Here is a 57,671-nt window from a genome sequence, read left to right on the forward strand (position 1 = left end):
ATAATCCTGCATCCACAGCCGTATCGTTTCCTCTGACAACACACCGTCCAATATAGCCTGACGGATTTCTTTGTAGGTAAAAGCATCCTCCTGGTCTTTCCAGAATCCAACAAGGAACTCAACCGGTTCAGCCGTGTTTTCATCCAGATATCCATTAAGCCGGTCCAGGATTTCTATGCTGGCCTGCGTCCTGAGTTTCTTCTTACCCTTCTTTTGCTTGAAAAGGAACATCTTAACCGCTCCTTCCCAGCCGTTTCTTTGCGGCCTGGACTTTTTCATCCGGTATCTCTTTCGGCTCACTTTCATCCGGATTTCCAGGCGTTACCTCCGGCTCCGGCGGCTCACTCTGATTCTGCTGCGCCTGTCTCTCGTTGGAAATAACTCTCGTATCTCCCGACCGTTCCGGAAGGTCTGCCACTTCTCTCACGTAATCTTCCAGCCCATCATCAGGAACCAGTACGCCAACTCCCGTCATATCCTTGATGTAGGTTGCTATTTTAACAATATCGGCGTTTTCGATATCACCATGTTCCAGCGTTGGGTAATCGGTAATTCCATCAAAGTGACTGCCGTTAATATCAATCAACTGAGGGATTCCTTGACTGTTGAACGTTTCGCATATGATGTCCAGATAAGCCCCTATCGCCATGGCAAATAATTCCGTCTTATCAGAACTGAGAGCGAAGCTGCCTACCTGCTGGTGTCCAAGGAAAATAAAATCAGCCAGGACCGTCATTGCCATCCCGGTATCGTACCTCTGGATAATTGCATTGGTATCAAACTGCTTCGTTCCGCCGGAACTGAGTAATTCAAATTCGTACCCGGCTGGTTTTACGATTCCGGCAAGTTCATCTACCCGGACGCTTTTCACCATGGCTTCCATCCCACTTCTGAGTTTTACCATATCCGGATCATTGTCATCCCATATGTCCAGGTCTTCCGGTGCTGTGAATACCGGCAGCCCAGCCAAGTCTCTTTCTATTCCAATTCCCTCATACTCCTGTATGCGGCGTTTGAAATACCAGGAACGATATGCGTTCCTGAGAATACTTCGCCCCTCCGGATTCCCCTTCCTGCTTTTCGTCCGGAACAACATGGCTTTTTCTACCGGTATCGTAATCAGCCCATAATCTGGCGGCGGCAACTGTGTCATAGCCACCAGGTTATCTTCATTGTCATACTCCCACTGGTAGAGAGTTTCCTGTGCTCTGATAGGCAATTTCCTCCATCCTATCAGACCGTCATTGTACTTGCTTCGTGTCTTCGGATTGCTGGTCTTTCCCATCCTCCGCTTATAGACAATTTCATGGAAACTCCATCCGTATGTCAAAAACGACAAGATTTCAGAAATGGTATCCGTCCAGGTATCCTGCATATCATTCATGCACTCTTCCACGAATTGAGCGGCTTCTTTGTCCTTTGCGGTATCTCCACCAGGCTCTACAGTCCATGAGGCTTGCCTGATAAGCATTTCAACAGCAAAAAGGATGGCTCCGATAGTATCATCGTTCTCAGCCATCTCCCGGTATGTTTCTATGCCCTTCTTTCCCCGCAATTCTCTCAGGAACTCCTCGTAGAAGGTTCCGCCGTATCGTTTCTGCCCTATTCGACCAATTTCATCTGTTCGTGCCATTGTCTATCACCTCCTCCAATAACTTTCTTTGTTCAGTCCTCCAGGTGGCGGAGTAGCTGCATTTCTGCTTTCGATTTCTGCAAATGCAGAAGAACTTGCATCCACCATATCCTTGAACTTACTTTCAGGGAATGATTCTAACTGTGTCAGATACATCTCATTCCACTCTCCCATTACCAGGTCCACGTTTCCAGCCTGCCATTGTGCTGCAAATGGCTCTGCTCTGGTTTCTTTGCTTCCAGTCTCCGGTATTGCCTTGACAATAAAACCAGCAAGCATTTTGATGTAACTTTTTGCCTGGTCTTTTCCGGCTTGCCCTGGGTCCTGCGGCAGTCTTTCAACAACCCTCTTATATTTCTGTTTATCCATCGTGCAGGTGCTCTTGATATGCTTACGAACGTCATCTGCATCCAATCGAACGTTCGTAACATTTGCCACAACGTATCTTCCATTCCTGCGTTTTCCAATGAGTACGCCTGCCGTGTATGCCGGATCACCGTCTTCATCTTCGCTTGTGGCTGCCAAATCCCAGCCTCTCGCCCAAGAAATAACATCGTCTGGCACAGCTTCCAGGAACGCTCCTACCTGGCTCCGCTTGAAGAATAAGCCCGCCGCCGGTTTTATTTTCCAGTTCCCATACAAAAGCCGTTCTCTCTCCACCAATGGCAATGCTTTCAAGTTTGCCAGATATCCAGGGTCACGCTTCATCAGAATTTGATTATCCTGAAGGGTACTGGCAATGAATGTAACACTCTTGATTTCCTCTTCGTCTGCGCCCTTTTCGATGACTTCCTGCTTTGTGTCTCCCCATATCAATTCATCGTTGATACGGACCATGTAACGTATCTTCCCACTTCGCTCCGGTATCGGATACCCTGTATTCTGGTCTATCCACCAGGCTATGAACTCGGCAACCCAACTATCTGCATCCGGGTTGCATGTTGCCCTGATATAAGGCTTTACGTCTGAATCTGTACGGTTTCGAGATAGCATGTAGAAGAATTGGTATCTGCTGAAGTGTGTCAATTCATCAAAGCCAATCATGGCAATCTGAGAACCCTGCCAGCTTTCACAGTCATCGTCACTTCCGAGGTGTGCAAAGTTCACTTTTGCCCCGCTCGGAAACTCCCAGTGCAATTTGGGGGTCTTCCTTGGCATAGCACCACGAATATATCTGTATAGGCTTCTGCTGGAATCCCAAAGACCGCCTTGTGCCGTAACCTGAGTGTAGTTCCGCCTGAATATGACGGCACCAAAATCCGGGTCCGACTTATGCCGCATGGCTTCCATCAGTAACCCGTAAGTTTTCCCGCCTCCTGCGGCTCCACCATAGATACATACATCAGCAGGAGTGGCTAAGAACGCTTCCTGCGGGCCGGGCTGCGGTTTTATTACAATCTGCCTTTTAGCCATCGTCACCGCCATCCCTTCCATTATCCGGCAAGTAGAATACAACATCGTCTTCTGTTTCTACCTCTTCCCGCTTAACGAAATTCTCAGGATTGCGCTTGTAGTGGCTTGACTTCCTGTTATTGAGCCAGTACATCTGAGCCAATACGTCAGGAGGGCATTCTTTTTCAACCGTCTTCACTTTCAAAGGTTTTCGATTCCCATCAGCGTCCACTTCAAGGATGCTTTCCTTTTCCGTATACCGATATCCTACAGCACGTTCATACAGCTTTCTTTCTACCTTTGCGTCCGCCTGGTCTTTCCCGGCCATAAGAGCCTGAAGGAAACTTTCGTGGTCCTGCTTCCATCGGTGTAGCGTCCTGACAGATATTCCAAACGCCTCCGCTATTTCATTATCGTCAGCACCTTTTATAGCCAAGGACCATGCCCAGTCATCGTGGTATGCCTGGTTATATTTCAACGGTGCTGCCATGCTTTACACCTACTTTCCGGCTAAATATTCAGCCGCTAAGTATTCAATGGCCTGCCACTTATTTTTAGGTCCAACCACTCCATCATCTACCATCTTCTTCACTGCCTCCTGAATCATCTCTGCGGCTTCCGCAGGAACCGCACTGCTTCCGAAGATGCTTGTTAGCTGTACCCATTCGCTATCTTCCGTGAATCCTATCCCGTCAAGCATTTCTCCGGTACACTTAATCATGGCGTGGATGGCTGCCCCGGTATTCTTCACGTTTGCAAACTGCTGATATCTTGTCAGCGTTTCCAGGAAGGGTTTATGCTGTTCTATATCTGCCACGCCGAGAACATCCGGTTTGGTTCCGTCCAGCGCATCAATGAGTTTCTGCATATCTGATATCTGGTGCGGCAGGAAGGTGAAGGTTATGTTCTTCCAGTCAAACTCCACTGTGGGCGATAGATATTTTTCCAGTTCCGCCTCCGGTTCTGCCAGGATTTCTTTTCCTGCATAGCTTTCAATCATATCGTCCACATCTTCCAGCATTCTTGCCAGTTCCTTCAACGTGGACTGATCATCAAATCCGGAGATTGCATTATGGGCTATCTGCTTCGCCACAATCTTTGACCGGTTCAGGCCGCTAACATCCAGAATGACAAAGAACTCTTTCATCCCCGCATCTTTTCCAGACCGGATTCTGTGATGCCCGGAGATAATCTCTATTCTGGTTCCTTCCTCTGTCAGCGCACAAAAAGGCAGTGATTCTAACTGTCCACGCTTCTTGATGTTATCTGTGAGTTGCCGTTGCATTTCATTCTTCATTATCCGGGCGTTAATATCCTGTTCCCTGATACACTCAGCAGGAACTCTTGCGATGATAAGCCCGGAACCCATATCGGCTATTTGCTCATAGCTGATTTTGCTTTCGCTCTTTCCTTCTGCCACTTTTCTTCCCTCCTTAACCATTCAGCAAGTGTCTGTTTCTCCGTCCGGTCCTTCAGTTCTGATTCATACGTCAGCCGGAATCCCATCTTCGCATCCGGTATGCGCTTCGTTAATTTCATAACCCCACGCATTTCCTTTGCTTCCGGATACTTTGTCATCTGCACTGTTTTCAGATGCCCCACCTTTTCTTTCTCCAGGTCAGTGCATATCTTATAGACAAAGCACTTATTCTGCGCCAACATAGTCAGCAGTCTTCCAAGTCGGTACTTCTTGTGTGGAACCGTCATGCCATACATAAGAAAAAGAGCATCTGATACCTGAGTACCGAACGCTCCCATAGTGAGTGCCGACTTATCAACGCCAAACACTCCCGCTATTTTCCCATCAATCAAGACTGCAATATTGACAGGAGCGGAAGAACCAACAAAGTTATGCGTCCATAGCTGGCGGTAATACTGAGCCTCTGCTCTTTCTATCTGGCATAACTGTACTTTGGTTTTCTCCGTGATTTCATAATCTCTTGGAAGCATACTGCACTCCAAAGCGTTCAGCTTGCTTTCCCCTGGCCGGGCAATCTTCTTGCCATTCGCCAGTGCCGTTGCTTCCTCCGGTCTATTTGATGTGAGGTATACATTTACCCCGCTCCTCACGCCATACCTGGCAAATACTGGCTCTCCGGCTGTCTTACCTGGCTCATTCTCTTCATAGCAAAGAACCAGGCACTTTGCGTTCTTACACATATCCATGAACTCCTGCAGGCCGGTGGCTGGGTCAAATATCCCATACTCCGGCTCCTTCCAGGTCATCATGCCTCCGGTGTCGTAATACTTTTCAAACCCTGCCGTATAGGTTGGCGGATTTGCAATCACAACACAGTGTTCATCATCGAGGATTTCAGCCATGTGCTTCCACATGTCAAGTGCTCTGTAATTCATTCCATTGAGCAGCGTCTTTGCCCTCTCCAACTGTTCCCGGATATTCTTAATGTGCTCTTCTCTTCTGCTTGCCAGGTCAAGCATGAAATTGTAGAAGTATTCCTTACCTGCATTCTTCGCTGTACTGAGATATTTCCATGCATACATCGCTACTGCCGGATCCAGCAATTCTTCATCGCTGAATCCCTTTGCATGGATTTTCAACTCTTCCATCGGATTTCCTGCTATCGCATACCCCATGATGGACGTAAACATTGATACGTCCGATGCTTCCACCCGGCTCGGCTTAAATCCCGCCTGCACTGCCAGGTGTGACATAGCGAAAGCACCAGCGCACGGTTCCACGAACTTCGTGTACCCGTTCTTTCTGGCATTTTCCAGAAGCACTTTCAAGAACTTCTGCTCCGACGGAACCAACGTACCCAGGAAGAATGCCCCTGGATTCTGAAACATCGCCATATTACTCTCCTTTCTTCGTTGCTATATATTTTATTGCCCGGTCTGGTGAAGCCGCTGGATGCAACTTAGAAACAGCCCAGACATATAAAAAGCTGCCGTGTAAACCGACAGCTTGATACTTTTGTAAGTTTCTTGTGCAATCTTACCAATCGGTATTTTTATATCCCCCGAGATCGGAGAGACTATCACTGTCAAATTGCACAATCTCAATCAAGTGCAAAAGAAAAGCCCCACCCGTTTCTGAGTGAGGCATTGTTTTTGGTCCGCCGAGCAGGAATCAAACACTGCGTCCTCCCGGTAAAGTGCCGGGTGCTCTAACACTAAGCTATCAGCGGTTAAGTTGTGTAGTGAGGATACATCGCACGATACAGGTCACTCATAAACGACATCTGTTCATATCCAGATTCTTTCTCCTGGCGCATCTGCTCCTCTTTTTTCCTCTGCTTTGCTCCTGGGTCCGGTGACGGATCGGGCAGTTCTTCAATCTTCTGCCCCGTCTTTTCGTACCACCATTCCGCAAAGACTAATCTATGGCACCATTCATCGGGCTTTCTGACATCTTCGTAGCAGCATAGCACTACATCTTTGCCTTCATCCAGGTACGCCTGAACGATTCCCCCGATGACTGGGTATCCACTTTTTTCTAAATGCTTGAAGTACGGTTCCCTGAACCTTTCCCTGTTGTTCTCATTCCACAGGTATCCCGGCGGTGCTATCTGTATGATATCACCGGATATTCTGTACTTCACCGGAAACTTCGGCATACTCCGGACAACTCCGACCACCGTATACTTACCCGTTTCCAACTCTTTGTTACTGAATCTGCTTGTGTACAACTTTGCCATTGTTCAAACTCTCCTTTCCGTAGATGCTGACAAGCGTTTCGATTCCTTCAGCAATTCTGGCTTCAATATCTTCACCCAGGGATAGGTAGAATCTTTCATGTACCATGCACTCATACGCTTTCTTCATCCGCAATGACTGCTCTGCTGTTATACCAAGCCGGAAGTCCTTTGCAATCCGCAGTGCTTGTTTGTACTGCTTCTGTGCTACCAGGCTTCTCACCGCGTCACTCTTTCTAACCATTCTCAACACCACTTTTTTCCGTTTGGTAAGTTTTCCACATCTTCATTCTAACCCTTTACCGGCTGGTGTCAATCTGAATCGCCTTATTTTTATGGAGTGACATATCAGTGATTCCAGTTTACATCTTACCATTTGGTAAGTTGCCCTGTCAATGCCCTCTTTTTGCCCCGTGATTGCCCCCTGGTTGGATTCTATCTCTGGAAGCCATCAATTCCAAAGATAAGAGCAGTAAGCCGCTTACATGCCGCTGTAACGTCTTTGTAGACCGTTCGCTCCACGATTCCTTCGCTTTCCGCTATATCCTGTACCGATTCCGGCACTTTCTTCAGGTACAACCCCTCCACCACACGGTATCTCCTTCTATCCTCCGGGTAGGGGGAATCCTCACAGCTTTTCTTGTATACTTCCAGCATGGCGTTCACATGATTCATAATCGCCCTGGTCCTCATAACTCCTTTTTCGATGCTTTCAACCCTGCTATCCTTATCTGTTCTCCTTCCCTCCATCATCTCAATAATATCAATCACGTCTTCGTCCAGTTCCTCATAAATTCGGTATATTGCTTTATCGCCGTAATCAGAGAAATCACGATAATGTTCCAGAAGCAATCTCGTATTATTGAGCCTCCTGTCGAACTTCTCCTTCTCCTCCCGGTCCTTCTGCTTGTTGTAGGTTTCCATCGCCACTTTCGCCGCATGTTCTGTGATCTGGTCCAATACTTCTTTGCTTAGTAACTGCTTCTGCTGCTTTCCCATCGGTAATTCCTCCTTGATTGATAATTGCGTTTTTTCTGCATATCTGTTACAATATTGCTTGCTGGACATATTGAAGGACTGCCTCACCGATGGGGTGGTCTTTTCTTTTACCTTCTGGAGCAGGTTGCGAAATGAGAAATATATCCACAGCCTTCAGCTTCATCTACACTGCACTTTTCTCCCGCTACTACCACTCCCTCCGGGGTAACGATTCTTTCTTTCCCTCCCGGAACCGCCTTATAATTTACCAGTTCCGGATTCACCGGCATATTCTTACCAGCTTTTGTCTTTACCCACAGGATTCTGTCTCCACACTGTCTACAAGTTCCAAACGGGTCATATTTTCCACCCATATTCTCACCTTCTTCCCTTTTTCTGCTCCCTTCGGATATCTCTGCATATTCGGTCACACATTTTCTGATTGCTAATCTTGCGTTTATTGGTGGATTGAATTTTTTCTGCCACGAATTTGTACATATCCTCGTCTACATCCGCCAATTCTCCCCTCGTGCATAAGCATAGGGAAGCGAACGGCTCTGCACAATAATCAACAATCGAACAGTTTCCACAATGCTGGTCTAATTCACCTATCTTCATTCTGTGCCTCCTACAGTTCTTAATATTGCGTGCGTCACTTTCCAAAAATGAAATAACCACTATGCCACGAACTTAATTCCATACACTCTGTACCTTTTCTCAAACTCTGCCATTCCTACCGTATGAGCCTCCGTATGATGAATCCTGCAAAGGCAAATCTTCCGGCTTTCTGAATCATCCACCTCCGTTCGGTCATTTCCCATGCCGATAGCATCTACATGATGGATTTCTCCTTCCCGCCCGCAAATCGCACACTTTCTATTCTTCAGGCAGGCCCACAGGTAATGATCTATGTCATCTGTCCGGTTACTGCCAAAGTCCAAGAGCGGAACCCCTAACTCCAGGGCCAGGTCCAACATCGTATTGATGAACTCCCTAGCTGTGTCCATCGTGCAGTCCGACAGGGAAAATTCATTACAGCCGGTCCGGATGATATGCTCCACCTTCAACCTCTGCTTCATTTCCTCCGGAGTGTAGCCGGTGAAATCTGCAATATCCCGGATAGTTGCATATGCCTTTCTCCTCTGATTTGCACTGATATGCCTTCCGTCATCAAGCCAGACCATGCAATCCTTGATTCTCTTCCGCAGGATTGCATCCTCCAAGTTCCTGTGAGGAATGAATATCTGCAAATGAGTGCCATTCCGGTCCGGCTTGTAGGCTTTTATGTTTGCGTACTCATACATCTCTTCCTCCGGGTTGCCATTCTATGTTCTGTCAATGTCTGTTCGATTTCTCCAGTTTCTCTATCTCCTCCAGCTCTGGGAAGATCAGACATTTTGCCATTCCTTCCGCAAACTCTTTCGCTCCCTGGTTCTTCTGCTCTATCTGGTCTGCCAGATGCCGGAAGACGATTACCAGCATTCCTGCATCTGCTGTCGCATAGGGTGTCACTGCCTTGATAATCCTCCTGGAGTAGTAATCAAATCCGCTTGCCATCAATTTCATGGCTGATTCTGTCTTTCCATTCTGGACCAGATTGTTTCCTCTTGTGACGAAGCTCTGCATCCTGTTCTTCATAGAATCCCTCCCTTTATTCGGCTATCGCCTTGGTCTGTTTTTCTGCTACCGATGGAACCAGGCGTGAAATCTGTCCGGGTTGAGTAATCTACTCCAATACGGCATACACTCTCTTGCATGTCGTGTGCGGAAATCCCGTACTGCCTCACGCAATACAGGAATCTGTCTGTCGGGGATATCTCTATCAGCTTTTTCATGTACTTTTTCCGGATACGGCTCTTTCTGTGATGATAAGCAAATGCCCTATACCTCCGCACCAGCCTGTCATGCTCCGGCTCCGCTTTCTTCGGTACTTCTGGAACTTCCTGCACCTCTGGTTTCTTCTGGTTCGCCTCTGGTTGCGTTTTATCTTTCCGGCGGATAAATTTATTACGGACGGCTTTTAAAACCTCTATAAACCGCATATAATCCCTCCTTTTTCCGGTGGTTCAGATGTTTTCCTCCCCACCGGTCCGTTTTAATCTACCTCTTCATACCCATAGCCATCATCGCCTATGTCATCATCCTCTCTGAAGTCTTCTATGCTCACATCGCCCTCTACCGGCCCCGGCAGTGCTCCTTCATCCATCACTTCTCCCTCCAGGAGCGGAACACCGACAGCGTCTTCATCCGGCTCGTTCATGGCTTCCTGGAAATCCGTATCAAAGATACTGCGCTGTTCCGTGTTGTTTACGTACGTCAAAACATATTCCTGCTTCTCTTCATCCCAAACCATTGCCATTTCAGGGTTCACGCTTCCCTTCTCTTCGTTTTTTATGTTGATGGCTGATGTTACTTTGTGGTCGAATTTCGGTTTCAGGATTTTTCTTGTTTCACCTTTTACATTTGGGTCATAGTTTGGAATAAACTCCGGAACCAGCTTAATATCCACAGAGATAGAAACCTTTCCCTCCATGCTTTCTTTCTCCTTCATGGTTCCTAACGCTCTCTGCAATACGATATTTGCATCTCTTCTCAGCTTATCAAAGGTATCCGCTTCAATCCTCAGTTCTTTACAATCTTCCATTTTTCCTTCCTCCTAAAACAATTTATTGATAAGTTCCATGGCGTATGTAGTATCTACCTTGTCATTACCAGTCGCTTCCTGATGCTTTTTCAGTTCATCAATCATCATCTGGAAGCATGTCGTGTCAACCCCGGTAAGCTGATCTTCCAAAACTTTTACATCGGTCAAATCCAATGCATTTAACTGCATCGCCATCTTCACATACTGACCTGCATTGATGTGATATCCTCTTTCCAGATATTTCCTGGTCCTGATAATTGAACACAATGGGTATAACGAACCAATGTAATACAATTCCTTGTTTATGATGCATTCCAACGCTTTCTGCGGAAGGAAAAGTTCATTATCCCAGGAACTCCACGCACAAGTACAATGTGCAAAATCATAGTTTCTGTGAATATCTTCAACCTCTCCGTAAAATCTAGTGACTATCTGAATTTTGTCCGAGAGAGTGATGGCATTGCTCGTGATGAACCTTGGTCTGTACTTCTCCTTGCTGTCTTCGTTGGCCGGTTCCTTTTGTTCTTCCGGCTCCCGCTCCGCTCCAACCGCATCGTCCTCTTCTGGCATAGTGTCAAAATTATAGGAAATGTCGCTTTTCTTTTCCTCGTTTTCGTCTGCAATCCCTTTTGATGAAATAAAACAACTTACCTTTCCTGTTTCTTCTTCCACTTTGAGAGTGACTGGCTTATCTGGATGTGACTTGTTCCACTTGCTAACATAATATCCGGCTACGGTAATGCAGGCTGCCTGATTCCTGAAATATATGTCATAATCATTTACAGGCTCTCCAGTCAGAAGAGAAACCAATGCGCCGCCAGTTACTATAACGTTTTCAGAAATAGCCTTCTTTACTTCTTCATTGTCTATACTGTCCGTCCAGGCCCGTACTCTTGCTTTTAGATGCTTTTTGATATTTTTACTGTTCATGATCTCCTCCTACCTCTCTTATCGAAACCTCCACTCTGGGCTGTTCGCTGTAATATTTGCGGAACATCCCATCTACAACCATTGCATCATCACGATATGCAATCCCATTAAGGCTATCGCAGATTATCTTAGCGATATTATCAAAATCCGGCTTTTTTACCGGTCTGATCTTACCCTCAATCATCATCTGCCGCTTCTTCTTAGATGTGCTTTTCGGAATCCCGTAAAATGCAAATATCCGAACATCCAGCATTGCATCATCTGAAAACCGAAAACTTCCGCACTGATTCTCATATTCAATTTTTACCTGATTCTCATATACGACTGTTGCTTTTGGCGTATACGCCCGTGCAAACGTCTTTTCTCCATCTCCTGATTTTCTGACAGATACCCTGGGTCTTCCTTTTGCCTTCGGCTCGCCGTATACTGTAAACTTCACCATACTGCTTTCTCCTTACTGACTTTCCAGGCTTGATTCTTCCAACTTAGCCTGAAGGCAAAGGTAATTGCTCTTACCCTTTTCTCTCGGAACCTTTATCTGCCTAACTGTATATCCGTTCTTAACCAGGATTCCGGATACCGCCTGCCGGTCCTCCTGGGTGTATATCCGCAGTTCTGCCAGTGGATTGAAGTCATCATGCTTTACTCCGAAAAATTCCTCCGGCCCACATTCCAGAACTTCCGCCATACTCAGCAGTACAGAGCAGGGAATATCCGTGCTCCCTGTTTCATAGTTTCCTACTGCACTCTCGCTTTTTCCTACCAACTCTCCTAACTTTTTCTGAGAGATTTTCCGGTCTTCCCGGATTCTCTTGATATTCAATCCAATGCTTTTACTGTCCATATCATCCCTCCAGTAACCTCTTAGTCTCTTCATATCTTTGCGCCGCTTCCCTCTTCCTCCAGGAAATTCCCTTAAATTCAAGAGGGTAGCACATCTCAAAAACTCTGTCATAAATGCGTTCATAACGGATGTCACTTGCCGCCTGCATCTGGCTCAACGTCAGATTGGTTGTCAAAATAAGCGGCTTCTTTGCCCTGTATCGGTTGTCAATTATTCCGTACACCTTTTCCAGCGCATAGTCTGTGCTCCTCTCTGCTCCCAGGTCATCAATTATGAGGAGGCGTACACTATTCAGCCGGTTAGTGAACGCCTCCTCTCTTTCCCGCTCAAATCCCTGCATTTCCTGCAAAATCCGGACAAAGGAAGTCATCACAACTGAGGTACTATGTTCCAGCAGATAATTTGCAATGCAGGCAGCCGTATAGCTTTTCCCGGTTCCTACCGTTCCATAGAAGAGAAGCCCCTGGTTATTCTCATACATCTTCTTGAACTCTTTGCAGTAATTCTGTGCGATACTCAGGTGTTTTTCATTTCCGCTGTTCTTCCGGAAATTATCAAAAGTGGCTGTCTGGAAGGTTTCATCCATCATGCTACTGATTCTCGCCCTCCGGATGCTATGCATCTCTTCCTCCTTGCGCTCCCTCTCTTTACGGGCTTCCAGAGCATCCGCTTCACATTTACACATAATGGCAACCTTCCGCTTACCCATTCCAAGGAAATCTATCTCTCTTTCCTTTCTGGTATGGCACTTGCCACAGCAAAGCATCCCATCATCTCCGATATAATCGCCGTCTTTCATATATGATTCTTTAGCCAATCCAGCAACTACGCTTTCCACTATACTGCTTACCACGTTATCTACTCCTTCCATTGCCCGAATGGGTTACTATCCTCTGATTGCTTATTGGATGCCGGTATATCCGGCGCAGGCCGTTGAATTATCCCTGGGTTTTCTTTCTCCACTTTACTTATTACCCAGTTCAGAATCGTCATGTAATCGCTCCTGTATGTTTTCCCGGTTGAGCCTTTATACAGGTTCAGAACTTCCACAAATTTATCTGCCGCCCTCTGCCCGTATCCGTATACCAGTTTCCCGTATTCATCTTCTGTCAGGGAAACAAAATCTGCATACTGCTTTTTCTCTGGCTTCTTCTTTGCCGGTTTCTTCGCCTTTTTAGGCTTTTCCGGCGGATTGTCCGGTGGACTGTCCGGTGGACTGTCCGATGGACTTTCCTGTGGACTTTCCTGTGGACTTTCCGGTAGATTCTCTGCTTTCTGAGCCTCTGCCTTCTTCCTGGCTCTCTCTTTTCGCTTCCGCTCCGCATCATATTCTTTTGTACTCAGGAACTTATACCACTGCTCCTGCCATACATCCCAATCATGCAGATATAATGAACCATCCTCCATTTCATCAATCCAATGCTGGCTGATAAGATTGTCTACAATTCTGTGTGGGTCAAGCCCATCGCTTATCCCCTTTGTCACTTCCTCCGCAATATCATTCTTATCACAGCTTCTCAACTTGCCGGTTCTGTCCGCATTCTTCAGGCCCCATAACCACATTGAAACCAGGATTCCAAGTGCTTCCTTTTTGGAACATCCTATTTCCTTTGCAAGTTCTCTCAGTTTCCCACCATCCACATGGTCATGTACACTGATCCATGCCAACAACATCACCACCTTTATCGTGGCGGTAGGATTTACCCCGCCGCCACTGCACATTACTCATTTACGTTTTCTGGATTCTCTGCGGAGCCATTCTCTTCCTGCTCCTTCATTTTCTTCTTGTCTGCCTCAATTCCGTTCCTCAGAGTTTCCATAGCCTCCTCGAACTGCTCAACAGTCATATTAGTAGTGGATTCCAGCCCCATGTTGTTGCAGATGAATTTTACTACCGCCGCTCCTTTCTTCTTGCCATAGAATCCAGATGCCAATTCTAGGAACTCCTGCCGCTGATCCTGGGAGATGTATACTACTGCTTCCTGAACATCATCCACTGGTCCTGTGGCTCCATTGTCGATAACCTGCCCCTTCTCAGCATCCCGGTCCGTATACCCGAACTCCTCTGCCGTGTACAATCCCTGGTAATCATCCGGGAACGCCGCCCTTACCGCCTGGGATACTGCCACCTTTTCAATCATCGTGCATGGCTTGCTCCCCCAGTTCGCCATCGGCTTACCATCTTTAAACTTCTGATACTCAGCCAGGGAGACTTCTTTGAATGTCTCAGTTTCCTTACCGTTCAGTTCGTGATACACTCTGCACCATCCGCCGAGAAGAGTTTCTGAAGGATACAGGCATGTTCCTTCTTTCTGGACGATATCTTCTCCACGCTGAACCACAATCCCGGATTTCATTCCGCTGTAGTTCGGGTTTTTGAACGCTCTCTTCATGTAGGTTTCTTTTCCTATCACAAGCTGCGCCGGTTCGTTCCCGAACTTAATCAGGTACACTTCTCCGTACACCAGTGGATTCAATTTCTGTGCCTGGCAGGTCCGGATAAAGAACAACACTTCCTGGTCCGTGACCTTACCATTCCCCCTCACCAGGTAATTCTTGACGGTTTCCGGTTCCAGCTTAATCTCCACGCCGCCTGCATCATACTTCACAACGCTCAACGCATTCTCTGCCATACCCTATTACCTCCTGATACTCATTTTCATGGTTTCTTTGTACTTAATTCCGGGTATCTGGATGCTTCCTTTAGATGCCCGAATAAGACGCATGATTGCTTTTTCATCTACAGGTCTGATTTCCACTCCTGCAAAGTTCACAGGAACTTTTTCTTTGTCGATATCTTCAATCTCCCAGTCTTTGCTACTGCTCACACCTTTTGCTTTCGGCACATCCATAGTAACCACAGCTTTAGTGGCTACGCTCTCTGTCACCTGTGCGTCCATAAGAACCGCTTCCGCTTCCTCAGTCTTCCCTTCTGCTTCCAGTGATGCCGCCTCATTCAGCATTCTCTCCCGTTCTGCTTCAGCTTCTCTTTGCAGCTTGACTTCCAGTTCCTTCCGCTTGCGTTCCTTTTCCTGCAAATATGCCGTCATGCTCTTTTTCAGGGTCTTCTCTGCATCCTGAAGGGGCTTCAGCATCGTCTTCTCCCTGTCGCATACCGCCTTGTGTGCCTGGTATGCAGAATCTTTCATCGGCTTGAAGAAATCCGTAACTACCTTCGCTTTCGCCTTAATCTGCTGACCGAACTCAGCCGCCTTCTCATATTCTTCATCTGTGGAGATTATCATTTCCTTTGCCCGTGTCTCCACCAGACCAACCTCCTGCTTAATCTCTACCTCTTTCGCCGCTTCGGTTGGAACTTCAATCGTTGCTACTACTGATTCCGTAACTTCTTTACCCATGCTTTTCCTCCTAACAGTGCATCAAAAATTCCATAAATGCTCTGGCCGCCGCTACTTCCGGTCCGTACTTTGCTTCCGTCTGATAGCTTTCAATAGCCGTATCCATAAGTTTCATTGCATCTTCATGGCTAATCGGCTTTACTTTTTCAAGAGCCTCCCTGGATGCCGTCAATGCCGTTTCTGCCATGAACATAACATCTGGAGCCGAACCTTTCACCTCTGTGTGAATTCCTTTTTCATCCAATATCACCAGTAACTTTGCTTCCTTTGCCATCTCTGTGACCTCCTATTTGTATTTTTGAATATGGTTCCATACCACCATGAGGGAACTGAATACTTCCCAGCTTTCCATGTCATTCGCTTTATATCTAACCATCTGGTACGAACCATCATTCTTTAAGTGAACAATCGCCTTTTCATCAAATTTGAATCCATGGCTGCTGTAAGCCTTCGCGTAGGCTTCTAACTGAACTCCGGTCAGCATTTTGTTTACTGCCGCCGATGTCTTGTAATCAATCAAAATTCTTTTTCCGCCGATCACGCACGGCAAATCTGCTGTTCCTGCATACCTCAAAATCTTGTGGTATAACCGGCTCTCCGTTGCCAGCGGCTCCGGATTGTTTTCTTCCCAAAATCTCAGGAATCCGTCAAAGTACCCCCGGTGCTTCCTCTCTATATCCTCTATGCCGTAAATAACATAGTTCTCAACCGCATTATGTATTGCTGTTCCCCTGTCGGCTGCCATTTTCATTACATCTTCATCAATCCCCCGATAAACTTCATTGTCGAGCGGACGCATTACCGTTGTCACACTCGGAAGAATCTGTCCGTTTATCGTATAGATGTGTCTCTTCTCCTCAAAATTCAATTCAGGAAAAACCGGCAGGCCGTTCTCATTTATCTCCATTTACGCCACCTCTGCCACTTTCATTTTTTCTCCGATTATTTCCAGGACTTCTGAATAACTCATATCTTCCATGCAGTTCTCGCATATCGGCCCATCCGGCCCATCGAAATATTCATCGCCCTGGTATATCCCGTCACCGCACTTCAAGCATTTTTCTACCGGCTCCGGTTCTGGAGCGTTTGGACATCTGCTGTTGCATGGTGTCTGTCTGCATATTTCACACATCTTTTAGCCCTCCCTGCAATATTCAATAAAACTAACCGTCTTTCTAATCATTACTACCAATGCCAAAAACATAGGCAATACCAAATACTCTCCGCCTATGGCTCTGTATCCTCTGAACTCGTATGCTGCATCAATGGCTTTCCATGTGAGCCACAGTCCAATCAAGATATACAACCAGTTCCTTCTCAAACATTTTCCGAACTTTAACGCCGCCCTTTTCAGTCTTCTTCTGGTTCTAGCCACTGCCCGTTTCAAATCTCTGTTCTGTTCTCTTATAACCAGAACCACTATTTGTGTGTCTCCGCACATCTGTGATTGAACACTTATGCTTTTTCTACTAACACTCACTGTGCTACACTCCTTTGCTTTTCCCAGAAAATCGGTGTGACAAATAAGCCGATATCAATATCGCTAACCCTCCTGATAGCCTCTTCCAGTTCCTCTTCGCTCTTTATGCCAAACTCTCTTTCCAGGTATTTTTCTGTATTCTTAACCTCCACTAAACCACTACCCTTTTCTCAATAGTTTCTGTTTAAGCAGCTTCAATTCGCTGATGGCAACCGCCAGTTTATCCAGTTGCACTGACACTTCCCTGAAATCCTCCTCTTCTTCAGGAGAGATTTTTCCGTCTTCTGCAATCTGAAGTAACTGCCGTTTCATATCGCTCACTTCGTCTTCATCCAGCTTTGCTACTATGCTTACCGTAACTTCCTCCAGTGTTTTCACCTTTGCTGATATAGGCTGCTCTTTTCCGAGCGGACACTGGTTCAAACAATACAAATTCTTTAATTGCGGAGCGTTGTAAACTTCCGACATCATCATCACCAGATCCATAGGCGGAACCGTGATTCCTCTCTCGTAATTCGCAAGGGAAGAAACCGATATTCCGAAATACTCCGATGCGCTTTCTCTGCTTTTGAGATTTTCATTATGCTTTGCCGCCAAAATCCTGCACTGGAAGTAGATGCTTATGCCCGTATTCTCACATCCAACATCCATGTTCTTTTTTCTCCTTATCTGCTAAACTAAACTCAAATGATACCGAGGCCCGAAAGAATTTTATTCAAGTCCTCAAAGTTACCGTTCGGTAAGTTGTTGTCATAAAAAATAGCGTTCATCTCGTCATAGGTTAGACCGTAGAAATTAGATAACGCCACAACTTCGTCTGGTTGGAACTTTACTTCTCCCCGCTCTTTCTTGCTGTAGGAAACTATTGATTTGCCAATCACATCCCCCAGCGTCTTGAGGGAGACACGTCTTCCGGCCCGGAGTTCCCGGAGCCTTGTAGTATCCATTCTTGCACCTCCTTTGTTTTATTGATTATGACAACATCATAACTTACCTATCGGTAATTGTCAATAATAAAATTATATTTTATGTAAGTATTATTTACTATTCGGTAAGTTTAGGTTAAGATACGGGAGAGGTGATATTATGCAGAGTTTTTCAGTCATTCTATACAATCTGCTAAAGCAGAGAGGTATAAGCCAAAGAATGCTTGCAGAAATGGCACACACAACAGAAGCAACGATTTCCCGGTATCTTGGCGATGCTAAACGGATGCCACGCATTGACTTAGTGGTTTCCATTGCAGAAGCCTTAAATGTGAGCACCGATTACCTTCTCGGACTGACTTCAGTTCCGACTAGACAGTCTCTTTCCGGAGAAATAGAGGAACTTATCTGTTGCTATTCAAACGCTAATGAGAGTGATAAAAAGGTTATATGGACCGTACTGGAAAAATACCAGCAGGCAGACATTAAAATCGCCGCTTCGGGTCAGGATAAATGGAATCCTAAAGATTCTGCTTCCCGCCAAGATGCGGTAAAAAAATTCGAGGACAAATAGACCGTGATCTTCACATTGCTGCATATCGGTCTATCTCCGGCAGAATGGAACTATCTTCCAGACGATTGCAAAGGCTTTTCAGCCGCAGAGCATTTTCGTTCTACAGCAACCGTCTTGATTCTTATGTGATTGCTTACAATGACAGCCTGCCGCTATTGGAGATAATATACCATGTGTTCCATGAGATAGGTCATGTCTATTATGGTCATATATCGCCAGGCAATTCTTTTCCTGTTTCCCTGGCTCAACAAGAAACGGCGGCAAATCATTTTGCCGCTTTTATTTTTTGCATGATTGGAGGTGTGAAAATGCAAACATTAACCGGTAACGAACATTTTACCTATGAGGGGATGCCAGTAGGTATACTTCTCAACGACTTCTGGGCCTGGAACTCTTCCGACCTTCTCAACAATACCCTTCGTGGTGCTCTGGCTGAATTTATCGTTGCTTCAGCCGTTGGAATCGACACTACAAAGGCAAGGGAAGACTGGACTGCTTATGACCTGCTTACTGAATCCGGCAGAAAAATTGAAGTCAAGTGCTCTGCTTATCTTCAAAGCTGGAATACTGAAAAGTTATCCCGTGTTCAATTCAGTATCAGGCCAGCCCGTTCCTGGGATGCCGAGAACGACTTCAGCGATGACGTGAAGCGTTGGTCTGATCTGTATGTCTTTTGCCTGTACGCAAGCAAGGATAGGAACGAATCTCCTTTGCAGTTGGAGCAGTGGGAATTTTATCTGCTTCCGACTTCTGTTCTGGACAGACAATGTGGTGAACAAAAGAGTATTACGCTCAGTTCGCTTCTGTCTTTATCTCCGGTGAAGACTACATACGATGGGCTGCGGGATGCAGTAGATAATTTATCAACAACTTCTACCCCCCCCCTCCCGAACATCCGTTCTAATTTGAATTTTCGCACTATATCATTTTTATTCTTTTTAAGGTAATGGTACTGGTACTGGTGATGGTACTGGTTACAGCGGATTTTCCAGGGATTGTCACACGGACAGTCCATAGGACAATCCTTTGCCATTGCCTATTAACCAATGCCAGGAGGTTTACCATGGAAGAAAAAATCATCATTCAAGGCACCTGCAACCGCATAAAAGGTGCATTTGTAGAAAACGGTCATGCTATGCTTACAAACCAGAGATTCATATATTCTAAGCATAGCCTGGCGAAAATAGCAGCTATGGGAGTTCTTGTGAATCTTACCCAGGGCAGCTATGAATTTGATATACCAATCAGCGAGATTAAAGACGTGCAAGAAAAGAAACGGCTTTTCAGTAAAATTCTTTCGGTTGCTACCGCTTCCGGAGAGGAATATCAATTTGCATTTACTAAACTGGTGGAGTGGCAAATCGCTTTTTCCAATGCCCTTTCTGCTGGAAGATAACGGAGGGTACTGACACTATGGCAAAGAGAGAATTGATGAAAACCCTAATGTCGGATTCTTTCCGGCGAGTGGCAATATACATCCGGGTATCAACGCATTATCAGGTTGACAAAGATTCCCTTCCGCTTCAGCGGGAGGAACTTATAAATTACTGCAAGTACGTTCTGGGAATAGAAGACTTTGAGATTTTTGAGGATGCCGGTTTCTCGGCAAAGAATACTGACAGGCCCGGCTATCAGAAGATGATGAAGATGGTTCGTGCTGGTCTGTTTTCGCATGTGCTTGTTTGGAAACTGGACCGAATTTCCAGGAACCTTTTGGACTTTGCCTATATGTATGAAGAACTGAAAAAGCTGGACGTAGCTTTCATCAGCAAAAATGAGCAATTCGATACCTCTACAGCAATGGGTGAGGCTATGCTAAAAATCATCCTGGTATTTGCCGAACTGGAGCGTAAGACCACATCGGAACGTGTAGCAGCCACTATGATTTCCAGAGCCGCAAGCGGCAAATGGAACGGCGGGCGTGTTCCTTATGGCTATTCCTATGACTATGAGCAGAAAGAGTTTTCAATTAATCCGGAAGAACAGAAGGTTGCTTTACTCATGTGCGACCTGTACGAAGCATCAAACTCTCTTGTATTCGTATCCAGAAAACTAAACGAAATGGGCTACCGATCACGGGCAGGTAATCTTTGGAGTCCAGTTCAGGTAAGGAAAGTTCTTGTGAATCCTTTCAACACTGGGAAGTATGTTTACAATCAAACATCTTTAAGTACAGGAACGCAGCTTCCGAACAAGGAGGAGGACTTCATTGTGTTTGAGAATCATCATGCCTCGCTGTTCCCCATAGAACGGCAAGAGAAGCTGATCGCCCGTTTGAATAGAAACGCCCGGTCCAAATCGACCGCAAACAATACCGTGAACCGGAAGAACATCCATGTTTTCAGCGGACTAATATACTGTGAGAACTGTGGCAATATGCTAACCAGCAGCGTTGGTAAGAAACTGGCCGGTGATGGTTGGCGGCCGTCCATCTATCTATGCCCTTCCAAGCGGCGGCATGTTTCAGAGGGATGTCGCGATACCACAGATTCCTCTATCGGCGAATTTGTGCTAAATTTCATCATGAACATGCTGAACGCCCAGCGTAACTTTCAACTGGTGCAATCTGCTGCGGATTTGCAGCGACTTTTACTATACGGCAAGGTGTTTGATGCTGTGGACCATCTGGATCAAGATAGTCTCAATGATATGTATACTGTGCTATCATCAAATCTTCCGCAGAATGTAAAAGCCGGCATGAAGAAGAAAATGCGTAAACCTTCCGCCAACCCAGAAGTTACAAAGCTAAGCAAAGAGAAGCAACGCCTGGAAAGAGCTATGGAACGCCTAAAGCGGCTTTATATGTATTCTGAGGATTCCATGACTGAGCAGGAATACATCACTGAAAAGAATCGTATTGCAGAGGCTTACAGCGAAGCCGAAGCCCGGCTTGTAGAGATAACCAACTATGAGCGCATGGAACGCTCCATATCGGATGAAGATTTTGTACGTCAGGCTACCGCCTTTATCCTTTCCAAGAAGCTGTCAGGCAGTTCCTATATCAACTATCGGAAACTGGCAGTCAGCACGGACCCACTCATACTGAAGGAGTTCTTCAACTCAATACTTGATTCCATCACAATCAATACTGACGGCAAAATAGGCAGCATTGTTTTTAAGAACGGTCTGCGGCACGAATTTATCTATTCCGAAGACAGCAACAGCCAGGAGAACTAACCTCCTGGCTGTTTTTTGTGTCAACTGTACAGTTTATTTTTGGTGTTATAGTATGAGCATAGCATCGCCAAAACTAAAAAATCTGTATTCTTCCCTGACTGCCTCCTCATAAGCCGCCAGCACATGCTCCCTTCCCGCCAGTGCAGACACCAGCATAATCAAAGTTGATTCCGGCAAGTGGAAATTCGTGATCAGTCCATCCAGCACCTGAAACCGATAACCCGGATAAATAAAGATTTCCGTCCAGCCGCTGCACGCCTTCAGCCTTCCATCCTCCCCTGCTGCAGACTCTATGGTCCTGCAGCTGGTCGTCCCAACGCAGATCACGCGTTTTTTCTGTTCCTTCGCGCGGTTGATTTTATCCGCAGCATCTTCATCAATAAGATAGAACTCGGAATGCATATGATGATCCGTGACTTCCTCCACCTTTACAGGCCGGAAAGTCCCCAGCCCCACATGGAGTGTTACTCTGGCGATATCCACGCCCTTTTTTCCGATGTCCTCCAAAAGCTGCGGGGTAAAATGCAGCCCGGCCGTAGGCGCCGCAGCGGAGCCTTCATGCACGGCATACACCGTATTATACCGATCCTTATCCTGCAGCTGATGTGTAATATAAGGCGGAAGCGGCATCTGCCCCAGCCGGTCCAGTATTTCCTCAAATATACCTTCATACGCAAAATGTATCAGCCGGTTTCCCTCGTCCACTACATCCACCACTTCGCCCATCAGGATACCATCCCCGAAACTGATTTTCGTCCCAGGTTTTGCCTTTCTGCCCGGTTTCACAAGGGTCTCCCACACATCATTTTCTTTCCGTTTCAGCAGCAGTACCTCTATCTTTGCATCCGTGCCTACTTTGGAGCCAATCAGTCTGGCAGGTATCACTTTGGTGTCATTGATCACCAGACAGTCCCCCGGGTTCAGGTATTCAATGATGTCTTTGAAATGCCGGTGTTTCGTCTCTCCGGTCTCTTTATCCAAAACCAGTAGTCTGGAACCGGATCTGTCCTCCAGCGGGTCCTGGGCTATCAGCTCCTGCGGCAGTTCATAATAAAAATCACTTGTCTTCAACTTTAAATCCTTCTTTCTGCTATTCGGGAACCGTCTGCCCTGCATAGGACATCAGGACGCCGCTCCCGTATTTTTCTGTCAGACTGCTCAGCACCTGCATGTCCGATTTTGGCAGGATATCTTCCGCCCTGCCAAAAAGAGAGGCCAGCGCCGTCTCTTTCATATCCGGCTGGTAAAATGTAGTGTTGCCAACCTCATACTGCATTTCCACGGCCAGATCCTCAAATGTGGTGATCTCATCAATCAGACCGTTATCCAGGGCCTGCTGTGCGGAATAGGGGCGTCCGTCAGCCAGTTCTCTGACCGCTTTTTCCGGCATCCCTCTGCCCTGGGCCACAGCGCCTACGAATCGGTCATATTCTTCCTCAATAATATCCCGGTAGATCTCCAGCTGTTCCTCGTCGGGACTGCTCATGTCTTTGTTGTCCCCGGTTGTCACACTGTAATATTTGATACCCAGCTTCTCATACAAACCGGACAGATCGTAGCCGGACATAATCACCCCGATGGATCCCGTCAAGGTTCCTTTATTCGCGCCAATCCTGTCCGAGGGCGCAGCAATATAATAAGCGGCGGAGGCGCCGTAATGATTCATGTATGTCCATACCGGCCGTCCCGTTGTGTCTTTATACTCTGCAATCTTGTCATAGAGTTCCACACCCTCGTAGGTTGTTCCACCCGGTGAATCCACATCCAGCAGAATCCCGCTGTTATTTGAATCATACATCATGGCATCGATATAGTCCATCAATGCCTGATGCTGGTAGCTCTGCGGCTGGTCGAACATACCGGTCCTGGCCTGCGGTTCGATTGTGCCGTAGACACTGACAATCCCCACATACGGCTCCGTTGGCAGCGTGATTGACATATTCCCTCCGGTCAGAACCCACTCCGAGGACTCTTGCACGGAAGGGTCCGCCGTATAAAATAAAGTTCTCACCACGAGCCTGGCAAAGACTGCCACGATCAGGATTGCCGCAATAACAACTGCAATTATAATCTCCGCAGTATGATTTTTCTTTTTCATGTGATCTGCCTTTCTTCTATTAATATATAGAAAGTACAAAATGTGTTTTTAATTCACTGTGCCCGTCTGAAAGCCCCATCAGGCGGGACACTCAGCCGGGCACATGGATGGTTTAACACACCCTACTGTCTCAGTTCGATTCCCATCTCCTCCAGCGCGCTCAGAATCTTCTTCATGGCTGCTGCCACATCAGATTCCTCCAGAGTCTTGTCCTTTGCACGGAATACGATAGAATATGCAATTGATTTGAAACCAGGTTTAATCTGGGCTCCCTCATACAAGTCGAACAGCGCATAACGCTCCAGATAAGAGCCTCCCTTCTTCTCGATGACTTCTTCAATCTGTCCCGCCAGGATGTTCTTCGGAACCACCATACTGATGTCCCTGGTAACCGCAGGATACTTTGCAATTCCGTAATATTTTCTGTCAAATGTAGCATACTCCAGTATCTCCGGCATATCAATCACTGCAACATATGCACGCTCTCCGATCCCGTAATGGTCGGCCACCTCCGGATGTACCTCACCAAGATATCCAACGACTTTGCCCTCATAAATGATGTTTGCCTGACGGCCAGGATGAAGATATGGCTTCCCGGCATTCGGGTCGTAGGTTTCTTTCTGTTTCATGCCGATTTTCTCAAAAAATTCTTCCACTACGCCCTTCATGCTGAAAAAGTCACCGTTCCCGTACATTCCCAGTGTAAACTGCATACGTTCCTCAGGCAGTTCTGTCAGGGGAAGCTGCTTCGGAAGATAAATATTACCTAATTCATACAGACGTACGTCTTTGTTTCTGCGGTTGTAGTTTGTTGCCAGCGAGGTCAGCATTCCGTTCAGGGATGTTGTTCGCATGACACTGTAATCTTCCCCGAGCGGGTTCATGATCTCTACTGTTTTTCTGAGCACAGAATCCGCCGGAAGCAGTAATTTATCAAATACTTTCGGACTTTCAAAGGAGTAACTCATTCCCTGGCTGAAACCGCAGAATTCTGCAATGTCTCTTGCCACTTCTTCCACTTTGAGCTTAAAGGAGAGCTTTCCTGCCGTTGCCTCTCCGCTGGGCAGAGTGGTCGGGATGTTATCATATCCGTAAAATCTGGCAACTTCCTCTGCCAGATCCGCCAGGCAGAACAAATCGTGACGGAAGGTTGGTGCAATCACTTCTTTTGCTGCGGCGTCATATTCCAGGCCGATTTTTCCGAAATAACCAAGCATTTCCTCTTCTGCTATCTCTGTTCCCAGCAATGCATTGATCTTTGCAGCGTCAAAGGGCACTCTGACCGGTTCTTTTACTTTCCCGTATACATCTACGGTTCCGCCCACTACTTCTCCTGCCCCCATCTCTTCTACCAGCTGGCAGGCACGGTCAATTGCAGCTTTGGCATTGTTCGGATCCAGTCCCTTTTCAAACTTGCCGGATGCATCCGTGCGCAGCCCTACTCTCTTGCTGGACTTCCGGATATTTACCCCGTCGAAGCAGGCCGCCTCAAACAGCATCGTCTGTACATCGTCTGTTATCATGGAATTTTCCCCGCCCATGATTCCCGCGATGCCGATCTCTTTCTCGCCGTCGCAGATCATCAGCACATCTTTGTCCAGCTTTCTTTCCTGCCCGTCAAGGGTGGTGAACTTGTCCCCATCCTGTGCGGTCTTAACGACAATCTGGCGTCCCGCAATGGTATCCAGATCATAGGCATGCATCGGCTGTCCGTACTCTTCCATTACATAGTTCGTAATATCGACCAGATTATTGATCGGGCGGATTCCCACAGATGCCAGCCTTCTCTGCATCCATTCCGGTGACGGGCCGATCTTAATATTTTTCACAACTCTTGCACAGTAACGCGGACAGAGGTCTGTATTTTCCACGCTTACCTTTATATAATCGTTGACGTCCTCTTCGTTGCCTGTCTCTTTTACAACAGGAGGATGAAATTCCTTGCGAAATGTAGCCGCAACTTCTCTTGCAATTCCAATCACGCTGTAGCAGTCCACTCTGTTTGATGTCACCTCATACTCGAAAACCACATCATTGAGACCCAATGCCTCCACCGCACTGGCCCCAATCTCCGCATCCTCAGGCAGAATATAGATACCGCTTTCAGGAGCATCCGGATACATTTCCTTCGTGGAGCCCAGTTCCTCAATGGAGCACATCATCCCGCAGCTCTCCACGCCGCGGAGTTTGCCCTTTTTAATCTTAATTCCTCCGGGAGTCTTAGAACCGTCATGTCCTCCGGCCACTCTTCCGCCGTCCAGCACAATCGGTACCTTATCCCCCTCGTGGACATTGTCCGCACCAGTAACAATCTGTAATATTTCGTTCCCTACATTCACCTGGCAGACGATTAACTTATCTGCGTCCGGATGTCCTTCAATCTTGTCGATCTGTCCGATCACAATCTTGTCCAGATCCGCATCCAGCACTTCGTAGCCTTCTACCTTTGTTCCGGACAATGTCATTGCATCTGTATACTCCTGCGCAGTTACATCCAAATCAGGAACATACGCTTTAATCCATGATAATGAAGTATTCAATCTTATTTCCTCTCTTTCTGCTTCTTCATATTATCCAATATACTTTCCATACCCGCTGTCTGTTCTAGAACTGTTTCAGGAAACGGATGTCATTCTCATACAGCAGCCTCATATCGTCGATTTCATATTTTAACAGGGCAATACGCTCCAGTCCCATACCAAATGCAAAGCCGGAATATTCCTCAGGGTCTATGCCGCACATTTCCAGTACATGCGGATGTACCACTCCACAGCCGAGAATCTCAATCCACCCGCTGCCCTTGCAGAATCGGCATCCCTTGCCGCCGCATTTGAAGCAGCTCACATCCACTTCCGCGCTTGGCTCCGTGAACGGGAAATGGTGCGGACGGAATTTGGTCTTTGTATCCGGTCCGAACAATTCTTTTGCAAATACCTCCAGCGTGCCCTTTAAATCGGCGAAGGAAATGTTTTTATCAATGACAAGCCCCTCAACCTGGTGGAAAGACGGAGAATGTGTCGCATCCACTTCATCAGACCGGAATACCCTGCCCGGTGCAATCATGCGAATCGGCAGTTTCCCCTGTTCCATCACACGCGCCTGTACCGGAGAAGTCTGGGTACGCAGTACAATCTCTTTATTGATATAGAAGGTATCCTGTTCGTCCTTTGCCGGATGGTCCGCCGGAATATTCAGCTTCTCGAAATTGTACAGATCATATTCTACTTCCGGGCCTTCCACAACCTCGTAGCCCATACCCACGAAAATGTTTTCCACTTCTTCCAGGGCTATTGTGTTCGGATGTCTGTGGCCAACCATATTTTTCTTAGAGGGCAGTGTCACATCAATGACTTCCGCTTTCAGCTTCTCTTCCCTCAGAATACGTTCCATCTTTGTTTTGGACTCTTCCAGCACGGCCTCGATCGCCGCTCTTGTCTCATTCACAAGCTGCCCCACCTTCGGCCTGTCCTCCGGCGCCACATCTTTCATTCCCTTCAGGACAGCGGTCAGCTCCCCTTTCTTTCCAAGGAATTTAACCCGCACATCATTCAATTTCTCCGGAACATCCGATGCCTGAATCTGTGCAATCGCTTCCTCTTTGATTCGCTCCAATCTCTCTTTCATTTAGCATTCTCCTTTCTTAGCGGACGCAGCAGTCTCTCATAAACTGCGTCTCAGACAGCGCTTCACCTGTATCTCTTTTTAATCAAACATCCCAAAATCATTAGGGTATCCCGCCGGGAGGGCCTTTTTATCTTATAGGCGATCTTTCCAATTAAGAGAACAAAGTGGGCAAGCCCACCTTAATTCCCCATCCCCTCACTCATGAGGGGCTTGCACACTTTGGCGCCGCTGCGATGCCGCCTTGCGGCTATATACCTTATCGCGGCGTGTGCATCCCCCGGAGTTTTTTTATGATATAGGAAATTCCAAAGGAATTTCCTATATCATAAAAAAACTCCATCCCCGGAAAGGGACGAAGTTCTACACTCGCGGTACCACCCTAATTCCCACAGTATTCCTGCAGGCTCTTAGCTTTGTGTAACGTACAACATACGGCATTCTCTACTGTTGGTTCAAAAATGCAGCTATCGTGGGAATTTCGATTGCCATCTGAACTAAAGAAAACTTGCAGCCAGTGATTTTCTCTCTCTGATAGAAAATGGTTCTCTACTATACACGGTTATCGCTTTTTTCTATTCTGATATATCTTATATTATATCGGATTTACTTTATTATTGTATCACAAGGTTTTTTATTGTCAAGGATTTTCTTATTTTCTCATTCTGTCTTCTCGTCTCTCCTCCAGGCCTTCCAGCAGGGCGTTCAGTTCTCCGCCAAGGAGAATGACATACATGCAGACATACAGCCACAGCATGATCAGTATAATTGTTGTAAGGCTGCCGTACATACTGGAAAATCCTGTGAAAATATCCAGATAAACGGAAAATATAAAGGAAATTAACAGCCATCCGCAGGAAGTAAACACCGCACCCGGAAGCTGCTGTTTCATGGTTGTCTTGGACAGGTTAGTCCTGTTAGGCAGGTACTTATAGACCATATCCCAGAATAAAGTCAGAACCACCAGAGTCAACAGTGTTCTGATACGGATCAAAAAATCCATAATCGTCGTCAATACCGGGGCATGCTTATATACTATGATACTAATACTATTGCCGAATACAGAAAGCGACAGAGATAATACGATCGCCAGTAAGAATATGACTGTGTAAAAGGAGGCACGCAGCCTCAGGTAAAAATAATTTCTGGTCTCTGTATTCTCATAAATCAAATTCATACCCGATGTCATCGCAAGCACGCCCTTTCCCGCAGACCACAGAGCTACGATTATGGTCACCGGAATGATCGTACTGGACTGCCGGTATACCTGATCCACGATGGAGGAGATCAGCCCTTCCACAGTCGTTGGAAACACCTGCGTTACTGCAGACATCACATCCTGCCGTGTTACCGGAGTAAACTGTACCATTGTCAGAAGCAGCAGTATAATAGGAATTAAAGACAGCACGAAAAAATATGCCGCCTGCGCCGCATACGCCCCTGTATGGTGTGAACCCAATATAGAAGCCAGTCTATTGATTTTTCGTGTAATATTTTTCACTCTTCCCTTCATCCTGTTCTCCTGCCTATCCTATTAATAAACTTTTCAAATCATACCATAAAGATAGAATTTATTCAAGCTAAAGAGCCCTGAATCCCCTATTTAACGGCATTCCCATAATTTCTGTTAGAAATAGTATAACCGCTTCCATCCCCTTATATGAAACAGGTGAACTATCTGATAAGATAAAGAAAAAGACAGCTGCACGCTGACAGCTGTCTTTATCTTTAGTAAGTTTCCCCAAAATGCCGGTCCTGTATTTTGACTCCTAGCCGCAGCTAGGTGGGCAACCGCATCTGCTTTTCTGTCTTCCACTGCTAATCGGAGGCTTGACATATTACAGAAATATAAGAATCCCGTTTAAAGTATTGTAGGTTCAAAATAACAGGGTTATCGAACATTCCAGGTTTTCTTTAAAAGTATTATACCCCATTTATCTAAAATTTACAACTGCTATTAATGGCTATTTTTATTTCCTTTTTTTGTGATTATTTCTTATTTCGAAACCGTGCATTTTATGCTGTTATATGATATAGTTAATGGTATACTTATTTCGATAAAGGAGTCTTAATTTATGAAAATGAATGAGTTAAAGCTTGTCTATTTCAGTCCAACAGGCACAACACGAAAGGTCATCATGGAAGTTGCGAGAAATATTGATCTAAAATCCGTCTCCTTTGACCTTACGATCCACAAAGAGAAAAGAGCGCCTCTTCAGTTTAAAAAAGATGATTTTGTTTTATTTGGTATTCCTGTATACAGCGGCCGCGTGCCGAAAACATTTCTGGAATACTTTGACGGCCTGAGCGGGGACAACACTCCTGCCGCCCTGGTCGCTACATATGGATGCCGTGAATATGAGGATGCGCTTCTGGAACTCAAAACAGAAGTAGAAAACCGCGGATTCAAAGTAATCGGCGCCGCCGCATTCCCCACAGAACATTCCATTGTACGCTCCGCCGGTCTCGGCCGTCCGAACAAAGCGGACATGAAAATCATTGCAGACTATGGTATTCAGCTGAACCGCCGCATCAAGAAGGAAGAATCCTTCGATCAATTTAACATCCAGGTTCCAGGCAATACGCCATACAGAAAGTACCGCCGTGCCCCGCTCTGTCCAAAGGTAGACGTAAACCGCTGTACAGAATGCGGAGCCTGTGCCAAGTCCTGTCCGGCAGGTGCAATATCAGCCGAGAGCCCCAAAAAGATAAACAAAAAGAAATGCATCACCTGCCATAAGTGCATCCGTATCTGTAAGCAAAAGGCACGTTATCTCGGCAACTTAAAAACAAAAATGGCATTCAAAAAAATGAACAAAATCTGCCAGAACGATAAGGCGGCTGACGTATTCTTGTAAACGGAGGAGGGAACGCCTGACGTCGAACGGGACGGGGGGCAGACGGAAGCATAGATCTGTTTGAATACTGGCCGCTGTGCTAAGCAGCAGTAAGAGGAAACACACAAAATCAGCCGGAATCCTACGCATTCACCGCCCAATCTGATGATTGGACGGCTCAGGCGTAGTGAAAAGTTGCTTCGGTAGCAACTTTTCTCCGGCTGATTTTGTGTGTTTCCTCTAACTGCTGCTAAGCTCGCTATATGTATCTCAAACAGATCTATGCTTCCGTCTGCCCCCCGTCCCGTCCCACGTCAGGCTGGCTCATCCGACCGGTAGGTAAAAATACCGTCCCGGAGGGAATGCCGGAGTGGGGCCAGCGGATGTGTATGGGCTGCCCGGATACATCCGCCCCCCGTCTGTTCCCAACCGGGGGGATCGCGGTCTTTCCCGCCGGCTGGATGAGCCAGCCAAGCGGGCTGTAAGGCGCGGGGCTTCCTGCCTGTAAGGTCGGTTTAAAACGTCCATATAGCGGACGATTAGAAGATCTAATAGAGCCAGAGACGCCCGGAATGAAACTTGATTTACAAAATCAAGTTTCATTCCGGGCGCCTCTGGCTCTATTAGATCTTCTTCGTTAAGCGGTCAGGATTTAAACCGACCTTACAGGCGGGAAGCCCTGCGTCTTACAGTCCGCTTGGCGTCCCCCCCATCCACTCCCGAGGCTAAAGCTCGTGAGTTAGTTCAACTCATCTACTACTTTCTGGATTGCTGCGAGTGCATCATCCGGAAGTTTGTCATATCCTTCTTTTGCAGTCTCGAAAGCTTTGATCTCGTTGACACGGTCGTTCATACGTGCTTTCAGCTGTCCGACATATTCCGGATCATTCATATCCGGTACAAAGCCTTCCCAGTCGAGGATCTCGATGTCTGAGAACGGTCCCCATTTGTGGAAGTCTGCTTTTTTCTCTACGATTGCTTCAAGGATTCCAAGGGTGTCTTTTGGCTGTACCTTCTTGCCCATGAAATCGCCTGTGTTGATGATGTAGCAGTCTACGTTCTTTTCTTCAACCAATTTTTTGAACTTCTCATAGTCGTTAGCCAGCGGATAGGTTCTGAATGGGTTTGCGTATGGTACTACTACCAGTTTGTTCGGGTCTACGCCAGGAGCAAGTCTCTCTGCTGTAGATCTCTTTGTTGCCAGTGTAGCTCCCATTACGGATGCAAGGGAAGCTCCTTTTAATTTTACTACCGGCGGAATGGTAGGATCTTTCATGATCCAGAAGATTGCGTTAACAGGAGCGTCAACCTTATCCACACGGTTTGGTGACCATAATTTGGATTTGATAGCACGTCCGTTACCATTTCTTACGTCTTCTGTTACTAACTGGATCTTTCCGTCTTCGTCAAGTGTTGCGGAGCAGTTCTGCGCTGTCAGCAGATACTTGTTGTCTTCACATCCTGTCGGGTAATCCTGCGTCTTGTCAAAGTAAGTCGGCTCAATCGCAATAGATGCACAGGTATCGGTGTTGATGATGAAAGCGTCATCGTGAAGAACTTTGATATCGTACTTTCCGTCATGCTTTGCATGTGTGATTGTAGATTTACCGGATCCTGACAGACCGTATACAGATGCAACGTATTTGCTTCCGTCAGCCAGTGTGTATTCTTTCTGTCCGCCATGGCAGGAAGCGTATCCGTTGCGGTTGGCAATCGCCCATACCATAGTAAGTGTTCCTTTTTTGTGCTCTCCGAAGTATCTCATACCAAGGATGCATGCACAGTTGGTATCTGTGTTGAAATAGCACAGTGTCTGAGGATCGCTCAGGCAGCTGTAGTCAACTCCCGGATGAGAAACCGGTGTCCACTGCGGATCGGAGAAGATATAGATGTCTGGTTCTTTTCCATCGCCAACTGCAACCGATTCTTTATACATCTTTACATAATCATCTGACATATACTGAAAGTTCAGCATCCAGGAATACATGATATTCTCTTCGCCTTCCGGAATCAGGAGGTGTACCTTAACCATGAATTCCGGGTCAAGCCCTGCATATACAGTCGCATGATACAACTTTTTGTAACGGGCGCTGTAGATAGCATCCATAGCCACTTTGTCTAATTTGTCACAGTCTACTCCAGGTTCTCCTGCGATGCGGCGTGCTGCGGCATAACGTCCTGTAATTGCGCCGTCATTGAATAAAAGCACCTTAGCGTCTGCATCCAGACCAAATTCTTCACCTCTATATACGGGCATATCTGTAACGATTGTTCCCGGAGAATTCTTCGCCAGATTGTATGCCTCTTTTAATGTGTTAACTGGAACTACATTGTTTCCATAAAATGCTGCTTCAATAATGGATCTTGTTTTTGAAAATCCTGGTTTGCCTTTTCCAATTTCACTAATTGGATAATATGCTTTTGTTGACATAGTGTAATTTCCTCCTTCAAATCGAAATTTGTTCTATTATCTCATGTTCGTTATAAAAAGTCAACAGTTTTATTGAAAGACATCTCTGCCACAGTTTCATTTATCATCGTTTTTTCGGGCAAAAGCATATAAAAAAGCGCGAAAATGCAAGATGCCGCATTGCATCTTGCATTTTCGTGCTGAATATATATCTTTTTATTGATATTTTATATCTTTTTATCCGTATTTTTGCAACTTCCTCGTTAAATGTTTCACTAACTACTCAAAGTATTTCTTCTTCAGCTTGGTTGTAAATACCATATACCAGATCAATACAATAAGAAATACCACCATAGTAATCAGATCCAAAACTTTCATAGGAAATATAAAGTAATGGATTGCATCCACCGCTCCATACAGGGTTGTGAAAATGCCAAATACAAGAACAGCAGGGAGAGCTTTTTGAACAAATTCCTCTTTGTTGCTGCACATCTGTTCCGTGATTCCCTTGCCAAGCAGCAGGATTTCATTAATGTGTCCGTCCTTTTTCATCTTCACATAAGCATACAGCCCATAGATGCCACAGCCAAATATCAGGAGGCTAAGCGCCCCAAACATATCTTCCATATATTACACCTCTACTCCCAGGATCTCTTTTACGGTTTCCTTCATCTTATCTGCATCGCATACTCTTGTATGCAGAATCTCTGCATTACGGATTTCTTCGATTGCCTTAGGCACATCAACCTGGGAAACTTTCTCCAGTTCATCAATCAGTGCGAACTCATCCATGGCGTCATACCCCTCGTCAATCGCTGTCATAACGCTTCTCGCAAACTTATATGGACTTGCAGTTGATGCAATCAACGCCTTTGCACTATCTTGGCTCTCCTCCCTGTATGCTTTGCACACATGGGCGGCTACCGCCGTATGTGTATCCATCACATAGCCGGTGGACCGGTAAGTATCACGGATGATCGCCTTTGTCTCCTCTTCGTCTGCAAAACCGCCGATAAAATCAACCAGTTTTTCTTTCATGTCCGGGGTTATCTCGTATGCCCCCTCTGTCTTCAACTGCTGCATGAGAGCGGCATTTTTCCGTGCATCCTGGCCTGCAATCGTGTAAATCAGGCGCTCCAGATTGCTGGAAATAAGTATATCCATAGAAGGGGAAGAGGTCAGCACAAATTCGCGGTTCCTGTCGTATCTGCCTGTCTTAAAGAAATCGAACAGCACTTTATTTTCATTGGATGCACAGATCAGCTTCTCAATCGGTACCCCCATCTGTTTTGCATAATATGCAGCAAGGATATTACCAAAGTTCCCCGTGGGCACGGTCACATTGATCTTTTCTCCCGCTTCAATCTCTTGATTCAGCAGAAGTTTTGCATACGCGTACACATAATACACAACCTGAGGCACCAGTCTGCCGATATTAATAGAGTTAGCAGAAGAGAACTGATATCCTGCATCAGCCAGTTCTTTTTCCAGCTCCCGGTCCTCGAACAGAGCCTTTACTCCGCTCTGGGCATTATCAAAGTTGCCGTGGATGGCAACTACGGATGTATTCTTTCCTTTCTGTGTCACCATCTGCAGTTCCTGTACCCTGCTCACACCGTCCTTTGGATAAAATACAATGATCTTCGTACCAGGAACATCCGCAAATCCCGCCAGAGCAGCCTTCCCTGTATCCCCGGAGGTTGCCGTCAGAATGACGATGTCCTTTGTTACATGGTTTTTCCTGGCTGCTGTTGTCAGCAGGTGCGGCAGGATGGAAAGTGCCATATCCTTAAACGCAATGGTAGCTCCGTGGAAAAGTTCCAGGTGATAAGTATCCCCCACCTTGACCAGCGGCGCAATTACTTCTGTGTCAAATTTCTCGTCATATGCGCAATTAATACAGTGCTTCAGTTCGTCTTCGGAAAAATCAGTTAAAAACTGCTTCATTACCGCATAGGCAGTCTCCTGATAGGTCATATCCTTCAAGTCGTCCATTGTTACATCCAGTTTTGGAATGCTCTCCGGCACAAACAGACCGCCGTCCTCGGCCAGTCCCTTCAGAATTGCTTCGGAAGCGGTCGCTGTATTGTTGGCATCCCTTGTACTTTTGTATAATAGATTCATTCTCTTACCCTCTTTTTCTTTCTTCGCTGTGTTACTGCACTGCATTATATCATATGTTTTAGTTTTTATCAATTTTGTTTGCGAAATATAATAAACAGAATTCCGCTCGCCGCCATCAGCATGGGGTAAAACAGATATGGGGTGATATCGAACGGTGTGAGGCCGGTCAGGGTTGCAGCCGACAGCATCTGTGCGCCGTAAGGAATCATACCCTGCCCCACCGAGGTAAACATATCAAGCAGGGAGGCCGAACGTTTTGGGGCGATCTCATATTCATCACTGATTTCCTTTGCAATCGGCCCTGCCATAACAATCGCCACCGTATTATTAGCCGTACACAGATCTACAAACAGTGCAAGCAGTGCAATGCCAAGTTCCGCCCCTCGTTTTCCTCTGATCCGGCTCTTAATCAGTCTCAGTATAAAATGTATCCCCCCGTATTCTTTTACAAGAGCAACAATGCAGGCAACAATAATAGAGATTACCGTAATGTCATACATGGAGGTCACGCCGTCTCCGACTACATTAAACAAATCGGCCACCGCTATACTGCCTGTTGCAACACCCACAATCAGCGATATTACCGTGCCGCCGATCAAAACCAGAAATACATTGATTCCAATCAGCGCCCCCACCAGTACCAATATATAAGGAAGCACCTTCCAAAGATTATACTCCATGATTGTAGTGCTGCTCAGACGTACATCTCTGGTAATAATCAGAAAAATAATAATTGTAATAACAGCGGCCGGAAGCACCAGCAGAAAGTTCGCTTTAAACTTGTCCTTCATCTCGCATCCCTGTGTCTTAACTGCCGCAATGGTCGTGTCCGAGATCATGGATAAGTTGTCTCCGAACATGGCGCCGCAGACGACCGCACCGATACAGATTGCCAGAGAGAATCCTGTCTTTTCCGAGATTCCGATTGCAATCGGAGCCAGAGCGGCAATCGTCCCCATGGAAGTTCCCATAGAAATCGAGATAAAGCAGCCAATCACAAACAGACCAACCACGGCAAATCTTGCCGGAAGAATGGAGAGCCCGAAATTAACCGTGCTCTCCACGCCGCCTGCCGCCGTCACAGCGCCGGAGAATCCGCCGGCACATAAGAAGATCAGGCTCATTGTGATAATATTCTCGTCTCCTGCCCCTGATGCAACGATTTTTATCTTTTCCCCAAAACTTACTGTTTTATTCTGCATAAATGCCACAAACAGCGCTATCAAAAATCCTACGATTGCCGGCATTGCATAAAAATCTTTGGTCACTATTCCCGCGCCCAGAAATATAACAAGAAATACGGCTATGGGCAGCAGCGCCACAGCCCTTCCTCTATCTGCTTCTGTTTTTGTACTTTCCTGTCTCATTCCATACCCTCTCTTTGTCAAAATATTTCCCGTAAACTTCGGCTATCTATCCCCAGTTCCTCCTGTATCTGGCTTTTGTATAAATCTGCGCCTTTATAACAATACAGGTCATGCCGGACACATTCCGCCGCCATAGCGACCATAGGCTTTGATTTTGTCCAGATGACCTCTGATACAGCGTCACTGACGATCTGGCCGAATAGCGCTTCCTTTTTATCGGAAACCAACGTCAGAAAACGCCCTCCCATCTCCTGTTTCTTTTCTTCCAGCATTCCATGTCTGCAGCAGTGGTCCAGCGGCAATTCGTCCTGCTCTTCTCCAAAGTAAACGATCCCCAGGCGGATTCCCTTTTTCTCCAGTTCCTGTATCTCTTCGAGTATCTTTGGCAGATCCTCTGCCCAGATCTGCAACAGTAGTTCCGAACGTGTATCCTTCAGAATGCTGCGGCATACTGCGATCACATTATCATACTCCCGAATATGCCAGAATCTGTCCAAATCCGTCTCCGCCCTGTAATCATGCAGCAGCTCCTCAAGCTGATTCAAGATCTTATCCGTCTCATCCCTGACCCTTCCTGAAATCTCCTCAAACGGCACTGCCGCGTAACGATTTGAACACTCCTCCTCAGAATACAATATAAATCCTTTCATGACAAGGGATTCCAGCACATTATAAATTTTCGAACGGGGAACCGCCGAATACTTACTTGCCTCATATCCTGTCATGCCCCCATTTTTCAGCAAAACAAGGTATACTTTTGCCTCCGAATCTGTAAACCCGATTTTATTCAACAGATAAACTCTGTCATCCTGCAGCATTTTTCTCTCCTTTTATTGCAGCCTTTTCACACAGCCGCATCTCATCACCTTGTTATGCCCGTCTGCTTGTTACGGCAGACAGATTCGGGCACACCTTCCGCCCCTTCAGCGGCGGATATGCCATTCTTACCGCTCTCCTTTCCCAATCTTTTTCCAGGCTTTTGCACCCCTTCGCTGCTCCTACGCCAGGAATGTCCCTACTCCGGCCGCAACCGCCTTATCATATATCTTTTTTGCTGTTACCAGATCCTGGGTTCCGATTCCAACTGTCTTAAAAACAATAATATCTTCCTCAGATCTGCGGCCCTCTATATCCCCCAAAAGCACATCGCCCAGATCACCGGTAAAATCATCCTCTGTGATCAGCCCTGTTTCCAGAGGTATAATAATATCCCCCGCCTCCGACAGCACTGCCTTCCTGGAATCAAAATAGATTCCGGATGCCCGTTTCAGCACGACCGGATCCAGTTCCTGCATATGAGGCTGGTTAGAACCGACACAGCTGACAGTGGCCCCCTTCTTCACCTTTCTGCCATCGAATACCGGCGCCACGGAAGGAGTTGCACTAATCAGCAGATCCGCATCCTCCACGGCATCATCCGAGTTTTCAGCCGCCAGAATCTGTGCTCCGTAATCCCCCAGCTCCCGATTCATCTTCTCCACAAATGCCCAAAGCCGGTCTTTATCCTGATCAAATACCTTAACCTGATTCAAATCTCTCACTGTCAGCATTGCCTCCAGCTGCGTGGCCGCGTGGCCGCCGGTTCCGATCAGAGCCCCCTTTTCACATCTTTTATTTGCCAGTACGTCAAAAGCCGCACCAGAAACTGCGCCCGTGCGGAGTTCATTCACATAATGCCCGTCCAGCACGGAAACAACCATTCCATTCGTAGAATCAATCAGTATAACCTGAGCCGGTGATGGCGGCATTCCCTTTTCACCACTTTCCGGTATTACGTTAACGACCTTGAGGCACCCCAGATCCATCTCCTCCACAAAAGACGGCGTATACATCATAGATCCTCCATGTTCCGGTGCATGTATATTCGCGTGCCCCGGCGCCTCGCCCTTCCCGGCAGAAAAAAGCCGGAAAGATTCCTTCACCGCTTCCACGGCATCCCGCATTGTGAATACCTCTTTCATATCCTCCTTAGACAATAGCAGCATCTTGCTTCCTCCTAAAATAAAATTCCGGTCCCCAAATCCATATCCGTAGTATCCCCCTTGGGTGACTATTATTATCATTATAGGCAGGAAGTCGAAATTTGTCAATTAGGGGGAGGTCGCCTGTGCGGAGGAGGAGCTGCGGGGCGGGTGCCTCCAATCGGAAGTAAAAAACGGCTTCCCCGGAAGGGACTTACGGGAGAAGCGGATCGATTCGGCTATGCGAAACAAATTAACGCATGATATTCTTTCCGCTCAGCCAAATGTACTGGGATACGCGCAGCAAGTATCCCAGGGAATCCCCTCTGCAAGAGTGCAACTATTCCCACACATTCCGCATCGCCGCTTCACATCCGCTGCTCCCGTCTTCAGTCCCTCCCGGGGTAAGCGTTTGCTTCTGCCTGGATGCGTCCAGCTGCCGGAACCGGATATAGGGATGTCTGGAAGCGTCTTACTGCTGTTAGTCGGAGTTAAGTAAAATAGAAGGAAAACCGGGGTGAATCTTTTGATACCGAATCAAAAGATTCCCTGGCCTCAGCATGCGAAGCCATCGGGCTTCGGATGATGTGGCCAGGTTGCCCCGGTTTTCCTTCTATTTTACTTTACTCCGGCTTACAGCAGTAACCCGTTTCCAGACATCCCTATATCCGGTTCCGGCGGCGGCCCCCCCTCCACAAGCACCGCCTACCCCTTCTTACTGTTCGTGTAGTTTACAAGGCCTCCGGCTACGATTAGTTTCTGCATGAATTCCGGAAACGGCTGTCCCTGGAATTCTGTGCCTTTTGTGCGGTTATAGATCTTTCCGCTGTCAAAGTCTACTTCGACTTCGTCTCCGGCATCTATATTTTGGGCAGCTTCCGGGCATTCAATGATCGGAAGTCCGATGTTGATTGCGTTGCGGTAGAAGATTCTGGCAAATGTTTCTGCGATTACACAGCTTACCCCTGCAGTTTTTAGGCAGAGCGGCGCATGCTCTCTGGAGGAGCCGCAGCCGAAGTTTTTGTTTGCCACAATCAGGTCTCCCGGCTGTACCTTGTTTACGAACTCCGGGTCAATGTCGGCCATCGCGTGGCTTGCCAGTTCCTGTGCATCAAAGGAATTCAGATATCTTGCCGGTATGATTACGTCGGTATCTACATTATCTCCATATTTAAAAACGTGTCCCAATGCTTTCATTATTTGTCACCTACTTTCTCAGGATTTGCAATACATCCTGCGATTGCACTTGCAGCAGCCACTTCTGGGGAAGCCAGATAAATCAGGGATTCCACATGCCCCATACGGCCTACAAAGTTGCGGTTCGTTGTGGAAACGCACTTTTCTCCGGCTGCCATTACGCCCATGTGTCCGCCCATGCAGGGCCCGCAGCTTGGTGTATTGACCGCACATCCCGCATCTACAAAAATATCCAGAAGTCCCTCTGCCATGCATTGTTTGTATATCTTCTGTGTGGCAGGAATTACCATGACACGCACATCCGGATGAACTTCACGGCCTTTCAGAATTGCAGCAGCTTTGCGCATATCCTCCATCCTTCCGTTTGTACAGGAACCAATGACCACCTGATCAATCTTGATCGGCTCCATGGCTTCGATCTCGTCAATGGTCTTTGCATTCCCCGGAAGATGCGGGAATGCCACGGTCGGACGCACCTCTGACAGATTGATCTCAATCACTTCATCATAATCGGCGTCCTCATCTGCTTCATAGATCTTATATTCCTTCACGGAATGCTCTTTTATATAAGCCTGCGCCTTCTCATCCACCGGGAAAATCCCGTTCTTTGCCCCTGCCTCGATCGCCATATTCGCCATCGTAAAACGGTCATCCATAGAAAGTTCCTTCAGGCCGTCCCCTGTAAACTCCATAGATTTATAGAGAGCGCCGTCCACACCGATCTTTCCGATAATATGAATAATAATATCCTTACCGCTCACAAAAGCCCCCGGCTTGCCGGTCAGAACAAACTTTATTGCACTTGGCACCTTAAACCACAATTCCCCCGTTGCCATTCCCGTCGCAATATCCGTCGTGCCCACGCCCGTTGAAAATGCCCCAAGAGCGCCATATGTACAGGTATGGGAGTCCGCACCGATAATACATTCGCCTGCGGTCACAACACCAGCCTCAGGCAGAATCGCATGTTCCACCCCTGATTTTCCCTGCTCAAAATACCATTTCAGCCCCTGGTCCTTAGCAAACTCACGGATAGACTTAGAGTTCTCCGCCGACTTAATATCCTTATTCGGCGTAAAATGATCCGGAACCAGAACAACCTTATCTTTATCAAAAACCCTCTCCGCCATCTCCTTAAAAATAGGCAGAGCCATAGGCCCGGTAATATCATTTGCCATTACCACATCCAGTTTCGCCTCTATCAACTGCCCGGCCACAACAGAATCAAGCCCCGCATGAGCCGCCAGAATCTTCTGCGTCATAGTCATTCCCATCACAACAACCTCCTCTTTCAAATAAATTCTACCTGTCATTCTATCATAATAAAGCGTCAAAGAAAAGATGAGATCTTATCCTTTTTCCATTCCCGCCGCCCATCCCTGTCCCCCAGCGTCCCCGTCCTCCCGGCCGGATGCGCCCAGCCTGCCGCCAGAGCGGAGTGCTAATCCCCTGGGGACGCATCTGGTGATTTCTGGTGCATCAAAGTGCGCATCAGAAAACGTTGCATCAAAACAGGAGCCTCACAGAGATAGAATTTGCTTACCAAAGCAAATTCTAAGACGGCCTGAGCTGCATAATCATAAAGATTATGCAGTAAATGCCGTCGGTTCTCTGTGAGGCTCCTGTTTTGATGTTACGTTTTCTTTGCAAACGGCCTGCACCAGAAATCACCAGATGCGTCCCCAGGGGGTTGGCACTCCGTTCTGGCGGCAGGCGCCCCTTCCCAACTTATTTTGCCTGAATATATTTTTTCGCTGTCAGTGCCTCTGCGCACAATACCGCTCCGCCTGCCGCTCCGCGTACTGTATTATGTGACAGTCCCACGAATTTATAATCAAACATGGTATCTTCTCTCAGCCGTCCGATGGACACGCCCATACCATTTTCATAGTCTACGTCAACTTTAACCTGCGGGCGGTTATCTTCCTCCAGATACTGGATAAACTGCTTTGGAGCACTCGGCAGTTTTGCCTCCTGCGGAAAGCCTTGATAGCTCACCAGTTTCTCGATCAGCTGCTCTTTGGTTGGTTTTTTCTCGAAGTTTATAAATACTGCAGCCGTATGTCCGTTCAGAACCGGGACACGGATACACTGGCATGTGATCTTAGGCAGCTCTGCTTTTACAATTTCGCCATTTTCCACTTTTCCCAGCACTCTGAGAGGTTCCTGCTCACTCTTTTCTTCCTCACCGCCGATATAGGGGATGATATTTTCTACCATTTCCGGCCAGTCTTTGAAGGTCTTTCCTGCTCCGGAAATTGCCTGGTATGTGGTTGCCACAACTTCTTTCGGTCCGAATTCTTTCCATGCTGCAAGACATGGAGCATAGCTCTGAATCGAACAGTTTGGCTTAACGGCAATGAATCCTCTTGTTGTTCCCAGACGCTTTTTCTGGTCTGCAATTACTTCAAAATGGTCTGCATTGATTTCCGGCACTACCATCGGAACGTCCGGTGTCCAGCGGTGTGCACTGTTGTTTGATACAACCGGAGTCTCTGTCTTTGCATATTCTTCTTCAATTGCCTTGATTTCTTCTTTTGTCATATCCACCGCACTGAATACAAAATCTACGGTAGAAGCTACTTTTTCAACTTCATTCACATTCAGCACAACAAGGCTCTTTACGGCTTCCGGCATTGGCGTATCCATTTTCCACCTGTCTCCCACTGCCTCCTCATATGTCTTACCTGCAGAACGCGGGCTTGCCGCTACAGTTACTACTTCAAACCAAGGATGGTTCTCGAGCAGAGAGATGAATCTCTGTCCGACCATTCCTGTTGCGCCTAAAATACCTACTCTTAATTTCTGTTCCATTTTTCTCTCCTTCTCTTTTCCTTTGGTTTTGACAATATTTTTTCCACAGCCTGCTGCGGATCCCGCCCGACCAGGCATACCTTACCGGATGTCCTTTGGAATATTATTTTCTTATATGTTATATGCTCAAATACGCCTCTTGCAAAGCGATAACTTTTTCCATGGCTGCTTTTCCAGGAGCGCCGATTGTGTTTCGCATTTCCACGCAGGTTTTCATACTGATTGCCTCATAGATATCTTCTTCAAATACCGGGGATATTGCCTTGAATTCTTCCAGGGACATATCGTCCAGCGCGACATTTTTTTCGATACAGTAAAGAACCAGCTGCCCCACGATACCATGCGCATCCCGAAACGGCACGCCATGATTGACCAGATAATCCGCTGCATCCGTTGCATTCGTAAATCCGTGTTTCGCACTGTTTTCCATACGCGTTTCATTAAAACGCATTGTCCGGATCATTCCCGTAAACAGCGCCAGACATCCCTTTGTCGTGTCAATGGCATCGAACACCAGCTCTTTGTCCTCCTGCATATCCTTATTATAGGCAAGCGGAATTCCCTTCATCGTTGTGAGAAGTGACATCAAAGCACCGTATACGCGTCCTGTCTTTCCGCGGACAAGTTCTGCGATATCCGGATTTTTCTTCTGCGGCATAATGCTGCTTCCTGTACTGTAGGCATCGTCAATCTCTACGAACTGGTATTCATTGGAATTCCAGATGATCACCTCTTCGGAAAAACGGCTCAGATGCATCATCACAGTTGACATGGCAGACAGAAGCTCGATCAGGTAATCCCTGTCCGACACGGAATCCATACTGTTCAGCGTCGGCCCGTCAAACTCCAGAAGCCCGGCCGTGTACTCCCTGTCCAGGGGATAAGTCGTCCCTGCCAGCGCGCCGGATCCAAGCGGACAGTAGTTCATGCGCTTATAGATATCCTTCATACGTGAACGGTCTCTCTTGAACATCTCGAAATATGCGCCCAGATGGTGTGCCAGCGTGATCGGCTGTGCCTTCTGCAAATGTGTGAACCCAGGCATGTAAGTCTCCGTATTTTCCTTCATTAGATTCAGCAGAACCTCAAGAAGCTCCTTGAGCAGCTTATCCAGATCCAGAATCTCATCTCTGGTATAAAGCTTCATATCCAGAGCCACCTGGTCATTGCGGCTCCTTCCTGTATGTAGTTTCTTCCCGGGTTCCCCAATACGGTCAATCAGATTGGCCTCCACAAAGCTGTGGATATCCTCATACTCGTCCGTGATTTCCAGAACGCCGTTTTCCACATCGGCCCGAATTTCTTCCAGCCCATCTATAATCTGCTCTTTTTCTTCCGCTGTCAGAATTCCCTGTTTTGCAAGCATCGTCACATGCGCGATACTGCCGCTGATATCCTGTTCATAGAACTTTTTATCAAAAGAAATTGATGCATTAAAATTGTACACTAACTGGTCCGTTTCCTTTGTGAAACGACCGCCCCATAACTGCGCCATTTCCTTATCCTCTTTTCTGTATTTTAGATTTTCTCATTAGTTTATCATAGTAACGTGCTGGTGTCTACAATAAATTTCAAGGGGTCTGACCCCTTTGCGGTTCGTTTTCAGAATTTTCTCATTATTCTTTTCTTCTGCTCTCCATCGAAAACTGGCATCCGCAGTAATCCTGGCGGTAAAGCCCGTGTGTTTTCGAGAGTTCTATGGACCTTTTATAGCCGTTTTTCTTTTTAAAGTCGGACTGCAGGTATTTTATCCCATATCTGGATGCTACTTCTTTTCCTATTGTATTCAGCTTTTCCGCATTTTTCATCGGACTGATACTCAGCGTGGTTGTAAAGTAATCGAAACCGCCTTTTGCCGCCATCTGCGCGGTCTCATTCAAACGCAGTTCGTAACACTTAAAGCAGCGCTCACCGCCCTCTTTTACATGTTCAAGGCCTGCGGCCATGCTATAGAACTTATCTTTATCATAATTCCCTGCAAGAAAAGAAACCGGATGCTTAAAATTCATGTCCGAAATTAATGTCTGCTGTTCCAGCAGCCGTTTTGTGTATTCACTTTCCGGGAAAATATTGGGATTGTAATAGAAAACTGTAATTTCAAAATATTCCGATAAATATTCCAGCACATAACTGCTGCAGGGAGCGCAGCAGCTGTGCAGCAGAAGCCTCGGCACCCGCCCCTCTTTCTGCAGAGAAGAAATCAGGCGGTCCAGTTCTTTCTGATAATTTACATAGCGATAGTTCATTTTTAACAGAGACCTTTCTATCGATTCATAATAATCTGAAGGTATTATATCACACCTCCCTGACATCCCGCAACTTATGAGCATATATTCCACGCCCCATCAACCGAATTAATACACAGCTACGCCTTCGAAGCCCCTCCCATTGGACGCCCCTCTCCTACCGACTGGATGCACCAGCCGAAAAACCGGGCAGCCTGTCCCATGCCGGAAGCATATATGCCATTTTATAAATCCTAGAGTGAACGTTAGAGACCCTTAAGGAAAAAACATAGAAAATGATGGGCAGAATTTGCAGTCTCACTGCAAATTCTGAAGCGGCCTAAGACCCGAAATTATCAAATTTCGGGTTGCATGCCGCTGGACCACCATTTTCTATGTTTTTTCCTTTAGGGTCTCTTACGCTAACGGAGCGGATTAATAAAATGGCATATATGCTCCCGGCATGGGACAGGCTGCCCGGTTATTCGGCGTCCCCCCCGCTCCCACTGCGTATCCAAATCACTTTAGTATCCCATCCAATGCCAGATTCACCTGAAGTACGTTTACCACCTTTTCTCCAAAAATACCAAGGAATCTCCCGGTTGTATACCTGTCTATGATATCCTGTACCTCTTCCTCCGTCATATCCCGCTCCTTTGCAAGCCGTGGAACCTGATATTCTGCGGCGTCCACACTGATGTGCGGATCCAGGCCGCTGCCGGAACAGGTTACCAGGTCTACAGGTATCTGCTCCTCCTCTGCATCCGGATTTCCTGCCTTGATTTTCTCGACTCGTTCCTGAATCTGTGCTTCGAATTCCTCACCGGCAGGAGTCTTATTAGAAGGTCCTGCATATACCGTCGCCATCCCATCTTTATTTGTGAAGGTCTCGGTATTGATATTCATAATCCTTCCCCACAGGTACTCATCACCTGTGAACTGCTGTCCCAGCAGCTCACTCCCATACTGTACGCCATCTACTTCAATGATACTTCCGTTTGCCTTATCTTTGAAAAACAACTGTGATATGCCAGTCATCAGCCAGGGATAGATTACCCCGCATAAAATGCTGAATATGACAAGCGCCAGAAACGCTTTCCCAACTACTGATTTTAAAGTCTTCATCTATCGACACCTCTTTCTTATTTACTTTCTGCACACTGGCTGATATTTAGAATCCTAAAGCTACTATCAGCATATCTATTAATTTGATGCAGATAAACGGTGCTATGATTCCGCCCAATCCATAAACCAGCAGGTTTCTCGACAATAGTTTGCCTGCGGATACTTCCCTGTACTTTACACCCTTTAATGCCAGAGGTATCAGGGCAATGATAATCAGGGCATTGTAGATAATTGCTGAAAATATTGCGCTCTCTGCACTGTGCAGATTCATGATATTCAAAGCCCCCAATCCGGGATACAGGCTCATAAACAGTGCGGGGATGATTGCAAAATATTTTGCCAGGTCATTGGCGATACTAAAAGTAGTCAGGCTTCCCCTCGTCATCAGCAGCTGCTTTCCGATTTTTACAATCTCGATCAGTTTCGTCGGCGAAGAGTCCAGATCCACCATGTTTCCCGCTTCCTTCGCGGCCTGTGTTCCTGTATTCATTGCAACTGCCACGTCGGCCTGCGCCAGCGCTGGTGCGTCATTTGTTCCGTCCCCGGTCATTGCCACGAGATGGCCTTTTGCCTGCAGCGTACGGATCATATCCAGCTTCCCCTCCGGCGTTGCCTCCGCAAGGAAATCATCCACGCCCGCTTCTGCCGCGATCGCCGCTGCCGTCATCGGGTTATCTCCGGTAATCATAACCGTCTTAATCCCCATCTTGCGCAGATCGGCGAATTTTTCCTTCACACCTGATTTGATGATATCCTTTAGGTAAATCACTCCCAAAACCTGATGGTCTTTGGCTACAACCAGCGGCGTACCTCCTTTTTCGGCAATCCTGCGTACGATTTCATCGCATTGGGCGCTGAATTTCTGCCCATATGATTCCACATATTCACGTACAGCCTCTGCCGCACCTTTCCGTATTTCACTCTCCGCAGTATTCACTCCGCTCATCCGGGTCTTAGCAGTAAATGGAATGAATTCCATATGAAGCTCTTCCAGACTTCTCTCACGGAAGTTAAATTTCTCCTTCGCCAAAATAACTATGCTTCTTCCCTCCGGCGTCTCATCAGGAAGAGAAGAAAGCTGTGCAGCGTCGGCTACTTCCTGTTCCGTGTGTCCGTCTACGGGGATGAACTCGCTTGCCTGCCTGTTTCCAAGCGTGATGGTTCCTGTTTTGTCCAAAAGTAGTGTATCAACATCTCCTGCCGCCTCGATTGCCCTTCCGCTCATGGCCAATACATTAGCCTGATTCAGTCTGCTCATTCCGGCAATGCCGATTGCCGAGAGCAGCGCGCCGATTGTAGTCGGCGCCAGGCAAACAAGCAGTGCAAGCAGCGATGTCACTGATGTCGGATTCTCGATTCCTGCCTGGCCCGCTGAAAACCTGGAGTATGCATACAGGGATACTGTTACTAATATAAAGATTACCGTCAGCGCTATCAGAAAGATTTCCAGTGCAATCTCATTTGGGGTCTTCTTTCTGGATGCGCCTTCCACCATGGCAATCATCTTATCCAGGAAGCTTTCTCCAGCCTCACTGGTCACTCTTACAACAATCCAGTCCGATATGACCGTTGTTCCCCCGGTGACTGCACTTCTGTCGCCTCCCGCCTCGCGGATTACGGGAGCAGATTCCCCTGTAATCGAGCTTTCATCGACAGATGCAGCGCCTTCTACGACTTCTCCGTCTGCAGGAATCTGTTCCCCTGTATGAACGAGCACCAGATCCCCTCTCTTCAAATAAGCAGATTTGACATATTCAATCTGATCCTTCTGGTCAGCAGAAGGAATTTTATTCGCCATCACATCTTTTTTAGATGCCCTCAAAGAATCTGCCTGCGCTTTTCCCCTGCCTTCCGCAATTGCCTCCGCAAAATTTGCAAAGAGTACGGTAAACCATAGTATAACTGCGATTCCTAAGATAAAACCAGCCCCTGCGTCCTGGATGCCGAACAATGCGAGTACAAAAAGGATTGTTGTCAGTATCGCCGATACATAAACCAGGAACATAACCGGATTCTTTACTTCTGTTTTCGGTGACAGCTTGATGAATGCGTCCTTAACTGCCCGCATCAGCATCTTTTTATTCACCATTGTGTCTTTCATCTTTTCTGCCATTTTCGTTATGCCTCCCAACTTATCCTATCATCTGAAAATATTCTGCAATTGGCCCCAGCGACAATGCCGGGAAGAAGCTTAAGGCTCCAACCAGCAGGACTACAAAGATCAGAAGTCCAATAAACATTGCATTGCTGGTGGACAAAGTTCCTGCCGTGACAGCCACTTTCTTTTTCCTGACAAGGCTTCCGGCAATCGCCAGAACCGCCATCATCGGGACAAATCTGACAAAGGCCATAATCAGCCCGAGTGATAGATTGATAAAGAGCGTATCCGCGCCGAATCCGGCAAAGGCGGAGCCGTTATTTCCACCGGCTGAAGAGTATGCGTACAAAATCTCGGACAATCCATGTGCTCCCGGGTTATTCAGGCTGTCTAACGTAGATGGGAGCACCGCTGCGATACCGCTGCCAATCAGGATTGCAACCGGTGTTGCCAGGCAGACAACGCATGCCATCTTCATTTCATACGGTTCGATTTTCTTCCCCAGATATTCCGGCGTCCGCCCGACCATCAGACCGGCGATGAAGACCGTCATGATCGCAAATCCAAGCATTCCATATAGCCCGCATCCGGTCCCTCCAAATACGACTTCGCCAAGCATCATCAGGAGCATCGGTATGGCCCCTCCCAGCGGAGTGTAGGAATCGTGCATGGAATTGACGGAGCCATTAGAGGCCGCGGTTGTAAAGACTGCCCATGTGGAAGAGGTTGCTATCCCGAATCTGGATTCTTTGCCTTCCATATTACCGCCGGATTGTCCGTCCGTGTGCTCTATATTAACCGCACCATCTGCAGCAAGCTGGGGAGTCGCATTCTGTTCTGAGATTGCAACACCTGACAATGCAAGAACCAACATAATCATCATTGCAGCGAAAATCGCAATGCCCTGCTTTTTATCCTTAACATTTCTTCCGAAGGTGAAGCACAGCGCCACAGGTATTAATAGAAGAGACAGCATCTCAATCATGTTGGAAAATGGCGTCGAATTCTCCAGCGGATACGCTGAGTTCACGCCGAAGAAACCGCCTCCGTTTGTGCCCAGCTGTTTAATAGCGATCTGACTTGCCGCCGGCCCCATAGGGATTGTTGCCTCTGTTATCTCCTCTCCCTCTTCCGTTGTGACCGGCTCTACCAGTTGTGTTGTCTCATAGCTGTTCATATTCTGCACAACACCCTGAGACACAAGCAGAACGCTTACTACGATTGACAATGGAACAAGAATGTACAGGACCACTCTCGTAAGATCGGCCCAAAAGCTTCCAAGCCCTTCCGACTTTACTTTTATAAATCCACGGATTAAGGCAAACAGTACACAGATTCCGACTGCCGCAGATACGAAGTTCTGTACGGTCAGACCCACCATCTGTGAAAAATAAGAGAGTCCTGTCTCACCGCTGTAAGCCTGCCAGTTTGTGTTAGTCACAAAACTGACCGCTGTGTTAAACGCCAGGTCCGGGCTCATTCCGCTGATTCCTTCCGGATTCCATGGCAGATGTCCCTGCAGCATAAGAATCAGGAATAACGCAATGAAGCTGAAAATACTGAAAAGTCCTACGCTGACCGCATATTTTTTCCAGCCCATCTGCTCCTCTTTATTCACTCTGAGGGCTTTATAAACCAGCCCCTCTACCGGTGACAATATCTTACTAAGCCATACCTTTTCACCATTCATAATTTTTCCTATGTAGCACCCAAGCGGTATTGCAAGCGCTACCAGGATGACAACATAAAGCACATACTGTAAAATTGTATTTCCCATTTATTTCTCCTCCTTACAGGTCTCTAATTTACGCCAGTCTATATAAAATTGGGATAATAAAAATACATTCTGGTATTAAAATGGCATTAAAACCCTATTAAGGGCAGTCCGCAATTCTAATCTTTTCCCAGAAATAAGCGGTCAGGACCAGGGATTTTCCAGTTCTGCATCATACCCCAGGTTTCTAAGAAAAAAATAGTTTTTTTTCCCTTTCACTTCGCCTTTCATCCTGATACAGTCATTCACGTCAAATGCCGGTTCCACCCTGCCCTCCTTTTCAAAAGAGGCGAACCGTTCCATATTAAAGTTTGCAGGTACATAGGATGCGTCCAAGGCCTGTGCCGCCCGGAAGTGTTTCATGGCTTCCGCATGCCTGCCCTGTTTTTCCATAACAATACCCCGTAAATTATGCGGCACCGCACTGTCCGGATATAACTCCATATACTTCGGAATCAGGCGGTCACACTCTTCCCACTTATGTTCGGACACATAATTCCTGATGACCCTGCAGAGGTTCTTCAGGTCATCCTCCATATCAAATAATTTTCCACTCCCATATTCGTTAGATTCTTTTTTCATTATAAAAGCCTCCCTGCTTCGGATGCATACTGCTTAACCGCCGCACCCCTATCCTCTCTTTACAACTAAAAAATAGCATGCTTTGTATTAAATAGGTGTGAAAGAACATGGGGAGGGTATTAAAAAAGTATAAAAAACATAAAGAGGAGGTCAAGGGGGTCAGACCCCTTTGCAAAGGGGTCTGACCCCCCTGACCTCCGTTTTCAGAATATTCTTAAAAAAGCAGGAAGCCGTGGGTATTCTTTTCCCACGGCTTCCCGCTTTTATCGCATCTTCAAATTTTCTGATTCTTACTTTATGTTTCAACTTCCTGTATATATTTTGAAAATATTTTATTCAGGATACAGGCTAAAATATATGCTGTTCCTGAAACAGCAATGATAATTAATATCGGCAAAAGATACAGATCAATGGCCACTGCCAGATACGGTATGAGTATTACAATCAGCATCAGGATTGTGCGGCCAATATGCCTAAAGCATAAAAATACGGATATTTTCAATATTTGTTTAATTGTTGTATCAAATTTCGCCAATACTGGCGGCAGATAGATTCCTATCATTACATATAAAATCGACATGATTGTAAATACCGTCAGGAAAAAAGCCTGCGCAAACAATTTTCCGGACGCCGCCGCATAAAGATTGAAATAAAGTATTCCCCCAACTGCTGCATACGCCAGCCATATCAATGTCCCCTGCCTGAAATTTTTCAGGAAGGCCTTTACAAAGGAACGGCATATATAAGATTCTTTATTCCTGCACATTTTCAGGGTAACCGTATAGAGGGCCGCCGCCGCGGCACCGGCCGTAATTATGGGAAGGCTGAAAAGAATCCATAATATATTCAGTAAAAACAGGTTGCTGATTTTATAAAGAACCGGCATAAAACCGTTATCCTGGCTGAACACTCTCTGAATCATACATAGCCTCCCTTCTATGTGAAGACGAATGTGGCAGTCTGATGAATCAGGCCATACCGGCGGAATGAAATAATCTCATTTTTCCTTCCGCAATTTCTTCACACTTTGTTTTTACATATTTCATGTAGTTTCTTGGATCTACCTCCGCTGTTTCATTCACAGCAACAGCATCTCTGATTGCATTTGTATACGCCGCTTTAAATTCGGTCCCCACATTGATCTTACTCATGCCCAGGCTGACGCATGTCTGAAAATCTGATTCCGACACCCCAGTCCCCCCGTGAAGAACCAGCGGACAGGATGTCAGCTCAGCGATTCTCCTAAGGCGTTCAAAATCCAGTTTCGGCGTACTCTTATAAAAGCCATGTGCAGTGCCGATTGCGACTGCAAGTGCATCTACTCCTGTTTTTTCTACAAATTCCGGTACTCTCTCCGGGTCAGTCAGTGCACTCGAGGCATCATCAACAACGATCTCTTCTTCCCGCCCGCCGATTCTTCCAAGCTCCGCTTCCACCGAACATCCGAATTTCTTCGCATATGCTGCGACATCTCTCGTGATTTCTATATTCTCCTCAAAATCTTTTTTGGATGCATCTATCATAACCGAGGTAAAACCGGCGACTACCGCTTCTTTGAGAAACGCCGCATCTGTTGCATGATCCAAATGGAGACACACCGGAATGTCTACGGATTCCGCCATCCCCTTAATCATCCCGACTGTCTGTTTGAGCCCGATATATCTGGCTGCTCCCATAGAAGCCATGAGAATTATGGGGGAACGCACCCGAAGCGCACTGTTCATCATCCCCTGTGCATCCTCATAACCATTAAAATTAAATGCCGGAACTGCATATTTCTTTTCCCTTGTATCTTTTAAGATTTCTTTTAACGTGACTAATGACATTATACCACACTTTCTCCTTTCTTTCCTATCGTTATGTATTTTTCCAGTTTATTTACTTCTTCTTTCGTTATCATTGCCGGACCAATTTTATATGTATTTGCAAGGCCACATGCACCGGCGTATTTCAGGCATTCTTCTAAAGACGCATCCTGTGCATATTTTGCCAGATATCCTGCTAAAAAAGAGTCCCCCGAACCTACTGAATAGTTTCCGCCCTGTACTTTTTCGGCTTTTCCAAATAGGCATTCCCCGTTTTTACCACAGGCTATACCTCCATTTTCACCATCCGTAACAATCAGTTCTTCGATTCCTCTCTCGTATTTAAAGCGCTTTAATTCTTCTGTAAAAAGAAAAGCATCCAACTGAAACGCTTCCTGGAATTCCTCTCTATTCACTTTCATCAAATTTAATGGGTAATCCCCTGCTATTTTCAGCCAGCTTCCTGAAACATCCGCAACTAAACGATGTCCTTTACAAACCGCATATTCCAGGATCTCCCGAAAATCTTGTTCCGATATTCCCCTGCAGGGCGCACCGCTTATAACAAAAGACTGCTTTTCTTCTGTGTCCATTATGCCCTTTAAAAATATCTTAAGGCCCGAGACCTCTTTTCTGGAAAGCACGGGTCCCGGATCATTATAAGAGAGTGTCTTTTTGTCATACTCCAGCATGACACATGTATTGATCCGGGATTCGCCGGCAACACGGTACTCCAGGCAGTTCAGATGCTCCTTCCTGCCCAGATCCCGAATTATTTCCCCTGTCATTCCGCCTAAAATATTCATGCAAACATATTCTTCACATGCCAGATTCTTTAATGCCCTGGCTACATTCAGCCCTTTTCCCGATATGATATGCAGCACCTCGTCTGCCCGGAACACATTCTGTACGGCAGGTCTGCTTCGCACAATATGCCACTGGTCATAGCCGGGATTCAGGCTTAAAATAAAGTACCTTCCGCCCTTCATTTAATCCCCCTTTGTCGTTTTGCGCACCACTAAAGACGGACGAATCAGATGCTGAACCGGCTGTTTTGGCTGGAAGTCTTTATTCATCTTCTGCATCAGCAGATTTACGGTATTGGCTGCCATGCTGTCCAAATCCTGGTGTACCGTTGTCAGTGGTTTATCGGCAATCAGATGATAGAAGACATCATCATATCCCGCCAGAGAAATATCTTCCGGTATACGATATCCGCATTCCTGGATCGCCTTTTTGATTCCATATGCCATATAATCATTCAGTGCCAGTATCCCATCCGGTGTCCGGCCGCTCTGGAGAAGCTGCTTCGTTTTTACATAACCGTATTCCACACTGATATCATCACAGCCTACAATCCAGTCCTGTTCCACGTCCAGCCCCCTCTCCTCATATGCCTTCCTGTAACCGCTGATACGTTCCTGAGCGACCGGCAGCTTTTTATCACTGGTAACAAAATACCATAGCTCGCGATGCCCATTTTCTAATAAATAACGGGTCAGCTGGTAGCTGCCCTCCGCATAGTCTGTCAAAACACAGTCCTTTTTAAAGCCTGTATAATAGGAAGTACAGAACACGATCGGAATCTTATTCTCCTTCACATCCGTAAAAACTCTGCTTTCATTTTTCCTGATATTCAGCGGAAGCACAATAATTCCATCGTACTGTTTATCCACAAAATTTTCCATAATGCGAGTTTCCATATCCGGATTATTATTGGACACGCCAAGCACAAGTGAGTACCCATATTGATTGCAGTAATGCCCCAGCAGCTTCATGAGCTTCCCGTAATAGGGGTTCTCGGAATCCGGGCAGACTAACCCTATTGTCATAGATTTTCTGAGAGCTAACCCTCTCGCCAGGGGATTCGGCTTATAGTTCATCTCCTCTATGCACTTCAGTACCCGCTCCCGTGTACGGCTGTTCACGACACTCTTATTATTCAATACCAGTGAAACAGTTGCCTCCGAAACACCTGCTTTTTTTGCAATATCCTTTAGTGTTATGTTCCCCATTATCTCTTCCTTTTCTTACTTGTGCCCCATTTTCGGCAGATTTTCTATATTGATGTCAGGTCCAAAATACTTATATAAGACAAGGTCATGTTTGCCTGTGTTTTTAATTATATAACCTTCCTTTGCCCTTTGGCAAGTAATTAAGAGCTCATCCATACAGGAATGCAGGTCAAATTGTCCTGCAGCCACCTCCTGGGCGCCGACGGTCCCCTGCCCCTTCCAGACAAAGATATTGTGTACGCCTCTTTCACGGCTGAAGAATTCTTCACCCGGTTTTAGAATCAGCCTTTTCCCGCTGAATTTCGGAGTCCCATAATAGATCCAGTCTTCCGAGATATCCCCCTGTCTTGTCTCCTCTACCGGTTTCGGATAAATATGCCTCTTCTCATAAAAATCCGGATCGCTGCTTGCCTCCCAGTCAATCAGATCTAAGGCCGCTTCCTCCCCTCTATTCTCAACCGCTTCCTGTGCCACGTCCTTATACAGCATGCTTTTTGGGATGCTGCAGCCCTCCACAACGGGCTGAAATACGGTACAGACATCGGAAGACTCCTGGATCTCCATTGTCAATGCGCTTCCCGGCGCATGAAGTATTCCCGAATCCAGAAAAAAGCCTTCTCCCGGTACATTTAAAAAAGCCCGGGAATGCTTTAAGACCTCCTCCTCTCCGGCTTTCCATTCTTTCAGGATCGGAAGGAATATCTCTTTTTGGAGGTTTTGCTCCACAATATACTGATGTACTCCAAAAAAACTCTCCGGATGTTTTCCAAGCGGCGCATCCAGAAAATGATATGCTTCATCCTTGGAATTTTTTCCTATCTTTTTCATGTCCTCTGCCCTTGGATGGATATGGAAAAACAGCCTGGTGCCAAAATCATATATTTTAATCAGCCGTCCCAGGCAGCCGTGCTTTTCTGCATATTCCGCTCCCAGAATCTCTGGCCTGCATAATTGCAGTGCATCACGCACCGTTATATTTTCACCCGGGATCTCCAGATAAGAATAGCCCTCATCCGGTATATCAATTCTGTTATCTGCATGCGTTTCCGAGCAGAACCATCTTTCCATTATGCTGCCGCGTTCACCTGCATCATAGTCTTCCTCCTTCAGCCCCAGCCTTTTTCCCGGCTTTAGAAAATCGTGTGCCACCCAGGCCGGACGCAGCCTTAGTATCCCGTTCATATTTTGAATATAATCTGATAAAACCGCTTTTGTATCTTTCATCTTTCTTGTCTCCTATGCTGTTATTTTGTGTTCTTATCCCTTAATTCCTGTAGATGTGATCGCCTCCACGAACTTCTTCTGCATCCCGATAAAAATGGCAAGCGCAGGGATAGAGGTCAGAATCGAGATTGCCATCAGAAGACCATACTGCCTCGAGGCCGATGACTCGCTGTAACTAGTCATAATCGTTGCCAGCCCGACCGGAAGTGTCATGGATTTATCCGTAAATGTCACCAGCAGCGGCCAGAAAAAGTTATTCCACGATGATACAAAAGTCAAAATGACCATAACCGATATGGCCGGCCCCGACAGCGGAAGACATATCTTCGTCAGTATGGTAAAATGGCCTCCTCCGTCTAACTGGCATACCTCGCTGTACTCTTTGGGGATGCCGCGGAAAAACTGATACAGTAAAAACACACCGATGGCATCGCATATCTGTGGAATCACTACTGCCGAGTAGGTATCCAGAAGCCCCAATTTTGCTACGATTTTATAAGACATAATCGAAGATAATTCTTTGGGTATCATAATCGTTGCAACCATCAGCATGACAAGTACACCCGAATACTTGAACTCTATTCTTGCCAGTGCATATGCCGGCAGTATATAGAAAACACAGGATAATACAATAACCAATGCAACGACAATCACGCTGTTTTTCATCCACACGCCCAACGGATAGGCCTGCACGGCCTCTGCGTAATTTTCAAGAGTTGGCTGAATCGGAAGCCAATTATATAGACCATTGAAGATCTCTGCCGTCGATTTAAAGGATGTTGATACAATCCAAATCAGAGGAAATATAAACAATAAAACAACCAGAATCAGTATGATATATAATATACCTTTTGTAATCCGACTGTTTTTCTTTTTACTTTTCATGTTTTCCCCTCCTTTTCTGGCTCCGCTTGATCCTCCATTCATCGCGGTCCAGGAAGCCCCCGTAAATCACAACTGACAGCAGCAGAATGATGATAAATAAAATCACGCCTATCGCTGCTGCATAGCCCAGTTTAAACTCCCTGAATGCCTTGATATACAGGTACTGCACAAATGTAAGTGTACTATAATTAGGGCCTCCCGATGTCATAACATAAACCTGCCCGAATACCTGCATAGAATAAATAACCGTTGTCAGCACTACGAAAAATGTTGTGTTTTTTACATATGGGATTATAATCCGCACTAATCTCTGGAACCGATTGGCTCCGTCAATAGAAGCAGCTTCTATCAAATCCCGAGGAACATCCTGCAGAGCCGCCAGATAAATCACCGTATTATAGCCGATCGTCCACCATATGGAAGCTACCGCAATTCCGAGCATTGCTGTGGAAGTCTTTGTCAGCCAGAAGACCGGCTCGATACCAAGAAACGACAGATAGTGGTTTAGGATCCCATTGTTTCCATCCAATATGTATCTAAATGTAATACCGACCAGGGTTGTCATTAAAATATAGGGCACAAATATGACAGCCCTTGAAAAGGTTGTCCCTTTCAGTTTCTGGTTTAAAAGCAATGCCAATAGAAAACCAAATATAATATTCACGGGGCCTACATACAGTAAGTATGTAAATGTATTTTTCAGAACCTTATAAAACAAAGGGTCCTGAAAAAGCATCTTATAATTTTCCAGCCCGATGAAAGTACCTGCCGTCTGCACCTCTATTTCTCTGAAACTGTAGTAAAAATTGGCAAATATCGGGAGAATTTTAAATATAAACAGCAGCACAAAATATGGTGCGAGAAATAGGATCAGTATCCCGGCTTTTTTCATTTTTTTCTTTTTATTTACCACGCTCATCCCTCCGTTATTATCCGGCGGCAGTGTATGGTGAGATTTACAGCACTGCCGCCTAATACGGTATTTCTCAGACAGCAGGCGCCATATTCATTGAGGCCTGCCCGTTACCGTACGATGTTCTCCCGCCTTTAATTACCCAGTATTTTATCCACACTCTCTGCAGCTTCATCCAGAGCCGAAACGGAATCCTTTTCCTTGCTGATCACACTGTATACTGCATTTGCAACCGGTGACAGCTCATTATCCGCACCAAATTCACTGGTTCCCGGACACAGCGGCTCATATTTCACATATTCTGCCTGATCAATAAATGCCTGTGCATATTGGTACATCTCGAGCGCCTTATATTCCTCCGAATCACGTACCTTCTGGTTTGCAGGGATTTGTCCGCTCTGTGCGGCCCAGTTAAATGAATTTTCTACTACCCATCCGATAAACTCCTGTGTTGCCTCGGTCTCTTCGTCACTTCTTTTATCGTATTTGGGCACCGTGATCGTGTGAGAACTTCCCCAGACAGAATTTTCTCCTAAAACTTGCGGGAATGGTACGGTAGTAAAATTAAGATCAGATGCCATAGCGGACGGTGTAAACCACGGTCCTTCTATCACCATTGCAGTTGTTCCGCCCAGCCAGTCCGCATCGATATCGGCTTCTGCTTCGGGGGCATAACCTTTTGCAACCCAATCTGCCAAAAAATCCAGCGCTTTTGCACCGGCTTCGCTGTTAAATTCGGCTTTTGTCATATCCTCATCAAGGAAACTGCCGCCTGCCTGTCCCAGAAGTCCGTACCAATATCTGTAGGTATGTGCGTAATTACTGCCAAGTCCGACTGCATACTGGTCATCCGTTTTTAATTTCTCACAGAGTGCATTAAATTCATCCACGGATGTAACTTTTGCATCTTCTGCAGTAAGGCCGGCCGCTTCAAAAGAATCCAGATTAATAAACATTGACATACAATGGAAGTCCAACGGAATTCCATACTGCTGCCCATCCA

Annotated in this window: 62 protein-coding genes, 1 tRNA gene, 1 other RNA gene and 1 other annotated feature (2 of these 65 only partly in view); of the genes, 5 read left to right on the plus strand and 59 right to left on the minus strand. The window is 46.5% G+C overall.

The annotated features are described in order from the left end of the window. The 30 genes from ARB69_RS01460 to ARB69_RS01600 form a co-directional block, all read right to left on the minus strand. Positions 1-279: the 5' end (the start) of a phage minor head protein gene (locus ARB69_RS01460; protein WP_055150246.1), read on the minus strand. The gene continues 738 nt to the left of window position 1, outside the view; only the first 279 of its 1,017 coding nucleotides appear in the window; the start codon lies at positions 277-279; the stop codon falls past the left edge of the window. After that, entirely contained in the window at positions 233-1,633 is a 1,401-nt protein-coding gene (locus ARB69_RS01465; RefSeq protein ID WP_055150248.1) for a phage portal protein family protein, read from the minus strand. The genes ARB69_RS01460 and ARB69_RS01465 overlap by 47 nt, the downstream gene beginning before the upstream one ends. Before the next feature lie 6 nt (positions 1,634-1,639). Beyond that, on the minus strand, positions 1,640-3,046 hold the full coding sequence (terL, locus tag ARB69_RS01470) for a phage terminase large subunit (protein WP_083486982.1): 1,407 nt from the start codon (positions 3,044-3,046) through the stop codon (positions 1,640-1,642). After that, entirely contained in the window at positions 3,039-3,515 is a 477-nt protein-coding gene (locus ARB69_RS01475; RefSeq protein WP_018595898.1) for a hypothetical protein, read from the minus strand. The genes terL and ARB69_RS01475 overlap by 8 nt, the downstream gene beginning before the upstream one ends. A 9-nt stretch (positions 3,516-3,524) precedes the next feature. Beyond that, on the minus strand, positions 3,525-4,445 hold the full coding sequence (locus ARB69_RS01480) for a ParB N-terminal domain-containing protein (protein ID WP_018595897.1): 921 nt from the start codon (positions 4,443-4,445) through the stop codon (positions 3,525-3,527). Beyond that, positions 4,400-5,839, minus strand: a complete 1,440-nt coding sequence (locus ARB69_RS01485; protein ID WP_055150253.1) for a hypothetical protein — start codon at positions 5,837-5,839, stop codon at positions 4,400-4,402. The genes ARB69_RS01480 and ARB69_RS01485 overlap by 46 nt, the downstream gene beginning before the upstream one ends. 259 nt (positions 5,840-6,098) lie before the next feature. After that, a tRNA-Lys gene (locus tag ARB69_RS01490) sits at positions 6,099-6,174 on the minus strand. Continuing rightward, positions 6,175-6,684, minus strand: a complete 510-nt coding sequence (locus ARB69_RS01495) for a hypothetical protein (RefSeq protein WP_055150256.1) — start codon at positions 6,682-6,684, stop codon at positions 6,175-6,177. It abuts the tRNA gene before it with no gap. Then, entirely contained in the window at positions 6,653-6,925 is a 273-nt protein-coding gene (locus ARB69_RS01500) for a hypothetical protein (protein ID WP_055150261.1), read from the minus strand. Before ARB69_RS01500 ends, ARB69_RS01495 begins: the two co-directional genes overlap by 32 nt. A 191-nt stretch (positions 6,926-7,116) precedes the next feature. Beyond that, positions 7,117-7,680 (minus strand): hypothetical protein, encoded by a 564-nt coding sequence (locus ARB69_RS01505; RefSeq protein ID WP_018595892.1) that lies wholly within the window; start codon positions 7,678-7,680, stop codon positions 7,117-7,119. Positions 7,681-7,787: 107 nt separating this feature from the next. Beyond that, complete coding sequence (locus ARB69_RS01510) at positions 7,788-8,033, minus strand: DUF6083 domain-containing protein (RefSeq protein WP_018595891.1); 246 nt, start codon at positions 8,031-8,033, stop codon at positions 7,788-7,790. Positions 8,034-8,037: 4 nt separating this feature from the next. Continuing rightward, positions 8,038-8,277: a hypothetical protein gene (locus tag ARB69_RS01515; RefSeq protein ID WP_018595890.1), complete on the minus strand. Its 240-nt coding sequence runs from the start codon at positions 8,275-8,277 to the stop codon at positions 8,038-8,040. Between the two features lie 59 nt (positions 8,278-8,336). Next, the gene (locus ARB69_RS01520) at positions 8,337-8,963 is read right to left on the minus strand and encodes a putative HNHc nuclease (protein ID WP_055150264.1); all 627 of its coding nucleotides are present in this window, start codon (positions 8,961-8,963) and stop codon (positions 8,337-8,339) included. Positions 8,964-8,994: 31 nt separating this feature from the next. Then, positions 8,995-9,297, minus strand: coding sequence for a hypothetical protein (locus ARB69_RS01525; RefSeq protein ID WP_055150267.1), 303 nt, complete (start codon positions 9,295-9,297; stop codon positions 8,995-8,997). After that, the gene (locus ARB69_RS01530; protein WP_055150270.1) at positions 9,294-9,701 is read right to left on the minus strand and encodes a hypothetical protein; all 408 of its coding nucleotides are present in this window, start codon (positions 9,699-9,701) and stop codon (positions 9,294-9,296) included. Before ARB69_RS01530 ends, ARB69_RS01525 begins: the two co-directional genes overlap by 4 nt. 53 nt (positions 9,702-9,754) lie before the next feature. Continuing rightward, on the minus strand, positions 9,755-10,303 hold the full coding sequence (locus ARB69_RS01535) for a hypothetical protein (RefSeq protein ID WP_055150273.1): 549 nt from the start codon (positions 10,301-10,303) through the stop codon (positions 9,755-9,757). A 12-nt stretch (positions 10,304-10,315) separates the two neighbouring features. After that, positions 10,316-11,233, minus strand: coding sequence for a hypothetical protein (locus ARB69_RS01540; RefSeq protein WP_055150276.1), 918 nt, complete (start codon positions 11,231-11,233; stop codon positions 10,316-10,318). Then, complete coding sequence (locus tag ARB69_RS01545; RefSeq protein WP_055150279.1) at positions 11,223-11,675, minus strand: RusA family crossover junction endodeoxyribonuclease; 453 nt, start codon at positions 11,673-11,675, stop codon at positions 11,223-11,225. The genes ARB69_RS01540 and ARB69_RS01545 overlap by 11 nt, the downstream gene beginning before the upstream one ends. Positions 11,676-11,687: 12 nt before the next feature. Further along, complete coding sequence (locus ARB69_RS01550; protein WP_055150282.1) at positions 11,688-12,077, minus strand: helix-turn-helix domain-containing protein; 390 nt, start codon at positions 12,075-12,077, stop codon at positions 11,688-11,690. A gap of 1 nt (position 12,078) precedes the next feature. Next, positions 12,079-12,930: an ATP-binding protein gene (locus ARB69_RS01555; RefSeq protein WP_242857495.1), complete on the minus strand. Its 852-nt coding sequence runs from the start codon at positions 12,928-12,930 to the stop codon at positions 12,079-12,081. A 5-nt stretch (positions 12,931-12,935) separates the two neighbouring features. After that, a complete protein-coding gene (locus ARB69_RS01560; RefSeq protein ID WP_157355586.1) occupies positions 12,936-13,745 on the minus strand; it encodes a hypothetical protein in 810 nt (269 codons plus the stop codon). A 53-nt stretch (positions 13,746-13,798) separates the two neighbouring features. Further along, the gene (bet, locus tag ARB69_RS01565) at positions 13,799-14,710 is read right to left on the minus strand and encodes a phage recombination protein Bet (protein WP_055150291.1); all 912 of its coding nucleotides are present in this window, start codon (positions 14,708-14,710) and stop codon (positions 13,799-13,801) included. Positions 14,711-14,716: 6 nt separating this feature from the next. Further along, entirely contained in the window at positions 14,717-15,436 is a 720-nt protein-coding gene (locus ARB69_RS01570; RefSeq protein WP_055150294.1) for a hypothetical protein, read from the minus strand. Between the two features lie 10 nt (positions 15,437-15,446). Next, the gene (locus ARB69_RS01575; protein ID WP_055150297.1) at positions 15,447-15,710 is read right to left on the minus strand and encodes a hypothetical protein; all 264 of its coding nucleotides are present in this window, start codon (positions 15,708-15,710) and stop codon (positions 15,447-15,449) included. A gap of 12 nt (positions 15,711-15,722) precedes the next feature. Continuing rightward, the gene (locus ARB69_RS01580; protein WP_055150300.1) at positions 15,723-16,343 is read right to left on the minus strand and encodes a hypothetical protein; all 621 of its coding nucleotides are present in this window, start codon (positions 16,341-16,343) and stop codon (positions 15,723-15,725) included. After that, positions 16,344-16,568 (minus strand): hypothetical protein, encoded by a 225-nt coding sequence (locus tag ARB69_RS01585; protein ID WP_055150303.1) that lies wholly within the window; start codon positions 16,566-16,568, stop codon positions 16,344-16,346. A gap of 3 nt (positions 16,569-16,571) precedes the next feature. Next, a complete protein-coding gene (locus ARB69_RS01590) occupies positions 16,572-16,916 on the minus strand; it encodes a hypothetical protein (RefSeq protein ID WP_055150306.1) in 345 nt (114 codons plus the stop codon). Further along, complete coding sequence (locus ARB69_RS26550) at positions 16,913-17,068, minus strand: hypothetical protein (RefSeq protein ID WP_157355589.1); 156 nt, start codon at positions 17,066-17,068, stop codon at positions 16,913-16,915. The genes ARB69_RS01590 and ARB69_RS26550 overlap by 4 nt, the downstream gene beginning before the upstream one ends. Before the next feature lie 7 nt (positions 17,069-17,075). Continuing rightward, positions 17,076-17,567, minus strand: coding sequence for a helix-turn-helix domain-containing protein (locus ARB69_RS01595; protein ID WP_055150309.1), 492 nt, complete (start codon positions 17,565-17,567; stop codon positions 17,076-17,078). Between the two features lie 32 nt (positions 17,568-17,599). Further along, positions 17,600-17,863: a helix-turn-helix domain-containing protein gene (locus ARB69_RS01600; protein WP_055150312.1), complete on the minus strand. Its 264-nt coding sequence runs from the start codon at positions 17,861-17,863 to the stop codon at positions 17,600-17,602. 139 nt (positions 17,864-18,002) lie between these two features. Here ARB69_RS01600 and ARB69_RS01605 point away from each other — a divergent pair, with 139 nt between their 5' ends. The 4 genes from ARB69_RS01605 (at position 18,003) to ARB69_RS01620 (ending at position 21,593) form a co-directional block, all read left to right on the plus strand. Then, the gene (locus tag ARB69_RS01605) at positions 18,003-18,416 is read left to right on the plus strand and encodes a helix-turn-helix domain-containing protein (RefSeq protein WP_055150315.1); all 414 of its coding nucleotides are present in this window, start codon (positions 18,003-18,005) and stop codon (positions 18,414-18,416) included. Positions 18,417-18,589: 173 nt separating this feature from the next. After that, on the plus strand, positions 18,590-19,363 hold the full coding sequence (locus tag ARB69_RS01610) for an ImmA/IrrE family metallo-endopeptidase (RefSeq protein ID WP_157355591.1): 774 nt from the start codon (positions 18,590-18,592) through the stop codon (positions 19,361-19,363). A gap of 116 nt (positions 19,364-19,479) precedes the next feature. Then, a complete protein-coding gene (locus ARB69_RS01615) occupies positions 19,480-19,812 on the plus strand; it encodes a GRAM domain-containing protein (protein WP_055150321.1) in 333 nt (110 codons plus the stop codon). Positions 19,813-19,829: 17 nt separating this feature from the next. After that, positions 19,830-21,593, plus strand: coding sequence for a recombinase family protein (locus ARB69_RS01620; RefSeq protein ID WP_055150324.1), 1,764 nt, complete (start codon positions 19,830-19,832; stop codon positions 21,591-21,593). A 45-nt stretch (positions 21,594-21,638) separates the two neighbouring features. Here ARB69_RS01620 and queA read toward each other — a convergent pair whose 3' ends face one another. The 6 genes from queA to ssrS all read right to left on the minus strand — a co-directional run bounded on the left by queA (position 21,639) and on the right by ssrS (position 29,225). After that, positions 21,639-22,664 carry a tRNA preQ1(34) S-adenosylmethionine ribosyltransferase-isomerase QueA gene (queA, locus tag ARB69_RS01625; protein ID WP_055150327.1) on the minus strand — a complete coding sequence of 342 codons (1,026 nt, stop codon included), beginning with the start codon at positions 22,662-22,664 and terminating at the stop codon, positions 21,639-21,641. 19 nt (positions 22,665-22,683) lie between these two features. Continuing rightward, the gene (gene sppA, locus ARB69_RS01630) at positions 22,684-23,691 is read right to left on the minus strand and encodes a signal peptide peptidase SppA (RefSeq protein WP_055150330.1); all 1,008 of its coding nucleotides are present in this window, start codon (positions 23,689-23,691) and stop codon (positions 22,684-22,686) included. 122 nt (positions 23,692-23,813) lie between these two features. Then, entirely contained in the window at positions 23,814-26,231 is a 2,418-nt protein-coding gene (pheT, locus tag ARB69_RS01635) for a phenylalanine--tRNA ligase subunit beta (protein ID WP_055150333.1), read from the minus strand. A gap of 64 nt (positions 26,232-26,295) precedes the next feature. Further along, a complete protein-coding gene (pheS, locus tag ARB69_RS01640; protein WP_050639772.1) occupies positions 26,296-27,315 on the minus strand; it encodes a phenylalanine--tRNA ligase subunit alpha in 1,020 nt (339 codons plus the stop codon). A gap of 345 nt (positions 27,316-27,660) precedes the next feature. Next, positions 27,661-27,887: a binding site (T-box leader), on the minus strand. 77 nt (positions 27,888-27,964) lie between these two features. Further along, positions 27,965-28,825, minus strand: a complete 861-nt coding sequence (locus ARB69_RS01645; protein ID WP_050639771.1) for a YihY/virulence factor BrkB family protein — start codon at positions 28,823-28,825, stop codon at positions 27,965-27,967. Positions 28,826-29,046: 221 nt separating this feature from the next. Then, positions 29,047-29,225, minus strand: a non-coding RNA gene (ssrS, locus tag ARB69_RS25605) — 6S RNA. 162 nt (positions 29,226-29,387) lie between these two features. Between ssrS and ARB69_RS01650 the strand changes: the two genes are divergently transcribed. Further along, positions 29,388-30,170: an EFR1 family ferrodoxin gene (locus ARB69_RS01650; protein ID WP_055150336.1), complete on the plus strand. Its 783-nt coding sequence runs from the start codon at positions 29,388-29,390 to the stop codon at positions 30,168-30,170. A 718-nt stretch (positions 30,171-30,888) separates the two neighbouring features. Here ARB69_RS01650 and ARB69_RS01655 read toward each other — a convergent pair. From ARB69_RS01655 to ARB69_RS01765, 23 genes are all read right to left on the minus strand, one after another. After that, on the minus strand, positions 30,889-32,580 hold the full coding sequence (locus ARB69_RS01655) for a phosphoenolpyruvate carboxykinase (ATP) (protein WP_050639769.1): 1,692 nt from the start codon (positions 32,578-32,580) through the stop codon (positions 30,889-30,891). A gap of 258 nt (positions 32,581-32,838) precedes the next feature. Continuing rightward, entirely contained in the window at positions 32,839-33,186 is a 348-nt protein-coding gene (locus ARB69_RS01660; RefSeq protein ID WP_050639768.1) for a hypothetical protein, read from the minus strand. A gap of 3 nt (positions 33,187-33,189) precedes the next feature. After that, entirely contained in the window at positions 33,190-34,683 is a 1,494-nt protein-coding gene (thrC, locus tag ARB69_RS01665; protein ID WP_055150339.1) for a threonine synthase, read from the minus strand. A 68-nt stretch (positions 34,684-34,751) separates the two neighbouring features. Continuing rightward, a complete protein-coding gene (locus tag ARB69_RS01670; protein WP_050639766.1) occupies positions 34,752-36,050 on the minus strand; it encodes a Na+/H+ antiporter NhaC family protein in 1,299 nt (432 codons plus the stop codon). Between the two features lie 17 nt (positions 36,051-36,067). Continuing rightward, a complete protein-coding gene (locus ARB69_RS01675) occupies positions 36,068-36,868 on the minus strand; it encodes a TrmB family transcriptional regulator (RefSeq protein ID WP_055150342.1) in 801 nt (266 codons plus the stop codon). Between the two features lie 180 nt (positions 36,869-37,048). After that, positions 37,049-38,035, minus strand: a complete 987-nt coding sequence (locus ARB69_RS01680) for an ornithine cyclodeaminase (RefSeq protein ID WP_050639764.1) — start codon at positions 38,033-38,035, stop codon at positions 37,049-37,051. A gap of 681 nt (positions 38,036-38,716) precedes the next feature. Beyond that, complete coding sequence (leuD, locus tag ARB69_RS01685) at positions 38,717-39,208, minus strand: 3-isopropylmalate dehydratase small subunit (protein WP_050639762.1); 492 nt, start codon at positions 39,206-39,208, stop codon at positions 38,717-38,719. Further along, positions 39,208-40,482: a 3-isopropylmalate dehydratase large subunit gene (leuC, locus tag ARB69_RS01690; RefSeq protein ID WP_050639761.1), complete on the minus strand. Its 1,275-nt coding sequence runs from the start codon at positions 40,480-40,482 to the stop codon at positions 39,208-39,210. The genes leuD and leuC overlap by 1 nt, the downstream gene beginning before the upstream one ends. Positions 40,483-40,936: 454 nt before the next feature. Next, on the minus strand, positions 40,937-42,022 hold the full coding sequence (asd, locus tag ARB69_RS01695) for an aspartate-semialdehyde dehydrogenase (RefSeq protein ID WP_050640020.1): 1,086 nt from the start codon (positions 42,020-42,022) through the stop codon (positions 40,937-40,939). 118 nt (positions 42,023-42,140) lie between these two features. Then, the gene (gene argH, locus ARB69_RS01700) at positions 42,141-43,517 is read right to left on the minus strand and encodes an argininosuccinate lyase (protein WP_055150345.1); all 1,377 of its coding nucleotides are present in this window, start codon (positions 43,515-43,517) and stop codon (positions 42,141-42,143) included. A gap of 121 nt (positions 43,518-43,638) precedes the next feature. Next, positions 43,639-44,268, minus strand: a complete 630-nt coding sequence (locus ARB69_RS01705) for an epoxyqueuosine reductase QueH (RefSeq protein ID WP_050639759.1) — start codon at positions 44,266-44,268, stop codon at positions 43,639-43,641. Positions 44,269-44,766: 498 nt separating this feature from the next. Further along, the gene (gene kdpC / locus ARB69_RS01710; protein WP_050639758.1) at positions 44,767-45,372 is read right to left on the minus strand and encodes a potassium-transporting ATPase subunit KdpC; all 606 of its coding nucleotides are present in this window, start codon (positions 45,370-45,372) and stop codon (positions 44,767-44,769) included. 46 nt (positions 45,373-45,418) lie between these two features. Next, positions 45,419-47,485: a potassium-transporting ATPase subunit KdpB gene (gene kdpB, locus ARB69_RS01715; protein WP_050639757.1), complete on the minus strand. Its 2,067-nt coding sequence runs from the start codon at positions 47,483-47,485 to the stop codon at positions 45,419-45,421. Between the two features lie 19 nt (positions 47,486-47,504). Then, positions 47,505-49,247 (minus strand): potassium-transporting ATPase subunit KdpA, encoded by a 1,743-nt coding sequence (gene kdpA / locus ARB69_RS01720; protein ID WP_055150348.1) that lies wholly within the window; start codon positions 49,245-49,247, stop codon positions 47,505-47,507. Positions 49,248-49,388: 141 nt separating this feature from the next. Then, entirely contained in the window at positions 49,389-49,826 is a 438-nt protein-coding gene (locus ARB69_RS01725; protein ID WP_050639755.1) for a tetratricopeptide repeat protein, read from the minus strand. Between the two features lie 295 nt (positions 49,827-50,121). Beyond that, positions 50,122-50,748 (minus strand): YesL family protein, encoded by a 627-nt coding sequence (locus ARB69_RS01730; RefSeq protein WP_055150351.1) that lies wholly within the window; start codon positions 50,746-50,748, stop codon positions 50,122-50,124. 46 nt (positions 50,749-50,794) lie between these two features. Further along, positions 50,795-51,652 carry a class II fructose-bisphosphate aldolase gene (locus tag ARB69_RS01735; RefSeq protein ID WP_055150354.1) on the minus strand — a complete coding sequence of 286 codons (858 nt, stop codon included), beginning with the start codon at positions 51,650-51,652 and terminating at the stop codon, positions 50,795-50,797. After that, positions 51,652-52,620: a 1-phosphofructokinase family hexose kinase gene (locus ARB69_RS01740; RefSeq protein WP_055150357.1), complete on the minus strand. Its 969-nt coding sequence runs from the start codon at positions 52,618-52,620 to the stop codon at positions 51,652-51,654. Before ARB69_RS01740 ends, ARB69_RS01735 begins: the two co-directional genes overlap by 1 nt. After that, on the minus strand, positions 52,621-53,646 hold the full coding sequence (locus ARB69_RS01745; protein WP_055150360.1) for a LacI family DNA-binding transcriptional regulator: 1,026 nt from the start codon (positions 53,644-53,646) through the stop codon (positions 52,621-52,623). 15 nt (positions 53,647-53,661) lie between these two features. Beyond that, positions 53,662-54,870 carry a hypothetical protein gene (locus ARB69_RS01750; protein WP_055150363.1) on the minus strand — a complete coding sequence of 403 codons (1,209 nt, stop codon included), beginning with the start codon at positions 54,868-54,870 and terminating at the stop codon, positions 53,662-53,664. A 33-nt stretch (positions 54,871-54,903) separates the two neighbouring features. Beyond that, positions 54,904-55,755 (minus strand): carbohydrate ABC transporter permease, encoded by an 852-nt coding sequence (locus tag ARB69_RS01755; RefSeq protein ID WP_050639749.1) that lies wholly within the window; start codon positions 55,753-55,755, stop codon positions 54,904-54,906. Further along, positions 55,745-56,668, minus strand: coding sequence for a carbohydrate ABC transporter permease (locus ARB69_RS01760; RefSeq protein WP_050639748.1), 924 nt, complete (start codon positions 56,666-56,668; stop codon positions 55,745-55,747). The genes ARB69_RS01755 and ARB69_RS01760 overlap by 11 nt, the downstream gene beginning before the upstream one ends. 134 nt (positions 56,669-56,802) lie before the next feature. Beyond that, positions 56,803-57,671, minus strand: partial view of an ABC transporter substrate-binding protein gene (locus ARB69_RS01765; protein WP_055150366.1) — the 3' portion only. 412 nt of this gene lie beyond the right edge of the window; the window shows 869 of its 1,281 coding nt (coding positions 413-1,281); its start codon lies beyond the right edge, outside the window — the gene reads right to left on this strand; it ends in the stop codon at positions 56,803-56,805.

The organism is Faecalicatena contorta (assembly GCF_001404335.1).
GTDB lineage: Bacteria > Bacillota > Clostridia > Lachnospirales > Lachnospiraceae > Faecalicatena > Faecalicatena contortus_B.

What these genes read in the sequence shown, in the direction of transcription:
- ARB69_RS01465 (WP_055150248.1), bottom strand. Translation starts at nt 1,633, where the DNA reads ATGGCACGAACAGATGAAATTGGTCGAATAGGGCAGAAACGATACGGC.
- terL (WP_083486982.1), bottom strand. Translation starts at nt 3,046, where the DNA reads ATGGCTAAAAGGCAGATTGTAATAAAACCGCAGCCCGGCCCGCAGGAA.
- ARB69_RS01475 (WP_018595898.1), bottom strand. Translation starts at nt 3,515, where the DNA reads ATGGCAGCACCGTTGAAATATAACCAGGCATACCACGATGACTGGGCA.
- ARB69_RS01485 (WP_055150253.1), bottom strand. Translation starts at nt 5,839, where the DNA reads ATGGCGATGTTTCAGAATCCAGGGGCATTCTTCCTGGGTACGTTGGTT.
- ARB69_RS01495 (WP_055150256.1), bottom strand. Translation starts at nt 6,684, where the DNA reads ATGGCAAAGTTGTACACAAGCAGATTCAGTAACAAAGAGTTGGAAACG.
- ARB69_RS01500 (WP_055150261.1), bottom strand. Translation starts at nt 6,925, where the DNA reads ATGGTTAGAAAGAGTGACGCGGTGAGAAGCCTGGTAGCACAGAAGCAG.
- ARB69_RS01505 (WP_018595892.1), bottom strand. Translation starts at nt 7,680, where the DNA reads ATGGGAAAGCAGCAGAAGCAGTTACTAAGCAAAGAAGTATTGGACCAG.
- ARB69_RS01510 (WP_018595891.1), bottom strand. Translation starts at nt 8,033, where the DNA reads ATGGGTGGAAAATATGACCCGTTTGGAACTTGTAGACAGTGTGGAGAC.
- ARB69_RS01515 (WP_018595890.1), bottom strand. Translation starts at nt 8,277, where the DNA reads ATGAAGATAGGTGAATTAGACCAGCATTGTGGAAACTGTTCGATTGTT.
- ARB69_RS01520 (WP_055150264.1), bottom strand. Translation starts at nt 8,963, where the DNA reads ATGTATGAGTACGCAAACATAAAAGCCTACAAGCCGGACCGGAATGGC.
- ARB69_RS01525 (WP_055150267.1), bottom strand. Translation starts at nt 9,297, where the DNA reads ATGAAGAACAGGATGCAGAGCTTCGTCACAAGAGGAAACAATCTGGTC.
- ARB69_RS01530 (WP_055150270.1), bottom strand. Translation starts at nt 9,701, where the DNA reads ATGCGGTTTATAGAGGTTTTAAAAGCCGTCCGTAATAAATTTATCCGC.
- ARB69_RS01535 (WP_055150273.1), bottom strand. Translation starts at nt 10,303, where the DNA reads ATGGAAGATTGTAAAGAACTGAGGATTGAAGCGGATACCTTTGATAAG.
- ARB69_RS01540 (WP_055150276.1), bottom strand. Translation starts at nt 11,233, where the DNA reads ATGAACAGTAAAAATATCAAAAAGCATCTAAAAGCAAGAGTACGGGCC.
- ARB69_RS01545 (WP_055150279.1), bottom strand. Translation starts at nt 11,675, where the DNA reads ATGGTGAAGTTTACAGTATACGGCGAGCCGAAGGCAAAAGGAAGACCC.
- ARB69_RS01550 (WP_055150282.1), bottom strand. Translation starts at nt 12,077, where the DNA reads ATGGACAGTAAAAGCATTGGATTGAATATCAAGAGAATCCGGGAAGAC.
- bet (WP_055150291.1), bottom strand. Translation starts at nt 14,710, where the DNA reads ATGGCAGAGAATGCGTTGAGCGTTGTGAAGTATGATGCAGGCGGCGTG.
- ARB69_RS01570 (WP_055150294.1), bottom strand. Translation starts at nt 15,436, where the DNA reads ATGGGTAAAGAAGTTACGGAATCAGTAGTAGCAACGATTGAAGTTCCA.
- ARB69_RS01575 (WP_055150297.1), bottom strand. Translation starts at nt 15,710, where the DNA reads ATGGCAAAGGAAGCAAAGTTACTGGTGATATTGGATGAAAAAGGAATT.
- ARB69_RS01580 (WP_055150300.1), bottom strand. Translation starts at nt 16,343, where the DNA reads ATGGAGATAAATGAGAACGGCCTGCCGGTTTTTCCTGAATTGAATTTT.
- ARB69_RS01585 (WP_055150303.1), bottom strand. Translation starts at nt 16,568, where the DNA reads ATGTGTGAAATATGCAGACAGACACCATGCAACAGCAGATGTCCAAAC.
- ARB69_RS01595 (WP_055150309.1), bottom strand. Translation starts at nt 17,567, where the DNA reads ATGGATGTTGGATGTGAGAATACGGGCATAAGCATCTACTTCCAGTGC.
- ARB69_RS01600 (WP_055150312.1), bottom strand. Translation starts at nt 17,863, where the DNA reads ATGGATACTACAAGGCTCCGGGAACTCCGGGCCGGAAGACGTGTCTCC.
- ARB69_RS01605 (WP_055150315.1), top strand. Translation starts at nt 18,003, where the DNA reads ATGCAGAGTTTTTCAGTCATTCTATACAATCTGCTAAAGCAGAGAGGT.
- ARB69_RS01615 (WP_055150321.1), top strand. Translation starts at nt 19,480, where the DNA reads ATGGAAGAAAAAATCATCATTCAAGGCACCTGCAACCGCATAAAAGGT.
- ARB69_RS01620 (WP_055150324.1), top strand. Translation starts at nt 19,830, where the DNA reads ATGGCAAAGAGAGAATTGATGAAAACCCTAATGTCGGATTCTTTCCGG.
- sppA (WP_055150330.1), bottom strand. Translation starts at nt 23,691, where the DNA reads ATGAAAAAGAAAAATCATACTGCGGAGATTATAATTGCAGTTGTTATT.
- pheS (WP_050639772.1), bottom strand. Translation starts at nt 27,315, where the DNA reads ATGAAAGAGAGATTGGAGCGAATCAAAGAGGAAGCGATTGCACAGATT.
- ARB69_RS01645 (WP_050639771.1), bottom strand. Translation starts at nt 28,825, where the DNA reads ATGAAGGGAAGAGTGAAAAATATTACACGAAAAATCAATAGACTGGCT.
- ARB69_RS01650 (WP_055150336.1), top strand. Translation starts at nt 29,388, where the DNA reads ATGAAAATGAATGAGTTAAAGCTTGTCTATTTCAGTCCAACAGGCACA.
- ARB69_RS01655 (WP_050639769.1), bottom strand. Translation starts at nt 32,580, where the DNA reads ATGTCAACAAAAGCATATTATCCAATTAGTGAAATTGGAAAAGGCAAA.
- ARB69_RS01660 (WP_050639768.1), bottom strand. Translation starts at nt 33,186, where the DNA reads ATGGAAGATATGTTTGGGGCGCTTAGCCTCCTGATATTTGGCTGTGGC.
- thrC (WP_055150339.1), bottom strand. Translation starts at nt 34,683, where the DNA reads ATGAATCTATTATACAAAAGTACAAGGGATGCCAACAATACAGCGACC.
- ARB69_RS01670 (WP_050639766.1), bottom strand. Translation starts at nt 36,050, where the DNA reads ATGAGACAGGAAAGTACAAAAACAGAAGCAGATAGAGGAAGGGCTGTG.
- ARB69_RS01675 (WP_055150342.1), bottom strand. Translation starts at nt 36,868, where the DNA reads ATGCTGCAGGATGACAGAGTTTATCTGTTGAATAAAATCGGGTTTACA.
- ARB69_RS01680 (WP_050639764.1), bottom strand. Translation starts at nt 38,035, where the DNA reads ATGCTGCTATTGTCTAAGGAGGATATGAAAGAGGTATTCACAATGCGG.
- leuD (WP_050639762.1), bottom strand. Translation starts at nt 39,208, where the DNA reads ATGAAAGCATTGGGACACGTTTTTAAATATGGAGATAATGTAGATACC.
- leuC (WP_050639761.1), bottom strand. Translation starts at nt 40,482, where the DNA reads ATGGGAATGACTATGACGCAGAAGATTCTGGCGGCTCATGCGGGGCTT.
- asd (WP_050640020.1), bottom strand. Translation starts at nt 42,022, where the DNA reads ATGGAACAGAAATTAAGAGTAGGTATTTTAGGCGCAACAGGAATGGTC.
- argH (WP_055150345.1), bottom strand. Translation starts at nt 43,517, where the DNA reads ATGGCGCAGTTATGGGGCGGTCGTTTCACAAAGGAAACGGACCAGTTA.
- ARB69_RS01705 (WP_050639759.1), bottom strand. Translation starts at nt 44,268, where the DNA reads ATGAACTATCGCTATGTAAATTATCAGAAAGAACTGGACCGCCTGATT.
- kdpC (WP_050639758.1), bottom strand. Translation starts at nt 45,372, where the DNA reads ATGAAGACTTTAAAATCAGTAGTTGGGAAAGCGTTTCTGGCGCTTGTC.
- kdpB (WP_050639757.1), bottom strand. Translation starts at nt 47,485, where the DNA reads ATGGCAGAAAAGATGAAAGACACAATGGTGAATAAAAAGATGCTGATG.
- kdpA (WP_055150348.1), bottom strand. Translation starts at nt 49,247, where the DNA reads ATGGGAAATACAATTTTACAGTATGTGCTTTATGTTGTCATCCTGGTA.
- ARB69_RS01725 (WP_050639755.1), bottom strand. Translation starts at nt 49,826, where the DNA reads ATGAAAAAAGAATCTAACGAATATGGGAGTGGAAAATTATTTGATATG.
- ARB69_RS01730 (WP_055150351.1), bottom strand. Translation starts at nt 50,748, where the DNA reads ATGATTCAGAGAGTGTTCAGCCAGGATAACGGTTTTATGCCGGTTCTT.
- ARB69_RS01735 (WP_055150354.1), bottom strand. Translation starts at nt 51,652, where the DNA reads ATGTCATTAGTCACGTTAAAAGAAATCTTAAAAGATACAAGGGAAAAG.
- ARB69_RS01740 (WP_055150357.1), bottom strand. Translation starts at nt 52,620, where the DNA reads ATGAAGGGCGGAAGGTACTTTATTTTAAGCCTGAATCCCGGCTATGAC.
- ARB69_RS01745 (WP_055150360.1), bottom strand. Translation starts at nt 53,646, where the DNA reads ATGGGGAACATAACACTAAAGGATATTGCAAAAAAAGCAGGTGTTTCG.
- ARB69_RS01750 (WP_055150363.1), bottom strand. Translation starts at nt 54,870, where the DNA reads ATGAAAGATACAAAAGCGGTTTTATCAGATTATATTCAAAATATGAAC.
- ARB69_RS01755 (WP_050639749.1), bottom strand. Translation starts at nt 55,755, where the DNA reads ATGAAAAGTAAAAAGAAAAACAGTCGGATTACAAAAGGTATATTATAT.